This window comes from Epilithonimonas hispanica, from assembly GCF_003385395.1.
Lineage (GTDB): Bacteria > Bacteroidota > Bacteroidia > Flavobacteriales > Weeksellaceae > Epilithonimonas > Epilithonimonas hispanica.
Genome location: NZ_QNUG01000001.1, coordinates 57672 through 115342, shown reverse-complemented (window position 1 = coordinate 115342; position 57671 = coordinate 57672). Strand labels below are relative to the sequence as shown.

At 33.8% G+C, this 57671-nt stretch carries 49 protein-coding genes (2 of these 49 cut by a window edge); 17 read left to right on the top strand and 32 right to left on the bottom strand.

The window, feature by feature from the left end; genetic code table 11:
• Both DRF58_RS00505 and DRF58_RS00500 read right to left on the bottom strand, forming a co-directional pair.
• Nucleotides 1–145: the 5' portion of a lysophospholipid acyltransferase family protein gene (locus DRF58_RS00505; RefSeq protein ID WP_116031612.1), read on the bottom strand. Its footprint begins 1700 nt before the window's first position; only the first 145 of its 1845 coding nucleotides appear in the window; the start codon lies at nucleotides 143–145; its stop codon lies beyond the left edge, outside the window.
• Nucleotides 146–152: 7 nt separating this feature from the next.
• A complete protein-coding gene (locus DRF58_RS00500; protein ID WP_116031610.1) occupies nucleotides 153–1391 on the bottom strand; it encodes an aspartate kinase in 1239 nt (412 codons plus the stop codon).
• Between the two features lie 241 nt (nucleotides 1392–1632).
• Between DRF58_RS00500 and fbp the strand changes: the two genes are divergently transcribed.
• The 6 genes from fbp to DRF58_RS00470 all read left to right on the top strand — a co-directional run bounded on the left by fbp (nucleotide 1633) and on the right by DRF58_RS00470 (nucleotide 10596).
• Nucleotides 1633–2652, top strand: coding sequence for a class 1 fructose-bisphosphatase (fbp, locus tag DRF58_RS00495; RefSeq protein ID WP_116031607.1), 1020 nt, complete (start codon nucleotides 1633–1635; stop codon nucleotides 2650–2652).
• A gap of 59 nt (nucleotides 2653–2711) precedes the next feature.
• Nucleotides 2712–3719: an o-succinylbenzoate synthase gene (locus DRF58_RS00490; protein WP_116031605.1), complete on the top strand. Its 1008-nt coding sequence runs from the start codon at nucleotides 2712–2714 to the stop codon at nucleotides 3717–3719.
• A gap of 106 nt (nucleotides 3720–3825) precedes the next feature.
• On the top strand, nucleotides 3826–6207 hold the full coding sequence (locus tag DRF58_RS00485; protein WP_116031603.1) for a M1 family aminopeptidase: 2382 nt from the start codon (nucleotides 3826–3828) through the stop codon (nucleotides 6205–6207).
• Nucleotides 6208–6388: 181 nt separating this feature from the next.
• Nucleotides 6389–6667, top strand: a complete 279-nt coding sequence (locus DRF58_RS00480) for a co-chaperone GroES (RefSeq protein WP_074235464.1) — start codon at nucleotides 6389–6391, stop codon at nucleotides 6665–6667.
• A gap of 114 nt (nucleotides 6668–6781) precedes the next feature.
• Nucleotides 6782–8404 (top strand): chaperonin GroEL, encoded by a 1623-nt coding sequence (gene groL, locus DRF58_RS00475; RefSeq protein ID WP_116031601.1) that lies wholly within the window; start codon nucleotides 6782–6784, stop codon nucleotides 8402–8404.
• 143 nt (nucleotides 8405–8547) lie between these two features.
• Complete coding sequence (locus DRF58_RS00470; RefSeq protein WP_116031599.1) at nucleotides 8548–10596, top strand: M48 family metalloprotease; 2049 nt, start codon at nucleotides 8548–8550, stop codon at nucleotides 10594–10596.
• Between the two features lie 67 nt (nucleotides 10597–10663).
• Here DRF58_RS00470 and DRF58_RS00465 read toward each other — a convergent pair whose 3' ends face one another.
• The 23 genes from DRF58_RS00465 to DRF58_RS00360 all read right to left on the bottom strand — a co-directional run bounded on the left by DRF58_RS00465 (nucleotide 10664) and on the right by DRF58_RS00360 (nucleotide 39559).
• The gene (locus DRF58_RS00465; RefSeq protein WP_116031597.1) at nucleotides 10664–11032 is read right to left on the bottom strand and encodes a septal ring lytic transglycosylase RlpA family protein; all 369 of its coding nucleotides are present in this window, start codon (nucleotides 11030–11032) and stop codon (nucleotides 10664–10666) included.
• A 526-nt stretch (nucleotides 11033–11558) separates the two neighbouring features.
• The gene (rimO, locus tag DRF58_RS00460; protein WP_116031595.1) at nucleotides 11559–12860 is read right to left on the bottom strand and encodes a 30S ribosomal protein S12 methylthiotransferase RimO; all 1302 of its coding nucleotides are present in this window, start codon (nucleotides 12858–12860) and stop codon (nucleotides 11559–11561) included.
• Nucleotides 12861–12949: 89 nt separating this feature from the next.
• A complete protein-coding gene (locus DRF58_RS00455) occupies nucleotides 12950–14341 on the bottom strand; it encodes an undecaprenyl-phosphate glucose phosphotransferase (protein WP_116031592.1) in 1392 nt (463 codons plus the stop codon).
• A 114-nt stretch (nucleotides 14342–14455) separates the two neighbouring features.
• Nucleotides 14456–15001 carry a dTDP-4-dehydrorhamnose 3,5-epimerase gene (gene rfbC / locus DRF58_RS00450; RefSeq protein WP_116031590.1) on the bottom strand — a complete coding sequence of 182 codons (546 nt, stop codon included), beginning with the start codon at nucleotides 14999–15001 and terminating at the stop codon, nucleotides 14456–14458.
• Nucleotides 15002–15009: 8 nt separating this feature from the next.
• Entirely contained in the window at nucleotides 15010–15459 is a 450-nt protein-coding gene (locus tag DRF58_RS00445; protein ID WP_116031587.1) for an adenylyltransferase/cytidyltransferase family protein, read from the bottom strand.
• Between the two features lie 216 nt (nucleotides 15460–15675).
• Nucleotides 15676–16794: a glycosyltransferase gene (locus tag DRF58_RS00440; RefSeq protein ID WP_162300298.1), complete on the bottom strand. Its 1119-nt coding sequence runs from the start codon at nucleotides 16792–16794 to the stop codon at nucleotides 15676–15678.
• An 87-nt stretch (nucleotides 16795–16881) separates the two neighbouring features.
• Nucleotides 16882–17991 (bottom strand): glycosyltransferase, encoded by a 1110-nt coding sequence (locus DRF58_RS00435; protein WP_116031582.1) that lies wholly within the window; start codon nucleotides 17989–17991, stop codon nucleotides 16882–16884.
• 60 nt (nucleotides 17992–18051) lie between these two features.
• Nucleotides 18052–18540: an acyltransferase gene (locus DRF58_RS00430; RefSeq protein ID WP_116031579.1), complete on the bottom strand. Its 489-nt coding sequence runs from the start codon at nucleotides 18538–18540 to the stop codon at nucleotides 18052–18054.
• A 37-nt stretch (nucleotides 18541–18577) separates the two neighbouring features.
• On the bottom strand, nucleotides 18578–19630 hold the full coding sequence (locus DRF58_RS00425) for a hypothetical protein (RefSeq protein WP_116031577.1): 1053 nt from the start codon (nucleotides 19628–19630) through the stop codon (nucleotides 18578–18580).
• Complete coding sequence (locus tag DRF58_RS00420) at nucleotides 19627–20676, bottom strand: hypothetical protein (RefSeq protein ID WP_116031574.1); 1050 nt, start codon at nucleotides 20674–20676, stop codon at nucleotides 19627–19629. The genes DRF58_RS00425 and DRF58_RS00420 overlap by 4 nt, the downstream gene beginning before the upstream one ends.
• Nucleotides 20677–20686: 10 nt before the next feature.
• On the bottom strand, nucleotides 20687–21586 hold the full coding sequence (locus DRF58_RS00415; protein ID WP_116031571.1) for a glycosyltransferase family 2 protein: 900 nt from the start codon (nucleotides 21584–21586) through the stop codon (nucleotides 20687–20689).
• A 21-nt stretch (nucleotides 21587–21607) separates the two neighbouring features.
• Complete coding sequence (locus tag DRF58_RS00410) at nucleotides 21608–23095, bottom strand: flippase (protein WP_116031569.1); 1488 nt, start codon at nucleotides 23093–23095, stop codon at nucleotides 21608–21610.
• Between the two features lie 19 nt (nucleotides 23096–23114).
• Nucleotides 23115–25472 carry a GumC family protein gene (locus DRF58_RS00405; protein ID WP_116031566.1) on the bottom strand — a complete coding sequence of 786 codons (2358 nt, stop codon included), beginning with the start codon at nucleotides 25470–25472 and terminating at the stop codon, nucleotides 23115–23117.
• A 402-nt stretch (nucleotides 25473–25874) separates the two neighbouring features.
• Complete coding sequence (locus DRF58_RS00400) at nucleotides 25875–26678, bottom strand: polysaccharide biosynthesis/export family protein (protein ID WP_116031563.1); 804 nt, start codon at nucleotides 26676–26678, stop codon at nucleotides 25875–25877.
• A 41-nt stretch (nucleotides 26679–26719) separates the two neighbouring features.
• On the bottom strand, nucleotides 26720–28651 hold the full coding sequence (locus tag DRF58_RS00395) for a polysaccharide biosynthesis protein (RefSeq protein ID WP_116031561.1): 1932 nt from the start codon (nucleotides 28649–28651) through the stop codon (nucleotides 26720–26722).
• A gap of 18 nt (nucleotides 28652–28669) precedes the next feature.
• Nucleotides 28670–29803, bottom strand: a complete 1134-nt coding sequence (locus tag DRF58_RS00390) for a DegT/DnrJ/EryC1/StrS family aminotransferase (RefSeq protein ID WP_116031558.1) — start codon at nucleotides 29801–29803, stop codon at nucleotides 28670–28672.
• A gap of 169 nt (nucleotides 29804–29972) precedes the next feature.
• A complete protein-coding gene (locus DRF58_RS00385; RefSeq protein WP_245955332.1) occupies nucleotides 29973–30581 on the bottom strand; it encodes an acetyltransferase in 609 nt (202 codons plus the stop codon).
• Entirely contained in the window at nucleotides 30574–31179 is a 606-nt protein-coding gene (locus tag DRF58_RS00380) for a sugar transferase (protein ID WP_116031554.1), read from the bottom strand. Before DRF58_RS00380 ends, DRF58_RS00385 begins: the two co-directional genes overlap by 8 nt.
• Nucleotides 31180–31225: 46 nt before the next feature.
• Nucleotides 31226–31525 carry a hypothetical protein gene (locus DRF58_RS00375; RefSeq protein WP_116031539.1) on the bottom strand — a complete coding sequence of 100 codons (300 nt, stop codon included), beginning with the start codon at nucleotides 31523–31525 and terminating at the stop codon, nucleotides 31226–31228.
• Between the two features lie 300 nt (nucleotides 31526–31825).
• Nucleotides 31826–37312 (bottom strand): YDG domain-containing protein, encoded by a 5487-nt coding sequence (locus DRF58_RS00370; RefSeq protein ID WP_162300297.1) that lies wholly within the window; start codon nucleotides 37310–37312, stop codon nucleotides 31826–31828.
• Between the two features lie 271 nt (nucleotides 37313–37583).
• Nucleotides 37584–37727 carry a hypothetical protein gene (locus tag DRF58_RS18315; protein ID WP_157966689.1) on the bottom strand — a complete coding sequence of 48 codons (144 nt, stop codon included), beginning with the start codon at nucleotides 37725–37727 and terminating at the stop codon, nucleotides 37584–37586.
• Nucleotides 37728–38149: 422 nt separating this feature from the next.
• Nucleotides 38150–38536 (bottom strand): HU family DNA-binding protein, encoded by a 387-nt coding sequence (locus DRF58_RS00365; protein WP_116031702.1) that lies wholly within the window; start codon nucleotides 38534–38536, stop codon nucleotides 38150–38152.
• A 243-nt stretch (nucleotides 38537–38779) separates the two neighbouring features.
• Nucleotides 38780–39559 carry a hypothetical protein gene (locus DRF58_RS00360; RefSeq protein WP_116031462.1) on the bottom strand — a complete coding sequence of 260 codons (780 nt, stop codon included), beginning with the start codon at nucleotides 39557–39559 and terminating at the stop codon, nucleotides 38780–38782.
• A gap of 443 nt (nucleotides 39560–40002) precedes the next feature.
• Here DRF58_RS00360 and glgP point away from each other — a divergent pair, with 443 nt between their 5' ends.
• Entirely contained in the window at nucleotides 40003–41655 is a 1653-nt protein-coding gene (gene glgP, locus DRF58_RS00350) for an alpha-glucan family phosphorylase (RefSeq protein WP_116031457.1), read from the top strand.
• Between the two features lie 114 nt (nucleotides 41656–41769).
• Here glgP and aceA read toward each other — a convergent pair whose 3' ends face one another.
• Both aceA and aceB read right to left on the bottom strand, forming a co-directional pair.
• Nucleotides 41770–43050 (bottom strand): isocitrate lyase, encoded by a 1281-nt coding sequence (aceA, locus tag DRF58_RS00345; RefSeq protein ID WP_116031454.1) that lies wholly within the window; start codon nucleotides 43048–43050, stop codon nucleotides 41770–41772.
• Between the two features lie 114 nt (nucleotides 43051–43164).
• Nucleotides 43165–44739 (bottom strand): malate synthase A, encoded by a 1575-nt coding sequence (gene aceB / locus DRF58_RS00340; protein ID WP_116031452.1) that lies wholly within the window; start codon nucleotides 44737–44739, stop codon nucleotides 43165–43167.
• 90 nt (nucleotides 44740–44829) lie between these two features.
• On the opposite strand from aceB, the gene DRF58_RS00335 reads away from it, so the two are divergent.
• Together DRF58_RS00335 and DRF58_RS00330 are read left to right on the top strand one after the other, a co-directional pair.
• Nucleotides 44830–46341, top strand: a complete 1512-nt coding sequence (locus DRF58_RS00335) for a helix-turn-helix domain-containing protein (RefSeq protein WP_168926405.1) — start codon at nucleotides 44830–44832, stop codon at nucleotides 46339–46341.
• A 4-nt stretch (nucleotides 46342–46345) separates the two neighbouring features.
• Nucleotides 46346–47002: a ComF family protein gene (locus tag DRF58_RS00330; protein ID WP_116031446.1), complete on the top strand. Its 657-nt coding sequence runs from the start codon at nucleotides 46346–46348 to the stop codon at nucleotides 47000–47002.
• A 61-nt stretch (nucleotides 47003–47063) separates the two neighbouring features.
• Here the strand turns inward: DRF58_RS00330 and upp are convergent, their stop codons facing one another.
• Together upp and der are read right to left on the bottom strand one after the other, a co-directional pair.
• On the bottom strand, nucleotides 47064–47714 hold the full coding sequence (gene upp, locus DRF58_RS00325; protein WP_116031444.1) for a uracil phosphoribosyltransferase: 651 nt from the start codon (nucleotides 47712–47714) through the stop codon (nucleotides 47064–47066).
• Between the two features lie 81 nt (nucleotides 47715–47795).
• Nucleotides 47796–49103 (bottom strand): ribosome biogenesis GTPase Der, encoded by a 1308-nt coding sequence (der, locus tag DRF58_RS00320; RefSeq protein ID WP_116031441.1) that lies wholly within the window; start codon nucleotides 49101–49103, stop codon nucleotides 47796–47798.
• Nucleotides 49104–49413: 310 nt separating this feature from the next.
• On the opposite strand from der, the gene DRF58_RS00310 reads away from it, so the two are divergent.
• The 4 genes from DRF58_RS00310 to murA all read left to right on the top strand — a co-directional run bounded on the left by DRF58_RS00310 (nucleotide 49414) and on the right by murA (nucleotide 52381).
• Nucleotides 49414–49875 carry a heme-binding domain-containing protein gene (locus DRF58_RS00310; RefSeq protein WP_116031436.1) on the top strand — a complete coding sequence of 154 codons (462 nt, stop codon included), beginning with the start codon at nucleotides 49414–49416 and terminating at the stop codon, nucleotides 49873–49875.
• Nucleotides 49872–50297, top strand: a complete 426-nt coding sequence (locus tag DRF58_RS00305) for a thiol-disulfide oxidoreductase DCC family protein (protein ID WP_116031433.1) — start codon at nucleotides 49872–49874, stop codon at nucleotides 50295–50297. The genes DRF58_RS00310 and DRF58_RS00305 overlap by 4 nt, the downstream gene beginning before the upstream one ends.
• A 117-nt stretch (nucleotides 50298–50414) precedes the next feature.
• Nucleotides 50415–51068: a DUF4290 domain-containing protein gene (locus DRF58_RS00300; RefSeq protein ID WP_116031430.1), complete on the top strand. Its 654-nt coding sequence runs from the start codon at nucleotides 50415–50417 to the stop codon at nucleotides 51066–51068.
• Entirely contained in the window at nucleotides 51068–52381 is a 1314-nt protein-coding gene (gene murA / locus DRF58_RS00295; protein ID WP_116031427.1) for a UDP-N-acetylglucosamine 1-carboxyvinyltransferase, read from the top strand. Before DRF58_RS00300 ends, murA begins: the two co-directional genes overlap by 1 nt.
• Nucleotides 52382–52462: 81 nt before the next feature.
• Here murA and DRF58_RS00290 read toward each other — a convergent pair whose 3' ends face one another.
• From DRF58_RS00290 to DRF58_RS00280, 3 genes are all read right to left on the bottom strand, one after another.
• Nucleotides 52463–52723, bottom strand: coding sequence for an NIL domain-containing protein (locus DRF58_RS00290; protein WP_157966688.1), 261 nt, complete (start codon nucleotides 52721–52723; stop codon nucleotides 52463–52465).
• 296 nt (nucleotides 52724–53019) lie between these two features.
• The gene (locus tag DRF58_RS00285; RefSeq protein WP_245955331.1) at nucleotides 53020–53664 is read right to left on the bottom strand and encodes a YiiX/YebB-like N1pC/P60 family cysteine hydrolase; all 645 of its coding nucleotides are present in this window, start codon (nucleotides 53662–53664) and stop codon (nucleotides 53020–53022) included.
• Nucleotides 53642–54097: a DUF1801 domain-containing protein gene (locus tag DRF58_RS00280; RefSeq protein ID WP_116031419.1), complete on the bottom strand. Its 456-nt coding sequence runs from the start codon at nucleotides 54095–54097 to the stop codon at nucleotides 53642–53644. The genes DRF58_RS00285 and DRF58_RS00280 overlap by 23 nt, the downstream gene beginning before the upstream one ends.
• Nucleotides 54098–54180: 83 nt before the next feature.
• On the opposite strand from DRF58_RS00280, the gene DRF58_RS00275 reads away from it, so the two are divergent.
• From DRF58_RS00275 to DRF58_RS00260, 4 genes are all read left to right on the top strand, one after another.
• The gene (locus DRF58_RS00275; RefSeq protein ID WP_116031417.1) at nucleotides 54181–55389 is read left to right on the top strand and encodes a pyridoxal phosphate-dependent aminotransferase; all 1209 of its coding nucleotides are present in this window, start codon (nucleotides 54181–54183) and stop codon (nucleotides 55387–55389) included.
• Between the two features lie 103 nt (nucleotides 55390–55492).
• The gene (locus tag DRF58_RS00270) at nucleotides 55493–55939 is read left to right on the top strand and encodes a hypothetical protein (protein ID WP_116031414.1); all 447 of its coding nucleotides are present in this window, start codon (nucleotides 55493–55495) and stop codon (nucleotides 55937–55939) included.
• Nucleotides 55936–56955 (top strand): UDP-N-acetylmuramate dehydrogenase, encoded by a 1020-nt coding sequence (gene murB, locus DRF58_RS00265; RefSeq protein WP_116031412.1) that lies wholly within the window; start codon nucleotides 55936–55938, stop codon nucleotides 56953–56955. The genes DRF58_RS00270 and murB overlap by 4 nt, the downstream gene beginning before the upstream one ends.
• Before the next feature lie 12 nt (nucleotides 56956–56967).
• On the top strand, nucleotides 56968–57671 hold the 5' portion of the coding sequence (locus tag DRF58_RS00260; protein WP_116031409.1) for a DsbA family oxidoreductase. It continues 1 nt past the right edge of the window; the window shows 704 of its 705 coding nt (coding positions 1–704); it begins with the start codon at nucleotides 56968–56970; only part of the stop codon is in view: it crosses the right edge, with 2 bases visible at nucleotides 57670–57671.

The following is a 57671-nucleotide window of genomic DNA, read 5'->3' as shown; positions in this document are numbered from 1 at the left end:
TGGTATGAATCAGTTTATTATAAAGATTGTTGACTTCATTTATTTTAGTAAGATTCATAATTGCTGACGCAACTGGTCTTTTAAGAAAACCAATTTTATCGAGTCCTGCTGCTTTTATCAAATCTTCTTTAGAAATTAAACTCATAGTGTTTTTACAGGGTTACCATTTGGAAGGTTTTTTTGGAAATCTGCTCCAGCAGTACTTTTTTGTCTTTATAAAATTGATCTAATTGGTCTAATTCTGCATTTCTGACAGTAAACAAGGATACATTTTTCGTCATTTGCGTGATGAAACTCTGCTGTAATTCTTCATTAAAATCATTGGCGGTTCCAAATTTATCTTCCAAACATAAAGCTAATGAAATCGCAGAGTTCTGCATCAAAGAAACTTTAATTTTATATTTAGCAAGAAGCGCAAATATCAAACTCATATGATCCTCTGCAATAAAGGAAAAATCACGGGTTTCTACATTCAATAAGGTTTGATTTTCTTTTAGGATATAACTCTCGATCAATTCATTTTCCTCAGAATTTCCAACTTTGGTTCCTGGTTTTTTAGGTTCTACGAAAGACTTTACAAAAAACGGAATATTCTTCTGTTTAAGTGGCTGAAGTGTTTTTGGGTGAATTACCGAAGCTCCATAATAAGCCATCTCAATTGCCTCTTCGTAAGAAATGAAAGACAACAATTCTACATTTTCAAATTTTCTAGGATCGCCGGTCATTACACCTGGAACGTCTTTCCAGATTGTCATTTCGTCAGCATTAAGGCAATATGCGAAAATCGCGGCTGTGTAATCGGAACCTTCTCTTCCAAGAGTTACTGTAAAATTATTACTTTCCGAACCGATAAATCCCTGAGTTACATAACAGTTGATTTTATCTAATTTAGAAATATTCTGCTCTGTTTCCTGCCAGTTAACAATTCCTTCTCTGTAACTCGCATCGGTCTTGATATAATCTCTCGCATCCAACCAATGGTTAAAAAACTGAATATCATTAAGATACTCACTTAGAATTTTAGAAGAAATCATTTCTCCGCAACTTACAACCTGATCATAAACGAAGTTATAATTAGGTGATTTGTTTCTTCTCAAAAAAGAATCAATATCATCAAAAAATAATGTGATTTCTCCAAAAACAGCATGACCTTCTGAAAATAAACCCTTGGCAATATCGATGTGATTTTTCTTGATCAATTCAATTTCTGCTTGATAATCCTGTTTCTTGAAGTAATATTCTACTACTTTTTCCAACGCATTTGTCGTTTTTCCCATTGCAGAAACTACAACCAAACATTTCTCAAACCCTTGAGTTTCTAGAACCAAGGCCACATTTTTCACACCTTCTGCATCCTTAACAGATGCACCACCAAATTTGTAAACTTTCATTAGATTTTTACCGTTAAACTTTTTTATTAAAAATTAAGAAGCCGTTAATCAATTATTAACTTTCAAAAATATTAATAATGAACGGAATATAAAAATCAGTGTTATTATTTTCAATGCTTCAAATTGAGATAATGAAACCATATTAATACATTTATGACAAGTATCATCAAAAATCGATAAATCTTGTTTCATTTAATTGAAAAAAAAAATTAGTTTTGTAGAAAATCAAATTAACCAAAATATGTCACATCAAGCTTTACAAACCTTAGGAGAGTTCATAATTGAAAAACAGGATGATTTTAAGTATTCTACAGGAGAACTTTCTCGCCTTATCAGTTCTATAAGAATTGCAACAAAAATTGTTAATAGAGAAGTGAACAAAGCTGGAATTGCTGACATTATTGGAAAAGTTGGAACCGAAAACATCCAAGGAGAAGAACAACAAAAATTGGACGTTTTAGCTAACGACATTTTCATAGCTGCATTGTCTCAAAGAGAAGTTGTTTGCGGAATTGCCTCGGAAGAAAGCGATGATTTCATTGAAGTTAAATGTACCGACAATGCACACCTTAGCAAATATGTTGTTTTGATTGATCCACTTGACGGTTCCTCAAACATCGATGTAAATGTTTCTGTAGGAACTATTTTCTCTATCTACAGAAGAGTTTCTGATCCTGGAAGCCCAGTTGAACTAAGAGATTTTTTACAAAAAGGCGTAAATCAAGTGGCTGCTGGTTATGTCGTTTACGGCTCTTCTACAATGATTGTTTATACAACAGGAAACGGCGTAAATGGGTTTACACTAGATCCATCCATAGGAACTTATTACCTTTCTCATAAAGACATCAAATTCCCGACTTCTGGAAAAATCTATTCTATAAATGAAGGAAATTATGCTAAGTTTCCTCAAGGCGTAAAAGATTACATCAAATATTGTCAGGAAGAAGAAGGCGACAGACCTTACACTTCTAGATACATCGGTTCTCTAGTTTCCGATTTCCATAGAAATATGCTGAAAGGTGGAATTTATATTTATCCTCAAACTTCACAATCTCCAAAAGGAAAATTAAGATTACTTTACGAAGCTAATCCAATGGCATTTTTGACAGAACAAGCCGGCGGAAAATGCAGCGATGGTTTCAAAAGAATTATGGAAATAGAGCCAACAGAATTACATCAACGTGTTCCTTTTTTCTGCGGAAGTGCAGCAATGGTTACCAAAGCCGAAGAATTTATGGCAAAAGCTGTCGATAAAAATTAAGAATAATTTAAAGAATACAAAAAAGACCGATTTCCTCGGTCTTTTCTTATTTTTGCAAAATGAAGACTGCAAAATTCCATCAATACATTCTTGATTTCAAACGTCCAAGCGGAACTTCCAGAGGCGTTCTCAACACAAAAGAAACTTATTTCATAGAAATCTATGAAGATGATAAAAAAGGAATAGGCGAATGTGCTCTTTTCCGCGGATTGAGTTTTGATGACGATGATGATTATGAAAATGCTTTGGAATGGGCTTGTCGTAATATCAATTTGAGTTTGGAAGAATTAAAAGAAGAACTCATCAATCATCCTTCGATTATTTTTGGAATTGAACAAGCTTTACGTAATTTGGAACATCAGGGCGATTTGTATTTCCCTAGTGATTTTACAGAAGGAAAAGACTCGATTAAAATTAATGGACTCATTTGGATGGGAGATGTAAACTATATGCAATCTCAAATCGAGGAAAAAATTAGAGACAATTTTTCTTGTATCAAACTGAAAATCGGAACTGATTGGGATTCTGAAAAAGAAATATTAAAATCTCTGAGAAAGAAATTTTCGAAAGATCAAATCGAACTTCGGGTAGATGCAAATGGCGCTTTTTCTCCAGAGCAAGCAAAAGTTGTTTTACAAGAATTAGCAGACTTAGACATCCACTCTATCGAACAACCTATTGAAGCTGGAAATTGGGACGCAATGGCAGAACTTTGTAGAACCTCTCCTACTCCAATTGCTTTGGACGAAGAGTTAATCGGCGTTTTGAATACAGATTCCAAAAAAGAACTGCTAAAAGAAATCAGTCCTCAATATATTATTCTAAAACCAAGTTTGATTGGCGGATTTTCTGGTTCTGATGATTGGATAGATTTAGCAGAAAAACAAAATATCGGTTGGTGGATTACATCTGCTTTGGAAAGCAATATTGGACTGAATGCCATTGCACAATACACTTACACCAAAAAAAATCCGATGCCACAGGGTTTGGGAACTGGAGGTTTGTTTACTAATAATTTCCCAAGCCCTTTAGTTTTAGAAGGTGAAAAACTTTGGTTTTCTAATTAATCTTTGAATAAACATCATTAATAATAAGATTTCTATTCAATTTTATTAGTAACTTTTTCATAAATTTGATTACTTATAGATTTTATCAGCCATTAATTTATCAATAATGAAATTAAAAATTTTAGGGTTATTACTCGCTTGTGCTTTTGTTGGCGCACAAAACATTCAAAATAATCCAGGGAGTAATCACGGAAACAAATTCGAACAACTTGGAACAATCCTACCAACTCCAAATACTTATAGAACAGCTTCTGGAGCGCCCGGAAATCAATACTGGCAGCAACGTGCAGATTATGACATCACAGCATATCTGAACGAAGACAAAAGAAATCTAAAAGGCTCCGAAACGATTACTTATTACAATAATTCTCCCGACGAACTAGAATATCTTTGGCTACAACTAGATGAGAATCAACAATCTTCTGTCAAAAATGCCGATTATCCATCTTCTTCTACCCTACCAAAAGGAGCCAATATTGATAAATTAAAAACCTCTGATCTTCCTGCAAAAGATGATGGCTATGGTGTAAATCTTGAAAAAGTAACAGATAGCAAAGGCTCTCCTATCAAATATGTTGTTAATAAAACGATGATGAGAATCGATCTTGAAAAACCGTTGAAAGCTGGGGAGAAATTCACTTTCAAAGTAGATTGGAATTACAACATCCCAAATCGTATGGAAAAAGGAGGTCGTGGCGGTTATGAAAATTTCCCAGAAGATGGCAACGATCTTTACACAATGACACAATGGTATCCGAGAATGTGTGTTTACAGCGATTTCCACGGGTGGCAGAATCATCAGTTTACCGGTCGTGGAGAATTTGCTTTGGTTTTCGGAAACTTTAAAGTTTCTATGAATGTTCCGGCAGATCACATTATTGGTGGAACTGGCGAATGTAAAAATTACGACCAAGTTTTGACATCAGCTCAATTGGCAAGATATAAGCAAGCGGAAAACTCAAACGAACCAATAGAAATTGTAACATTAGACGAAGCTAAAAAAGCTGAAAAATCTAAATCTAAGGAAAGAAAAATATGGAAATTCGAAGCGAATGATGTTCGTGATTTTGCTTGGGGATCATCAAGAAAATTTGTTTGGGACGGAATGCGAGTTACCATTCCTGAAAACAACAACAAAGTAATGGCGATGAGTTTCTACGGAAAAGAAGCTTATGGATTGTACAGAAAATTCTCAACAAAAGCGGTTGCTCATACGATTAAAACTTACTCAGAATTCACTATTCCTTATCCATATCCAGTGGCGCAATCTGTAGAAGCTTCCAACGGAATGGAATACCCAATGATCTGTTTCAATTACGGAAGAACCGAGAAAGACGGAACTTATTCTGAAGCTATCAAAAACGGAATGCTTGGTGTAATTATCCACGAAGTAGGGCACAACTTTTTCCCGATGATCATCAATTCCGACGAAAGACAATGGTCTTGGATGGATGAAGGTCTTAATACATTTGTTGAATATCTTACTGAGGAAAAATGGGATAATAAATTCCCTTCCAAACGTGGACCAGCTTGGACAATTGTAGATTATATGAAACTTCCGAAAGACGAACTAGAGCCAATCATGACTAATTCTGAAAACATTGCGAGATTTGGACCAAATGCTTATTCCAAACCGGCGACTGGACTCAACATCTTACGTGAAACTATTATGGGAAGAGAATTGTTTGACAAAGCTTTCAAAACATATGCAAAAAGATGGGCATTCCGTCATCCGGAACCGGCAGATCTTTTCAGAACAATGGAAGATGCAAGTGGCGAAGACCTCGATTGGTTTTGGAGAGGCTGGTTTTACAGTACAGATCCAGTAGATATTGCAATTGATAAAGTGACTGTCGCAACGCCGGATTTTGATGCGATTCCAAAAGAAGCGAAAGAAACCAAATACAAAACTGACGCACCACTTCTGAATGAATTTGAAGATATTTCTAAAGTCAGAAACAAAGAAGATAAAAACATCAAATTCTATGTGGACGGAGACAAAGATGTTCAGGATTTTTATTACAAATATGACCGAGGACAAGAAAAAGTTGACACTTCAAAAGAATATACTTTAAAAACTGAAGCTTCTGAAAAATTGTCTACAAAAGATAAAACAAACGGAATTAATAAAAACATTACTGCATACCAAATAGATTTCACTAATAAAGGAGGACTAGTAATGCCAATTATTCTGGAATTTACTTTTGAAGATGGAACTAAACTGAATGATAAAATCAATGTTCAAATCTGGAGATCGAACGAGCAAAAGGTTTCTAAAACCTATTATTTCGATAAAAAAATAAAATCGATTCAATTGGACCCAATGAAAGAAACAGCTGATATTGACACTTCTAATAACTATTGGGCAGCAACTGCTTCAACAGAAACACCTTCGAAATTCCAGATTTTCAAACAGGCTCAAAAAGAAACTGCAAGAGGCGGTGCAAGTGGAAGAGTAAACCCAATGCAAGCTGCAGGGAAAAGATAAAAACTACAAACAACACTACAAAGTCATTCGATTGAATGACTTTTTTTCTGCCAAAATTTCAGCAATAAAAAACAAAACTCTGCCAAATCTAACTTCTAACTTCTAAGTTCTAACTTCTGTCTCATTTGGCACATTGTTGGAGAATAACAATGAAGAATAATATTAAAATCAAAATATAATTATGTCAGTAAATTTCAAACCATTAGCGGACAGAGTTTTGGTAGAACCAACACCTGCAGAAACTAAAACAGCATCTGGACTTATCATCCCAGACACGGCAAAAGAAAAACCACAAGAAGGAACTGTAGTAGCTGTAGGGCCTGGAAAAAAAGACGAACCAACTACCGTAAAAGTAGGCGACAAAGTACTTTATGGAAAATATTCTGGAACTGAACTGAAATTCGAAGGAAAGGATTACCTAATTGTAAAAGAAGGAGATCTTTTAGGAATAATTGGCTAAGATTTGTAAAAAATACCTTGTACAACGTACAAAGTATTTTGAGACAACCCATCAAATTAATTAAACAAAAAAGTACATTTTACTTTGTACATCATATAATAATACATTTTAAAAATGGCAAAAGAAATAAAATTCGATATTGAATCAAGAGACGCTCTTAAAAGAGGTGTTGACGCATTGGCTAATGCAGTAAAAGTAACTTTAGGACCAAAAGGTAGAAACGTAGTAATCGAAAAATCTTTCGGTGCTCCTCACGTAACTAAAGATGGTGTGTCTGTTGCAAAAGAAATAGAACTAGAAGATAGAGTAGAAAATATGGGTGCTCAAATGGTGAAAGAAGTGGCTTCTAAAACCAATGACATCGCTGGAGACGGTACTACTACCGCTACAGTTTTGGCACAAGCTATCGTAAGAGAAGGTCTTAAAAATGTAGCTGCGGGTGCTAACCCAATGGATCTTAAAAGAGGAATTGACAAAGCTGTTTCTGCAGTAGTTGAAAACCTTAAATCTCAATCTCAAACTGTGGGTGATTCTACAGAAAAAGTAAAACAAGTTGCTTCCGTTTCTGCAAATAACGACGAAACTATCGGTTCATTAATCGCTGAAGCTTTTGGAAAAGTTGGAAAAGAAGGTGTAATCACTGTAGAAGAAGCAAAAGGTATCGACACAACTGTAGATGTTGTAGAAGGTATGCAGTTTGACAGAGGTTTCCAATCGCCTTATTTTGTAACTAATCCTGAGAAGATGGTTGCAGAATTAGATAATCCTTACATTCTTTTGGTTGAGAAAAAAATCTCTTCTATGAAAGAATTATTACCAGTTCTTGAGCCAGTTGCACAAGGTGGAAAATCTTTACTAATTATCTCTGAAGAAGTTGAAGGTGAAGCTTTGGCAACTTTAGTAGTAAACAAATTGAGAGGCTCTCTTAAAATTGCTGCTGTAAAAGCCCCAGGTTTCGGAGATAGAAGAAAAGCAATGTTGGAAGACATCGCAATCTTGACAGGTGGAACTGTAATTTCTGAAGAAAGAGGTTTCACAATGGAAAATGTAACGATCGAAATGTTGGGAACTGCTGAAAAAGTTTCTATTGATAAAGACAATACAACTATCGTAAACGGTGGTGGTGACGAAGCTCAAATCAAAGGAAGAGTTTCTCAAATCAAAGCTCAGATGGAAACTACAACTTCTGATTATGATAGAGAAAAACTTCAGGAGAGATTGGCTAAGTTAGCTGGAGGTGTTGCTGTACTTTACGTAGGTGCTGCTTCAGAAGTTGAAATGAAAGAGAAAAAAGACAGAGTGGATGATGCGCTTCACGCTACAAGAGCTGCAGTTGAAGAAGGAATCGTTGCTGGTGGTGGTGTTGCTTTAGTAAGAGCGGTTTCTGCTCTTAACTTCCAAGGTGATAACGCTGACGAAACAACTGGTATCAAAATCGTAAAAAGAGCGATTGAAGAACCATTGAGACAAATCGTTGCTAACGCAGGAGGTGAAGGTTCTGTAATCGTTGCTAAAGTAGCAGAAGGAACTGCAGATTTTGGTTACAATGCTAAAACTGACGAGTATGTAAATATGCTAGAAGCTGGAATCATTGATCCAACTAAAGTAACAAGAGTTGCTTTAGAAAACGCGGCTTCTGTTTCAGGAATGCTTTTAACAACTGAATGTGTTATCACTGAAGTTAAAAAAGACGAGCCTGCAATGCCAATGGGTGGCGGAATGCCAGGAATGATGTAACAATCAGTTACTGAAATAATATAAATTAAACCGTTCAGATTTTCTGAGCGGTTTTTTTTGTGAAAATTTCTTAAACAATTAATTAAATATATTCGAAAAAATAGAGTTTAATTCTTAATTTTTTTGAAAAATTAATTCCCTTTATGTTTATTCAGGTTTCTCCAGAGTTTAAGAAAAAAAGCACATCAGCAATTATTGCTATTGTTCTATTCATTATTGTTTACATTTTATTATTCTTTTCCGCCATTGCTTTAACCATTGGTTGTATTGCAGCGGGGCTTTGGATAATCAGCATAAAACCTATGTTTTTCACAGTGATGTTAGGTATTGGATTAGCAAGTTTGGGCGTTTTAATTTCTTATTTTTTAATAAAATTTCTATTCAAACAACACATAAACGACCGAAGCAATCTAACTGAAATTAATAGAAATGATGAGCCACAACTTTTTCAGATGATAGACGAAATCGTCAAAGAAGCCGGAACAGACTTTCCCAAAAAAGTTTACTTGGCTTATGATGTCAACGCCAGCGTTTTCTATGATTCTAATTTTTGGAGTATGTTTTTGCCTATCAAAAAAAATCTAGTAATTGGAATTGGGCTTGTCAACACTTGTACAAAGCAAGAACTCAAAGCCATTTTAGCGCACGAATTCGGGCACTTTCCTCAACGATCTATGAAAGTAGGAAGTTACGTCTATAACGTTAATCAAATCATTTTCAACTTAGTCAATGAAGATGAATCCTATGAAAACACCGTAAAAGGTTGGGCTAGTGCGAGTGGATTTTTTGCCTTCTTTGCAGAATTAGCGATTAAGATAACCCAAGGAATAAAATGGATTCTTACAAAGATGTACTCTTTTGTAAACATCCGTCATATGGCACTTTCCCGAGAAATGGAATTTCACGCGGACGAAGTTGCTGCCAACATTGCTGGTTCTTTAGCCTTGGAAGAATCGCTTATGAGAATGGATTTGGCAGACAATTCTTACAATGCTGTTATCAATTTTTACAACAGCAAAATCCCTGAAAACAAATCAAGCAAAAACATCTACAGAGAACACTTCTATGTCATGAACTTTTACGCTAATGAAAACGAACTTGATTTCAAAAACGATTTACCGGTTGTAAAATCAACAGAGTCTGGTCTTTTTAATAAATCAAAATTAAATATAGAAAATCAATGGGCTTCTCACCCTTCAACAGAAGACAGAATTGTCAGATTACAAAAACTCGCTATCACAAAAGATGCAGATAACTCTCCTGCAAAAACTTTGTTCAAAAACTTCGAAGCGACTGATGAGAAACTAACGGCAAAGCTTTTTTCAAATGTAGAAAATGAAAAGACACAATTTGATTTGGACTTTGAAACTTTCAAAATTGAATTTAAAGAAAACTACAACAAGGGAACTTTTAATAAAATTTTCAATAATTATTACGATAATAAAAATCCTAATCCATTTGATTTGAGCCTGGACAATACTTCGCCAATCATTGATAAATTCGAAGATCTTTTCTCCAAAGACAAAGTGGAAGATGTTTACACCTTAATCGCTTTGGAGAATGATAAAAATGTTATTAATTCTATCGCTGACAAAACTTATGTGATTAAAACGTTTGACTATGATGGAAAAAAGTATAAAGCCAACGAAGCTAAAACACTAATTCCAATCCTTGAAAATCAAATAAAAATACTGAAAGAGAAAATCACTCAGAATGATATTAATATTTATCATTATTTCGCAGGTCTAGCAAAAAACCAGAATCAAGAAGACGAGATGAGAAATCAGTTTTCCGAGCTTTTGGATTATGATAAAATCTACGAAGAAAAATTCAATCTATTCAGAGATTTGAGCAAAGCTTTAGAGTTTGTAAGCACAACTACGCCTTTTGAGAAAATCAAAAAGAACTTCAACAATCTGAAAACTTTGGAATCAAAATTAAAAGAAGAATTAAAAGATATTCTAAATGAATCTTTACTCAACGAAGAAATCAATGAGCAAAACAGAAAAGATTTAGAATTTTACATTAATAATGACGTATTGTATTTTAATCAAAATGAATATCTGAATACTAATCTTCAGCAATTGTTTTTTGCAGTTAATAGTCTGCATTTCTATATTGGAAGAAAATATTTCCTAATGAAGAAACAACTATTAAACAAAATGACTTCGTTAGAACAAGCTCGAGTATAAATTTTAAGCAATAAAAAAACCGCCAATCAAAATTTTGATTGGCGGTTTTAATTTAATTAAGGTAATCTTAGTCGATAATTTCGTATTCAATAGCGATGGTTCCTTTTCTTAGGTCACCAATTGAATCAAATGCAGCTTTAGAAAGATCAAAGGCTCTAGATGAGTGGTAAGGGCCTCTATCGTTTACTTTCACTACAACACTTTTCCCAGAAATCAAATTAGTAATTTTTACTTCTGTCCCAAAAGGAAGTGTTTTGTTAGCAGCGGTTAAAGCACTGTTACTGAAAATTTCTCCGCTTGCTGTTTTTCTACCATTAAACTTATCGTGGTAGTACGATGCAAAACTTGTTTTGGCATCTGTGGCATAACTCTTGAAGGAATAAATGCCAAGTGTTGAAATCATCATTATGATTACGAGAATAACTCTTTTTATCATTTTGAATATTTATTGGGTTTTGACTCCGCAAAGATACCGGTAATGACTTTTCGAACCTCATTTCTTGCGGAAACCAGCCTGGATTGGGCAAAAATCAAAATACAAAACCTCTACAACTACCTACTGTAAGTAAATCACAGAGTTTGTTAAAAAATGTTAATATAATTTGCATTTTGTTAATTAATTGAACAAACAATAAAACCACCAACAACCGTAAAACAAATAAAATCAATACATTAATAATTATCTTTAAAAGTTATAATTTTAAAAATATTAATTAATTGATAATTTAAAATAAATATTAGCTAAAACTATTCAATTAATACACTAAATAATGATTTATATAATCAATAAAACAAATAATTAATAATAATTCAATAATTTATTATGTAAAATCAAATTAAAAGCATCCAACAAAACAACAAAACCCTAAATATCAATTAGTTAAACGAAAACTATTAAAAAATTAACAGAAAACAAAAAAGCCTCCAACAAGTGAAGGCTTAATTATTAGTTAAAATTGAGTTTATACTAGTTCTCCATATAAATCAAAATCTTCTGCTGAAGTTATTTTTACATTAGCAAATTCACCAATTGAGATGTAAACATCTTTAGCCGGAACAAGAACAGTATTATCTACATCTGGAGAATCATACTCTGTTCTACCAACAAAATAATCGCCTTCTTTTCTATCAAAGATACATTTGAAAATTTTTCCAACTTTCTCTTGGTTTTTTTCCCAAGAGATCTGTTGTTGGATTTCCATAATCTCCTCTACTCTACTTTGTTTTACATCATCCGGAATATTATCTTCCAAAACATAAGCTGTTGTATTTTCCTCATGAGAATAAGTAAAACACCCTAAACGGTCAAATCTCTGATCTCTAACCCATTGTTTCAATTCTTCAAACTTTTCTTCTGTTTCACCTGGAAAACCAACAATCAAAGTTGTTCTGATAGCCATATCTGGAACTTTCTCGCGGAATTTATCAAGAAGAGCATTGGTTTTTTCGAAAGTTGTTCCACGTTTCATAGCCTTCAACAACTCTGTATTGATATGCTGAAGCGGAATATCGATGTAATTACATATTTTCGGTTCTGTTCTGATAATATCCAAAACATCCTCTGGGAAACCTGTCGGAAAAGCGTAGTGAAGTCTAATCCACTCGATTCCTTCAACTTTGATAAGTTCTTGAAGCAATTCCCCCAAAGCTCTTTTCTTATAGATATCAAGTCCATAGAAAGTCAAATCCTGAGCAATCAAGATTAATTCTTTCACGCCTTTTTTAGCTAATTTTTGAGCCTCAATTACTAATTTTTCGATTGGTGTAGAAATATGATTACCTCTCATCAACGGGATTGCACAGAAAGAGCAAGGCCTGTCACAACCTTCAGAAATTTTGAGATAAGCGTAATGTTTCGGCGTGGTAGTCAATCTCTCCCCCACCAATTCATGTTTATAATCTGCACCAAGATGTTTTAATAAAATTGGTAAATCACGAGTTCCAAAATATTGATCAACATCTGGAATCTCACGAATCAAATCTGGTTTATATCTTTCGGAAAGACATCCCGTTACGAAAACTTTCTCAACAACACCTTGATTTTTCAGTTCAACATATTCTAGAATTGTATTGATACTTTCCTCTTTTGCATTATCTATGAATCCGCAGGTGTTAATTACTACAACATCTCCTTTTTCCTCGTGTACCACTTTTTTACCATTAGCCTCTAGCTGCCCCATCAAAACTTCTGAGTCATAGACATTTTTGGAACACCCAAGTGTTACGATATTAATTTTTTTCTTACCTGTTGATTTTGTGCGCATTCGTAAAAATTTGAAGTTGCAAATTTAGGAATAAAAAAAGAACCAAAATTTTGGTTCTTTCTATTTAGATTGTATTTAAACAAGAAATTTTAATAAGCTTGCTCGTCTCCTTTGACTATATTATAGAAGGTTAGAAAAACTATTTTCAAATCTAGAAAAAAGGACCAATTTTGAATGTACCAGATGTCTTTTTCTATTCTTTTTTCCATATCTCTGTCAGAAAATATCTCTCCACGCGACCCCATAACTTGTGCCCATCCGGTAATACCAGGTTTTACAATATGCCTTAACATATACTTTCTAGTAATCTTAGAATATTGATTGGTTTGAGAAAGCATATGTGGTCTTGGCCCTACAACAGACATATTCCCTATTAACACATTGATAAACTGAGGAAGCTCATCGATACTTGTTTTTCTAATAAACTTTCCAAATTTTGTGATTCTAGCATCTCCTTTTTTAGCCATCTTAACGTCCGAATGGCTATTAACCGTCATACTTCTGAACTTGATGCAATTAAAAGGTTCATTTTTCACTCCAGATCTTTTTTGTAAAAAGAAAACCGAGCCTTTGCTTTCCAATTTAATAATCAAAGCGACTATTGGAATAAGCCAGGAAAGAATAAAAACAATAACTAGTAGTGAAAAAACAACATCAAAAAATCTTTTCAAGAATTGATTCTCGGGATTAGTTAATGGTTCTTTCATCAACTTCAGGAAAGGCACACCTTGAATAATATCGAATGAATGAGGCCCCATACTAATGTACTTAAAATCTGGGACTATATAAATCCTAAGCATCTTATGCTCTGCAACATGCAGAATCTCATTATACAAATCCTCATCTATAGAATCGTCGCACAGAATAATATTATCAATTTTCTCGTTTTCTAGATCATCGAAAAGTTTATTAATATCTCCTAGATACTTCCCTTTTTCGGCTGTACTCTCTAAAGAATAAAAGCCTCTAATTCCCATAGAAGCTCTAATCTCATCATTAGATAAAATTGTTTTAGAAAAATTGTTCTTACCAATCAGAATAGTATTGACAGTATTCAGTTTTCTACTGATTTTTATTCTGTATTTTCTTCTTATTAGAAATACAACAATCCTTACAAGAACCATCATTGATATTACAGAAAATAAATATTTTACAGTAAACCAAATACTTATAGATTCAGAATAGATTAATGTATTATAAAAGAAAAAGAAAACAATAAAAATTGACAGCGCTGTGAATAGTGAACTAAATTGTTTCACTGAATCTTTGTAATAAGTCTCAGAATATAACTTGACTAATTTTGAAATAATATACCAGGAAAAATTAAGAATCAACAATTGAGTTTTGTAATCAGCTTTGATTACATAAAATTCAAAAGGATTAATAAAAATACAAATCCCTAGAAGAAAGGATATATTTACAATTATATAATCAACCAATAATAAGTAATTGGCTAATTTTTTAAAGAAATAAAGAGGCATATTCTAAAATACGAAATTGAACTTTCTAATTTTACCCGTTAAACTGAATCTAATAACGGTTATAAATATTTATATCGAATATAACATTTATTAACAATTAAATCCCAATTTAAGTTAAAAATTATGCTCAGAAAACTTTGTAAGTACTGCGTCTTTTTCAGATAAAACAACATCTTCTAGTGGTAGCTTCCAATCAACATTGATATCCTCATCATTCCAAAGAACGCCTCCTTCTGATTCTTTATTATAAAAATTATCACATTTATATGCAAAAACAGCCGTTTCGCTTAAAACAGAAAACCCGTGACCAAAACCTCTTGGAACATATAGTTGCAATTTGTTTTCAAGAGTCAATTCTATTCCAAACCATTTACCAAAAGTAGGAGAATCTTCTCTTAAATCTACCGCAACATCATAAACTTTGCCTTCAAGACATGATACGAGCTTAGCTTGCGCATGTTCTCCTTTTTGAAGATGTACACCTCTGAGAACTCCATAAGATGATTTCGAAATATTATCTTGAACAAAATGCCCATTAAGACCTGTTATTTCTTCAAATTTCTTTTCATTATATTTCTCATAGAAATAACCTCTATCATCTTCGAATACAGTAGGCTCAATAATATAACAATCTTTAAGCGGTGTTTCTTTTATTTTCATATAATCTACTACTTACCTAATGAAGTGTCAAGTTTTTTTAATTCCTGTTCAAAAACAGCCTTTTTAAGTGCTGAGCTAGAAAATCTATGGTCTCTTTTATTGAAAAAAATTTCTATCCCCTTTTCTTCACAATAATCTTTACCTGTATAATTTTTATCCTTGTAATCGCTTCCAATGATACGCACATCTATAACAAAAGATTGCAGGATATCCATAAGATCTTCCTCTGTATTATATGGAATAATCTCATCCACATCTTTGCACGCTTTCAATTGAATATAACGTTCTACAATAGATTGCGAAGGTTTGTTTTTGTTAGGACGATCAAATGTTGGATCTAATTGTAACCCTACGATTAGGTAATCACAAACAGTTTTTGCTTCTTCTAGCATTTTTATATGTCCTGCGTGAAGCAAATCAAAAGAAGAGAAAGTAATACCAACTTTTTGTGTTTTCATAAGTTTCAGTTTTGTTATTACAAAAATAGGAAAATATTTTTCAAATTGTTGCCTTATTATTAATTTAAATAGAGTTTTTTATTGCAATACCCCCCAATACCTATAATCAATTGTCCCAAATATTAATTGAAGCAAAAATATAATTCATAAATCTTATAAAATTTAAATTAAATCAGAAATTAGCTTATTGAATAAAAAAAATACTGTTTTGAACTGTTACTGCTTTTTTTCGTTGTTGATAACGGACATATAATAATTTTCCAATTTGTAAATAAATGCAGTCAAGTCATACTTATTATGTAAATCTTTTTTGGCTTGAACTATTAGAGTATTTTTTAACTGAGGATTATTTACTGCAACTTGTATTGCTTTTACATAATCTGGGAGTTCCATACATGCAAATCCATTTTCATAGTTATTTATAACATCTGCACAACCATCACATTTACTAGTAATACAAAGCAAATCTTCATTCATTGCTTCGAGTAAAGAAAATGGTAAACCTTCAAAAACAGACGGCATTAAAAAAATATCCAGTGTATTTAAATATTTATCAACCGATTCGAAACTGCCCCATTCATGGATTTTAAAATCATTTGTGAGGTTATACTCTTCTATTTTTTCTAAAACATGATCTTTCAAATAATCATGAATGCCCGCTCCTAAAATTGAAAATTCTGCAACAGGGAAAATCTGTTTAACTTTATTTGCTATTTCTACGAAGAAAACTGGATTTTTTTGATATGTCAGTCTAGCAATAACACCAATATGCAATTTTGTAGGATTCTTAGAATCTTTTGGAACTTCATCTTTAACTTCTATCGCATTGGATATGACTGTAACTTTTTCTTCTGCAATACCAACTTCATACAAGCATCTGTTTCTTTCTGATTCAGAACAAGCCAAGACATAGTTTGTATAATATTTGGCATAAACTTCCAGTAAAAAAAATATGTTTCTTTTGATACCCGTGAAGCCCAAATAAGAAATTCCATGTGGTGTATAAATAGATTTTACACCTGCGAAATGAGCAGCAATCCTTCCTAAAAAACCACCCTTTGCACTATGAACATGTACTAAATGTGGTTTATTTTTTTTCAGAAATCGGTATAATTTTATCAATCCAGAAAAATCTTTATAGGGACTAAAGCTTCGTTCAAAATTTATAACTGTATATTTAACAAAATTATCTTCGCAAAACTTTCTGCACTCGGCATTTTCTGGTGCTACAATTTCAAATTCAAACTTTTCACGGTCAATGTTTTGAACAATTTGTCTGATATAAGTAAAAAGGCCTCCAAACCCTTGTGTAACATGGACTATCCTAGTTTTCATAATCATAACAAAATATAATAGTAAGTAAAAACATTAAAAATATTATTTTATATTAGTAAAAATATATTATGCAAAATTAAATGCAATCTAGTTATTTTTTTTAATTTTCATTATAGATTCATACAATTTTATATGTTTATTTACCATTTTCACAATATCGTATTCTTCTGCTCGTACAACACATTTCTGAACCACATTTTTATACTTTTCCTCATTGTTTTCCAGAGAGAATATGATTTCCGCTAATTGGTTTGAATTTCCTGCATCAAATAAAATCCCTGCATTTTCTACGACTTGTGCCAATCCATCAACATTACTTGCTATAATGGGAATCCCACAAGCCATTGCCTCAACAGCGGCAAGCCCAAAGCCTTCCCAATGTGAACATAAAACTGCGATATCGGACATTTTATATAAAGGATAAACATCTGAACGAATTCCTAAGAAATTAATCCTGTCTAATAATTGTAACTCTAAAGCTAATTTTTCTAATTCTTCCCTACGTTTTCCATCTCCGACTAAAATTAGTTTATAGGCTATTGGAAGCAAGCTCAAAGCTTTTATAACAGTATCCTGATCTTTTTGATCTGTAAATCTAGCAACCATTATAATTAACTTATCTTCAGCCGAATAACCAAACTTTGATCTTTCATGAGAAGGTGCTTTTCCTATTTTTTTTACATCAACTCCATTATTGATTGTCATCAATTTATCTGATAAGCCTAAATATTTTTGATATTTTATTTCAATTTCTTTGGTTATGCAAATTACTTTTTCATAATTATTGTAGATAAATTTTTCTATTGGACGAAAAATTTTGTTAGCAACTCTACGATTCAACGTATTATGTTCGGTAAGTACTAATTTTGTTTTAGAGCCATTCAGTAAGTTGGCGAAAACGGCATAATATAATGATGGAAAAACATGAAGATGTGCAATATCATAATTTTTTAGGATTTTTTTTATCTTAAAAATCATGGTTGGATTATAGACATCTTTTTCGTTTTTAGATTTTTTCAAAATGAATAATTTGCAACAATCAAGCTTTTGTAATTCCCTTGCGAATGGGAAATCATCATCCAAAATAACCAAAACATCCATCTCGATCCCAGCTTTTCGATAAAGAGGAACCGTATCTAGAATCAATTTTTCGGCGCCACCCATTCCTAGTGAATTATCTATATGAAGAATTTTCATTATAAAATTTTATAAATTTTGTAGAATACTAAAATCAGAAATATTTTTTTTTAGTAATACTTACAATATGCTTTTTAGTATTTGATCATGTTTGGAAAGCAAAACGGAATTATCTGGGACATCTTTATAGACAGTATTTCCTGCTCCAATAACAACATGGTTACCAATAGTTACTCCTTTCAAGATCATAACATTAGACGCGATCCAACAGTTTTCACCAATTATAATTTTAGAAGTACTATAGCCTTGATTTTTTATCGGAATATTGATGTCCTTATACAAATGATTATGGTCGTAGATTTTTACATTTTCACCAAAAATTGTATTTTTTCCGATAGTAATATTTTCCATTGCGGCTATCGTGCAAAAATTATTAAAAAAAACATTGTCTCCAATGTTTACTTTTGCATTTTTACCATCAATAACAAGCGAAAATTGCTTTCTGAATGTCACATTTCTCCCAAAACTAATCTTATCTCCATAAATTAATTTGAATAGAATCAGCTTAAAAAAACAATTAAGTCTAAACAAAACTTTTAAAAAAGTCATATAACAATATTTTTATAGAATAAAAATCGAGATTAAATTATTGACATCCTGTGACCTGTATATCTTGAATCTCATAAATAAAATCTACACCACGAGTTGCACTATAAATATCAAGACCTGTAATAATATTCTTCCTGTTTTCATTAATCTTCAAATACTTATTAATTAATGGTTTAAAGTCTACTTCAACTGTTTTAAAATCATTTGTTTTACCCATGGTATTTACTTCCTTTATCCCCACTTTGTTCCCGTGAAGGAGGAGAATCTGCTGCTCACCTGCTTTTGCGCTTCCTTTTCCAAACAACACCGCATCATTTGGATTGTCGTTATAATCTACTTTTAAAGGGTTTGAGAAAATAACACCAATAAGATATTTATTTAAAATATTCCCCTTTTCATCATATTCATTAAATCTTAAATCGCAGGTCATGTAGCTCCCTAACCATTTTTCTTTAATCAAAGATTTGTACAAAGGCGTATTGAAATTAACTAATCTAAATTTGAATTTCACTTTTAGATTATCAAGGCTTTCTACTTGATAATTATCTGAAAAAGAATGTAGCCCTCCGGTCCATTTATTTGCTTCTTTCCAATATTGTGGCCAATTTTCAAAAACAAAACCAACTTCTCTTAGATTTCCTATATTCTTTATATTTTCCTTACGAGAGTTATTGACTACTCTAAAAATATAAGGATCAACTTTATTTTTAGAATTGTTAAGAATAGAAAAATCGAAACCAACATCTTTCTTCTGATCATCCACTTTATAACCTAATGTTACAAGTTTAAAAGACGCATTTGTTCTATTGGGTGTACTGAATTGCTGTTTGCTTTGTGTATCGGTATAAGTTGCATCCCAATTGTTTTTTGGCATTTTTAGATCATCACCTTCTGTAATATCAGAATTCTTCTTATAAACCTTTGTTTCATCTTGGTTTAAGTAGATCCATGATTTTTTGGTACCCCCCTGATTCCAAATTAATGGAAAACAGTCATCCTGAACTGGTTTGTACTCATCCTTTAAAGAATTAAAACTTATAAGAAAAAAGATAGAAATACTCAATAAAAAAATTATTTTTTGTGTTTTCATATTAGTGGATTTTCTGTTTTTAAAAACTTAGTGTTTTTTGCTATACAAACAAAAATTAGCGGATATAATGGAGCCAAATGACGCACAAAACTCCCATAATCTGGTTCAAATAAGCTTTGTACAAGCATAAATGAAATTACAAAAGAAAAGATATTCGTATAATCTTTATTAAAATACTCCTTGATATACAGCTTTATGAAATTATAAAAAAACACAATAATCAATAATGCTAATATAATGTAAAACGGTTTTGCTAGAAGTATCAAAGGGATTGGAGCAATTAAAAAGATGAGGGTAACGAAGTAGTTCATAGCCTCCATAAAGAAATTACTACCTTTTATAAAAATTGCAATTGCTGTTTGTGCAGAATCCGCGTCTCTGTCAAGATTTGTCATATATCGAATCATGGAAAGCGGTGTCCCAAAAATATAGTTATAGACAAAGGAAATTAGAACATAATATACTGGAATAACAAACAAAAGTAATTTTGGTCTTTTTACAATAAAAAATTTAAATCCCCAAAATAATAAAATGGTAATAAACCAATAATTTCTAAAAAATGTTGCGTAGAAAAGAACAAATAAAGTCCAAACAAAAAGATATTTTTTTTCAAAAAAAATAAACGGCAGAACTACTAATAAAAACACGACCAAATCTTTGCTAAATGTAGAAATATAAACCATAGCCATTACACTATAGGCTGTAATTAGTAAAAATTTAGTAAACGAAATTGCTTCTACATTATATTTTTTGAATACAACCAAAATCCCAATAAGATATGACAATAGAGCAAGAATAGGTGTCCAAACAAATCTGTCCACATGCAATATCTTGTAAAAATTAGCAGTATTTGTAACCGAGGTATCTCCCACACTTTTGTATGGATGTTCTACTAAGTCTTGTATCCCATAAGAATCAAAAAAATACTTCTCCGGAAAGATAGACTCTTTGAAAAAAGCGATTAAAACACAAAATATAATAGCCAATGCAAAAATTACTTTGGACTCGCTTTTTTTTATTTTTAAGTTATTGATAACCAAATTCATATCTTAAAAATTATCTTAGTGTATTAAAAATGATTTTTGCTCTAGTAAAATGTACTTTTTTGAATTTGAAAATACCAAATAATATAGATTGTACGCCGAAAAGTAAGGTAACAAATCTCGCCGAACTTTTACCATGACTTTTTTCAAAATACAAATATCGCCCTTGAGAATAATACCTTTCTACTACCTTATTAATAGCCGGTTTTTTAGACGAACTACCTTCTAGATGCACTACTTTATGATTGGCAAGGATATAGCTTTTATAACCATGCTTTTTAAAACGAAAACTCATTTCTGTCTCTTCGTAATAAAGGAAAAAATCTGGGTCAAAAGCACCTGTTTCTACTAGTATAGACTTCCTCAAAAACATATTGGCTCCTGTAACACATCCAATCTCATAAAAAGTCCCTCTGTCTGGATAATGTTTAATCCCACTTGCCATATATCTTTTGTAATATGGAATAAACAAACCAGCAAAACCAAGTCTTGCAATTGATTCTTTTACAGAGGGTAAATTACCACCTATAACAGCGTTATTACCATTTCCATCAATTACATTAGCGCCACAACAAGCAGCGTTTTGATGCTCTGGGTTTTCCATGAAATTATAAAAAGGAGTCAAAACATCCTCAATCAGATATGCATCAGAATTTAAAAGAAAGATATATTTGGCGTCAGATTTATTTATCCCAATATTATTAGCTCTCCCAAAGCCCAAATTTTCATCTGAATATATATAAATTATACGCGAATCATGTTCAAAATAATCCTTACTACCATCTGTAGAAGCATTATCTACAACTACAACCTCTATATCAAGATTTTTTGGACTGTATTCAAATATAGAATCAATCGCTTTTTTAGTAAGATTTAAAGTATTATAATTTACAATAATTATAGAAATATCCATGAACGTAGTTCTTATTAAATTTTATTCTTTATTCTGAATTGCTCCAATCTTCAATTTCACCTGTTTTAGAACCTCAATAGTATTCTTTTCTTTTAGGATTAATAATATCAAGAAATAAGAAAAAGCAAAGAATAAAGAAAAGCTAATCCATTCAAAATTATTACCTCCGAAAGTAATCATTTTTTTTCCGAAAATTGTAATTATCATAACAATTACATTAATTAATATAATTTTAAAAAAATTATAATTAAAAAATTCTGAAAAATTATATTCTTTTTTTATAAAATAAAACATGATTAATATTGCTAATCCTTCTGCAAGCAATGCTACAACAGCAGCACCGTTTTGTTGAAAATTTGTTATTGCAAAATAATTCAATAATACACTCAAGAAAGCAGAAGCAATAGTAGCAACAGTATAGATTCTTTCTTTCTCTTGTGGATATAGAATTAGAAAGCCAAAGAAATAGGCAAAACTTACAATAATACAAAGAGGCGAAAGTATTTTCATGGTAAGATTAGCTGCTATAAATTCTTCGCCTCCCATGAACATAATAATTTCTTGTGAAAATATAAAGAAATAGATGGAACTAGGTATTGCTAGCAGCATCATCAAATCAAAAGATTTTCTGAGTAGATTATTATACTTTGTTCGATCGTTCAAAAACAAATAAGACAATCTTGGAAGCATCACAGCACCAACAATAGTTATGAAAGATATTACAAATCGAATCAACTTGTTGGCAATCGTATAATATGCGACATATCGGTCTCCCGAAATAATTCCTATTAAAAAATTATCTAATTGGAGATAAATATTGACCGAAATAGTAGCTGCAAAAATTGCAAAAATCGGTTTTATATGTTTTTTGAGATTTAGACTTCTAATCTGAATTTTGTTTGAAATAATTTTTTTTCCTATTATAATAAAATTGATAACATTGGCGCCAAATAACATTATGACAAACAATATGGCATAGGTTTCATAATCGGAACTTGTTTTCACTAAAATAAAAATCAATCCAAAAACTAAAGAACGCACTACAACATTCCTAATGGTAATAAATTTCTGATTTTCTAGACCCTGGAAATACCATTCTGCCCCGATATTATTCAATATTACAAGGAAAGACATAATAAAGATTAGGCTTTTATACGAGCTTAAAAAACCTAAATGGATAAGAATACCAAAAATCAGTGCATAGGAAATAATAGTTGTAGCGAAAAGTATAATGAGCAATTCCGATACTAAGGTATATAGCTTTTTGGAGTCGTCTCTAGCTTTGGACACTTCTCGGATTCCGTACATAGGTATACCAATGGAAGAAAAGAGAACAAAATAGTTAATAATAGTATAAACATATTCTACCTTTCCAACATTTTCTGCTCCTAAAATCCGATTAAGATATGGCATAGTAAAAAGAGTAATCAAGGCTGTTGATAATACTCTTAATGCATTCAATACAAAATTTAATTTTATACTTACAAGCTTATTTTTTTTGGATGACATATTTTAAATAGTGAAATAATTATCTAAAAAATTGCCACCATTTTTTTTCTTCAGCCTGGTAACCATATCCATACTTGTTACCATATCCAAAATTAGTTTTATGAATATCGTTGAGTACAAAGGCCACATTGTTAATTTTCTTAGTCTCAATAGTTTTATTGGCAAAGTCGATGAATCCTTTTTCCGTAGTTTCGGATCTAGTTACGTATAGTGTTGCATCTGCTACGTGTGAAATCAAAAGAGAATCGGTAACAAGCATAAGTGGTGCAGTATCTAAAATGATATATTGATACTCATTTTTTACTTGTTCCAATAATTGCTCATAACGTCCATTTTGTAATAATTCGGCAGGGTTAGGTGGTAGACTACCCGAGTAGATAAAATCACAATTATCTATAAAACCGCTTGGATGGATAATCTCTTTGGCTTTTTCAACATCACCATATAGAAACTCGGTCAATCCTTTTGAACCTTTCATGTTAGGATTATAGCGTTGTAATTGTGGATTTCTAATATCTGATCCAATAACTAAAACTTTGCTTTTAGGTGATGACAACGCCAAAGACAAGTTTACAGAGACAAAGGTTTTACCTTCTCCTTTTACAGTAGATGTCACAAAAATAATTTTTGCGGAATCCTTTTTAGGTAAAATAAACTTGATATTGGTAACCAATATTCTGAATGCTTCCGCTAATGGAGAAACATCATTTACTTTTATCAACTCATCATCTTTCCTAGATAAACGAGGGATTTCCGCTATAACAGGAACTCTTGTAAGTTTTTCTAAATCATGTTTTGAAATAATACTATTATTAAGAAGCTCTTTTAGATATATAAATACTGCCGGAATAATAAGCCCTAATGCAACCGCTGCCAATAGACCAATCATTTTTTTTGGTGCTACCAGATTTTTAGCGACAAAGGCATCATCTACAACTCTTGCCTTTTCTCCTGTAATAGCCATAGATATAGCTGCTTCTTCTCTTTTTTGCAATAGTAGTAGATAAAGATTCTCTTTAATCTGCTGTTGACGTTCTATATTTCTAAATAATTTTTCTTGATAAGGAATCTGTTGAATTTTACTGTCTTTTTCATTAGCGTATTTTACCACATCCCTTTTAGATACTTGCAGGTTTGTAATAGCCTTATATAAACTTTCTTTCAAAGCTCCTTTTAGAGCATTAATGTCTTTTGTTACTTCTACAACCAATGGGTTATCAGGTGTTGCATTCTCTAGTAGACGATTTCTATCTAAAATTAATTTATTATATGCCGAAATATTAGAGGTTGCACTAGGGCTATCAATACCAATATTAGTTGGGATAATTTGGTAATTATTAGCCGGAGAATTAATATAATTTACTAAAACATTCGTAAGTTCTAGCTGCGTATCTAGTTCCAATTCTCTTTTTTGAGATTCTGTAACCAATTGCAGGTTTAGCCTCGCCTCCGATGGTAGATCAACAATCTTATGATCCACTTTAAATTGCTGTCTTTCGGTCTCTACATCGCCTAACTCTTTGGATATGATAACAATTCTATCATCAATAAAATCCTTAGTTTTCTTAGACTCTGTATTTTTATCCAAAATAGCATACTCATTATACATATCAGAAATACCATTCAGGATATCTTTTCCCTTATCTTTATTTTGATGATTGATAGATAATCCAATAACGGTTGCATCTTTATCTACAAGATCTACAGTAATGCTTTCTTGTAAATTATTAACCAAGCTCTCTAGATTAGAGTAGGTAAAATAAAAATCATTAAGTTCTAAATTTTTAACTTTCTTTCTAATGAATTTTGGATTTTTTGTAATGATGATGTTGGCATATGGCAAACTAATCAGTTTATTAAAAGATCCTACAATATCCGTCTTCAGTTCTTTTGAGGAAAGTGTAATTTTATTATTTTCTACCTTAAAATCTATTGGTTTTTTTGGTAACTCTTCAAATTCCTTTTCATTAACAACATAAATTTCGAAAGGGGAAGAATCTTTATACAACTCAACATCATAAAATTTTTCTCTAGAAAAAATAGAAGTTTGAATCTTAAGTTTTTTAGAAACGTCTCCAACTATTTTTTTTGATTTGAAAATCTCTAGTTCGTTTTCGATACTGTTGGTTCCCATACCGCCAAAACCTCCAATCCCAGATAAAACGCCAAAATCTCCCGATGCCGATGACATTTTTTTTGCATCTTTTATTAATACAGAAGACTGAACTTGATAAACTGGTGTCGTAAATTTTATATAGATAACAGCTAGAATTAGCGCTATTAAAACACTTGATAAAAACCAGTACCACTTTTTCGAAAATGGTTTTAAAATTTCCCGCAGACTTATTTCCTCTCCTTTTGTCGTAACGTTATTCATTTAAAAAGACTTATTTTTTATGGTAACTATAATTAGATTGGTAACCAACCATAGCCAAAATTTTTACTACTATATGATTTGATACAAAAACCACTATTTTCTGGGATATTGGATTTCCAAATATAATGGCATGTGCTATAAAAACTTCTTTCTTTAAAATTGCAACTGCAACATTTATATATTTTTTAGATAAAATCGCTAGAAATTAATTTCCTTTTAGTTTGCAATTTAATCTGATTTTTCTTTACTAAGAGATTTTTTTTTATGATAATAATTGGGGAACAAAATAATTATGACTTTATTCATTTTCATTAAAATCATTTCCCCTCATAATCAATAACAAATCGAGTTTTTTTTACGTTTTATTCTTAAAAAAAGTATTTGTATATCAGGAAAAAACTTCTATCTAAATAGCAAAGCTAAAAGCCCTACTACTACAGACGCTATAGATATCCAAACCCCCGTTTGAGGACCATATGCCGATGAATTTTTTCTGGTTTTATTAGGCGTAACATAGATCACATCATTCTGTTTCACATAGTAGTACGGAGAATTCATAAATCCTGCATCAGTCAAATCTATATATTGTTTGGTAGTAGCTCCATCAACATTCCTAATGATTAGAACGTTTGTCCTTTGACCGTAGATAGTCAAATCGCCCGCTAAACCCAAGGCTGCAAGAAGAGTCATAGATTGCCCATCTGGAACAGTGAAAGCGCCTGGTTTGCTTACTTCTCCCAATATTGTAATTTTAAAATTCGTATTTCTAACGCTAACCCCAGGTTCTTTTATGTATTTTCTTAATTTTTCTTTAAGAATCTCTCGAAACTCTTCTATGGTTTTCCCAGCTGTATTAATAGAACCTAGAATTGGAAATTGTACATCACCTCTAGAGTCCACAAGATAAGTAGGTCCAGAAACTGACGACTGTCCTTGAACAGGCAAATTACTACTAGAAAGCGAATATTGTGAAACATCACTAGAAGAATAATTCTGATTAAAAGGTTTTGCTACATCATTATCTTTTGCAGTAACAGAAATCATTAATTGATCTCCCGGCTGAATCGTAAAAGTAGATGTTTGAATAGAGGTTTGAATTGCCGTTTGCTCTATATTTTTCACGTAATCGATGTCCTCTTTTACTTTACACGAAAATATTATACAAAACATTGAAGCCATAAAAATTATGGATAAAGCTCTTCTCATAAATGATTTCTTAAATTGAAGGTTTGCAAATATAGGAATTCTTATTTATCTAACGATTCGTAAATAGAATTATTGCTTTTAAATTCTTTTACGATTATTTTTAGTATTCTTACAATTTCTTGCTTCTCTTCTTTCTTAGAAAAACCTATAATACGATCTGTTAGTTCATCAATCTTTTCAAATTCCATAGATGGATCTTTGGAAATCATAATTTTTTCGTGAGATGTTGGCAGTGTACGAGTATCATCACTCAGAAGTTCTTCGTACAATTTTTCACCAGGCCTCAGTCCTGTGTAAACTATTTTTATATCAATATCTGGTTCAAAGCCGGAAAGCTTTATCATTCTTTTCGCCAAATCGAGAATCTTTACAGGTTCTCCCATATCAAAAACATAGATCTCTCCACCCATCCCCATAGTTCCGGCATTCAAAACCAACTCGCAAGCCTCTGCAATGGTCATAAAGTATCTTACAATTTCCGGATGTGTAATAGTAACTGGACCTCCTTTTTCAATTTGCTTTCTGAAATGTGGGATTACAGAACCATTGGAACCAAGAACATTCCCAAACCTAGTGGTAATAAATTTCGTAGTATTACCTTGTAGATTTTGTAAGGATTGAACAAATAATTCGGCAACTCTTTTGGACGCACCCATTACGTTTGTAGGATTCACCGCTTTATCTGTAGAAACCATTACAAATCTATTGACACCATATTTATTAGCTAGTAACGCTAGGTTTTTGGTTCCCATCACATTTACAAGAACTGCTTCGTGCGGATTATCTTCTACAATAGGAACATGCTTATAAGCTGCTGCATGATAAACCATAGAGAAGTTGTACTTTTTAAACAATGGTTCCAAACGACTATAATTGGATATATCTGCCAATACAAATTTGAAGTTGATATGAGGATAAGTTTCTCTCATTTCCAGCTCTGTTTCATAAAGAGGTGTCTCCGATTGATCCAAAATTATAATCTGCATTGGATTAAGAAGAGCAACTTGTCTTACAATCTCATTTCCAATAGATCCTGCACCGCCAGTAACCAAAACCGTTTTTTGGAAATGTCGCTTTCTGATTTCTAGATTATCTAGTTTGATTTGCTTCCTATTGAGCAAATCCTCAATCTGGATTCTATTAATCTGATTAACGATATCATTAGTACGTAATTTTTGCAACGCTGGTGCTTTATAGATTTTCAAATTGTACTCAAGAAAAATATTAACCCAAAAGTCCAATTCTTCTTTTTGTAAAGCTTCTTTAATCACCAAGACACTACTTACTTCATTAATCCCATTTTTGAGATTATTAATAAATTTTGACTTCGCAACAACCTTCCTATCTAAAAGCTTAACATTCAACCTTTTATCATGATAAGATATAAAACCTCTAATATCAAAAGGTAAATTTGGATTAGACAAAATAACCTGGGCAATAGCCACAGAAGTAACATCATCTCCCAGAATATAGATTTTTCTCTTACTATTACTCCTCTTATTTTCTTTTATAATATTGAAAAAACCTTTTACACAAAGCCTGAAAACAAATAAAAACAAACAGGAAATAGCAAAATACAACCCCAGAAATGGAATAAGAACTATTTTTTTATTAGCAATCAAAAAGTATGAATAATTGATAGCAACAATAGTTAAAACACAACACAGATTAGCCAAAAATATCTTGAAAAGATCTACAAAAGTAGAGTGCCTTATAACTCCCAAATAGGTTTTGAATATATACATAAACAAAACATTAACCGCCAGAATAAAGAGAAATACATACCCTAGAGGAAACACCTTGTAATGATTAACCTCCAACCCTAGTATAAGTAAATGAGATGCAAGAAGCGATGTGATGATGATGATCAAATCAATCACTAGAATAACCCACCTTGGCAGAAATTTGAGATCTGCAAGATCCAACACATTATCATTGAGTGAGAATCTTTTATAAGTTTTAACTTTCTCCATTTTCTAATTGCCCCTATTTTAAAACTGAAAGTTAATTACAACACTTGCTATTCTCTTTTTATCCTCATCTGTAAGATTAGAACCAGACGGCAAGCATAGACCTTTGTTGAATAATCCTTCGGCAACGTCTCCTCCATAATATGGACAATCTTTGAAAACAGGTTGCAGATGCATTGGTTTCCACAATGGTCGTGTTTCTATATTCTTCTCCGCAAATGCAGACATCATATCTAGATTTGATTTTGAACAAATGTCTTTATTAATGGTAATACTTGTAAGCCAATGATTGGAATAAAAATCAGAATTAGCTTCGGAAAAAACATCTACAGCTTCTATATCAGAAAACAATTCTTTATAAAAATCGTGGTTTGCTCTTCTCTGTTGCACTCTTTCTTCAAGAACTTCCATTTGTCCCCTTCCGATGCCTGCACAGATATTGCTCAATCTATAATTATACCCCACTTCAGAATGTTGATAATGGGGAGCTTGGTCTCTAGCTTGCGTGGATAGAAAAATAGTCTTAGACTTCTCATCCTTTGTGTTAGCTACAAGAGCACCTCCTCCAGATGTTGTTATAATCTTGTTACCATTAAAAGAAAGCAAAGCAAATTCTCCAAATGTGCCACATTTTCTTCCTTTGTAACTTGATCCTAAAGATTCTGCAGCATCCTCTACCAATGGTATCTCGTACCGATTACAAACCTCCAAAATCTCATCCATCAAAGCCGGCATACCATAGAGATGAACTACAATTACAGCTTTTGGTTTTTTATGATTTTTGATTCTATCCTGTATCGCTTTCTCCAAAAACTCTGGAGACATATTCCAATTGGATGGGTCCGAATCTACAAAAACAGGTGTAGCCCCAAGATATTTTATAGGATTGGCAGATGCCGAAAATGTAAAAGATTGACAAATCACCTCATCGCCATACCCCACGCCTAGCTGAATCAAAGCCAGATGCAAAGCTGCGGTTCCGGAACTTAGTGCTGCAACAAATTTATTGTCTTGAAGATAATGTTCTATGGCTATTTCAAATTCATCAACATTTTTTCCTAATGGAGCAACCCAATTGTTATCAAACGCTTCTTGGACATACTTCATCTCCATCCCACCCATGTGAGGCGATGACAGCCAAATTTTAGAATCCATTTATTAATTTTCTTGTAAAGATATTATAATTAGGCGTATTATTGGGCTTATTAGCAAATAATTAATAATATCATATTCTCAACAATAATTCAAACTTCAAAGCTTTTAACAACATGACTACAATCTACGCTTAAAAATTTTCACAAAATAATGAGATATTGTTCAAAATTCAATAACAATATTTCACCACTTTACCTGGGTTACCTACAACTACGGCATAATCCGGCACATCCTCTATAATAACAGCACCAGCACCAATAACCGCCCATTTACCTATCGTTACATTTTGTTTAATACATGCCCCGATACCAATTTGTGCACCTTCCTTTACCTTTACATTACCTGCCAAAGCGGCTTTTGGGGAGATATGAACAAAATCTTCTATCTCACAATCGTGGTCCAAGCTAGATGATGTATTGATAATACAGAAATCACCTATTCTCACAGAAGAATTAATCACCACGCCCGCCATAACAGCATTCCCTCGACCCAAATCAATACGCTTCGTAATGATAGCGGAAGGGTGAATCAAATTAGGGTAATTGATTCCGAAACTCTCAGAATTTTTTTTTCTATTACGATTATTACCCAAAGCAAAAAAAACATTTTTGTGTTTTGAAAAAACATCAAAATCATGAGAAACCGAATAGTTCAAAACATCTTTAACATCTTTGTTATGATCAAAAACCCCTGCAATCTCATAGCCCAACAATTCAGCTATTTCTATCACCACTTTTGCATGTCCTCCTGCTCCTAATATGTACACAACTTTACTCATTTCCTTTAAAGCTTTCTGTGGTTGCCACACCGGCCGTGTTTATATCTTCTCTCTTGATTACTTTTTTTATGGTTAACAAAAAGATTTTTAAGTCTAATAAAAAACTGATGTTATTGACATAAAAAACATCAAATTCAAACTTTTGTTGCCATGTAATCGTATTTCTACCATTAATTTGAGCCCAACCAGTAATACCTGGCTTTATTAGGTGTCGTTGTTTTTGTTCCTCGTTATACAACGGTAGATAGCTCACCAAAAGAGGTCTGGGTCCTATAAAACTCATATCACCTTTCAACACATTGATGAGTTGAGGCAACTCATCCAAGGATGTTTTTCTTACAAATTTTCCCATCTCAGTCAATCTAAGCTCATCTGGCAAAAGATTTCCAGACGCATCTTTTTGGTCTGTCATGGTTTTGAACTTGATAATCTTAAAAACCTCCTCGTTCTTACCTGGTCTTTCTTGGAAAAAGAACACATTGCGTTTATTGAATAAGTAAAGCAATACAATCAGCAGTAAAAAAATAGGTAAAAGACCTATCAAAAGAACCAATGCCAACAGGAAATCAAATACTGGTTTTAGGATTTTTCTATACATACCTTAAAAATAAATCCGAAACTAATCAATTTCGGATGTTTATATTTTAAATATTAATTTTTTTATGCTTCCCTCTATAATATATAATAAAAACTAATCCAGTCAAGAATAAAAATGGGAGAAGACCATCAATAGGAACAGGCTCATCTCCCGGGTTGCCTAGACCGCCATCAGCATCATCAGAACTAGGAGTCCCTGAAGACGATTGTCCAGTATCGCCCTGAACATCAGCACCTGATCTATGTTGTGAAGTAGCCAACTTGTCCTGTTCAAATACATTTTCCTGAAACTGTGCAAAAGACACAAAACTAATTGCTATAAATAATAAGCTAAGATATTTCCTCATTGTCCGTTTAAAAATAAACCTAATTTTTGAGGTGTAAAGATATAAAATTATACTACAATCCCGATTTTTTTATATTAAATTATAATTAATGATGTGATTTCAATAATTATTTAATAATTTCTTCAGCACTATGTTCATCAAAACCTTAAATCTTTATCATACAAAACAGACTCTTAATCCAAATTAACATATACCAACACTTCGAATAGTCTGAACAGCAGACGTATTGATAAGTTTGTAATTCACTAAAAAAAGACCGAAACACTTTTGTTTCGGTCTTTTTAATAAATTACCAATCGCTTACTTTATAATTTTCTTGGTTTTTATATCTCCAGAATTCTCAGCTTTTATAATAAACACACCTTCTGGCAATGTAGAAGTATTCAACTTCAAGATTTTATTACTTGTTGTTTGAACAACTAACAATCGTCCTGCCGTATCATAAACTTCTACTTTCCCTAAAGTCTTAGAAGATTTCACTACAAAATCACTTCCATCTCTGTAAACCACAAAATCAGATTTCAACCCATTCCCAACACCTAAGACAACATCCTCTTTGTAAACAATCTCAAAACGACTATCGTCTGAACCAAGATTGGCACTATATGTATAGCTGTTGTTAGTAATATCAACAATTTTATCTAGAGCCTTATCTTTTAAATAGACCGTTTGCCCGGATTCAAACACACCTTGTTTTTCTACAATGGAGATAGTATGCAAACCACTTGTTAAATTTTTAAATCCTAATGGCACCACATCTTCTGTAGACACAATACCTTTTCTACCTTGGATAGCTAGCTTAACACCATCATTGGATAAGGAATAAAACAAGTCACTTGCAGCACCATTCATCAGCATACTGTCAAAAAGGTCATAGGTATTTTGAGCTTTCTCTTTATACACAACCGCTATGGTGTTGTAGATATTATTTGGCGTTGTTAGCCTTACCCAAAATCGATCTACATGGTCTATGATAGAGTCTCCACCTTTATAGTAAGGTGCATCTGTCCCTCCTTTTACATTGGCTGTAACTCTAAGCCCAGAAGTACCACTTTGCTTAAAAATTAGCGTAGAATTGGCTCCATTATTACTTTTAGCTCTCACCATAAAACCTTGTCCTGGTTTTACCAATCCGTTTGGCTTCTTCATGTTTGAACCATTGGTTGCGGCAGTTCCTGTCTTAGACAACGCATTATACACTGCATAATTTTGTCCATTATAGTTAGCCTGTTGTGTAGTATATGGGTTATTAAGATTATCCCAAAAATACATGGTAGGCTGTATTGCTGTATTATTAACACTGCCTCCGTAGTCTAGCACACTTGCATTATCTGTATACAAAACATCAAGATTAATATTAGATGGATAAGGGTTACCTATAAGATTATATCTTGATCCTTTTATAGATAGTACCATTGGTGTAATATCTCCATTATTAGGTGTTCCTACAAACGCAGTTGTTACTTCAAAATTTCCGTTAGTTACCGTATGAACATCATTATTAGATGATCCTTTTACAGAGTAACCTATACCCTTATCAAATAGTGTTGAGTTGGCGATTGTTGTATAATTATTGGTTTCTGTGTTGTATTTCATTACTTTTTGGAAACCGTTGTACATATCTCCAATTGGCATACCTGATACTGGCGCTGCCCAGAAGTTATATTGATCTTTTGGCACGCTTGCTTTTCTTAGCATGGTAATGTTACCGGAATTAACAACTGGGGTAATATCATCTGCCAAATAAACATCCTGCATCAGCTGTGCATTGTTTTCAAACAAAGCCGTTGCAGTCCCATCTACCTGAATCCCTTTTTTGGCTGTTAACACATAAGGATTCTTATCATCATCTGCTGCCGGAATCGTCAGTTTTCCTGTACCGATTACTTTGGTCACTTGATTAACGATCAAATTTTTACCGCCTGCTTGTACATTAGTGCCAGAGACATCGACATTGTAATACTGTTTTACAGGAGAACTACTTGTCCTGATTTTTGTTGCAGCTACACCAGCAAATTCTACCGTACCACCTGTCAAAGTATAACTTCCGGATAAAGAAGGCTTTGTTCCAGATCCAGAAACCACATACCTTCCTCCTGTCATTAAGATATTACCTTTTTGACCATCCGACTCGCCATCCTCGTTTTCTACCACATTATTTCTGAAACCTTTCCCCGGCTCATCAATTACTTTTCCTTTTCGGATTTCTAGTGTACCATCGGAGTTGAATTTGATAATGCCATCTGCTCTAAACTCTAAGTTTTCATTTAACGCATCTGTGGTTTGCAAATCCACAATCAGTTTATTGGTAAGACCATCTGGCAAACCATCTCCAGATTTTTGATTCTCTTTCCCTATGTAGTGATAAGTAGCACCACCGTTATAGGTTCTACCAGCAACTGGTACTTGCACATTTCCTAAATTAGCAGTCTTTGTAATTCCTTCTGGGGAAGTGATTTTTAAGTTAGAGCCACTTACAGAGGTAAATGTTTGACCATTTCCGTTAGCCAAAATGTTTAGCGCTGTTACACCATCCGCCGCAAAACCAAAGTCTAACGTACCGCCAGATAAAACATTGAATTTAGAATTAGTTCCTAAAACCAAATCTTTTACAAGTTTCACATAAGGTGTAGATGGGTAATCAGGCCAAACTAAACTGAAATTAATTTTAGCATTACTACCAGTGGTTGGAGCAATATCAATAGCTTGAGTAGTAGTCGGTGTTAAACCATCACCACTATTTACAAAATACAAATTAGCATTATTATTTACAGAATTCAAATTAGTAAAAGTAGCATTGGCTCCAACTGTAATATCACCTTTTAAATATAAACTTAAAGAAGGCTGTGTGTTATTTGAATTCGTTGAAAATAAGAAAGTACTTGAATCATTTAGTATAACATCTCCATCAACATAAAGATTCTCGGCAGTAGTAATTATACTTCCCGTCATTCTAAATACCGCAGTTCCGTTCATCACGAAGTTCTTATTCACCTTTAAGTGAGCTGTATAAGATGTATTACGCATAGTTAAAGTACTCGTAAAGCCACTTTCTACAATAAGATTACCGCCTATTGTATAGGGTTGTGCTGTCGAACTAGAACTAACATTAATATTGCCATTAAAAAACCTAAAAGCTGATGGTCCACTTCTAAAAATTAAATCACCATTGGTTATTTTTGAAGAGGTTGCGGCAACAACACTTGTAGTACCTGATATTAAATCCATACCACTTACTGTAGTATAGTTGAAAATAATATTGCCGAAATAACCAGAGTTAGAATTAATGTCTACATAAGGTGTTAAAACTGTTAGATCAGTAAGAAATGAATTAGCGTCAACTGCAGTTACAACAAAATTAGAATTTGGATGAAAAACTTCTTTACCTAAGAACAAATTGTCTTTTAATGGATTTGAAGCATAATTATTAATAAGCGTTCCTCCATTTTCCACTTCTAATACAGATGTTGTACTACTAGCAAACTTAGTTACTGTTGTATTAATAAAGGTTCCTTTATCTTGTACTAAAAGTCTTCCGTTGGACAAAATAGTCATTCCACCATTAGTACTCTGGGTCAGCTCTCCAGTTTTTGTAACAACAACATTCTTAAAATTGCAAGCTCCAATATTTAATGTGGTTTTGTTTTTTATATAAATAGTTGCAGCAGTATTAGTTTTAGGGTACGATGTGTTAATCCAGCCCAAAGCAGCGTCTTTTATTTGCCAATTTGCATCAACATTCCAATTACCATCATATATTGTTTTATAATCCCCCACAACAGCAGGATCCTCTTCTACTGTTATAGAAATAGTAACACTCACGGCTTCGTAATTGGTAGTTTGTGGTTGCGAAAAATATAACTCACTTGTACCAAGTTCTACCGCCGTAAGTTGAGAACCTGCTAATGTAATAACCGTTGTTGTTGGAATAGCATATGTTTTTGCACCATCCGATTCTGTATTAATAGCTGTATTAAGTTCGGTAGTTGTGCTTACACCTAAAGAAAGAGATGCTGGTGTAACATTTGGTATTTTTCTCGAAATTGTTGCTGATAATCCGCTAACAGGCACACTAACTGTATAATTGGAATTGCTTAATGCAACTGCAGAAATAGTTACCGGCTTATTTGCCTCTGCATTAGCATCTGCAAAACTTGCAGTTACAGATGAGATACCAACTGTATCTGGAGAAATTACACCAGAAAAGCTTGCGGAAGCATAATTAATTGTTGCTGTTGTTGTTGTATCGTAAGTTTTATCATTTGCGGTCCAACCTGAAACTGTAATTGGTTTTGCACTTATGACACCCGTCAAACCTGTAGGTTGCGTTAGATTATAATTACCGGATCTACTACCCGATAATGAAAGATTGTTTACTGTAACCGATCTAGTTCCAGCGTTCACATTAGTAAATATAGCTGTATAACCAGTAGCAGACACACCTACATTGCCAGCATCAGAAGCCAAAATATTGTTTAAGGTAGCAGATGTTAAATTAAGTTCTGCAACATTACTTTGGTCATATACTTTAGGATTAACAGTTACACCACTAATAGTTGCAGTTCTCTTATTTTGTGTCCAAGCAAGTGAAAAAGGGTCGCTTGCACCTGCGGAGTTACTTGCAGTGATAGTAAAATTATACACACCTGCATCTGTTGAAGCTGCGGCAGACAATGTACCTGCAGAAGAATCAAAAATGAAACCCGCTGGCAAAGTAGTAGGCGAAGTGATGACGTAGCTCGTAGGAGAGTTTGTGGCTGTTATCTGATAAGCAGTTCCTGCTGTACCATATGTTGTTATCTTCGTATTACCACTGTTGATCACTGGTTTTTGCAATGCAGAAACATTAATTGTAATAGCATTACTGGTGACAGATCCGCAAGAGAATTGACTTTCGCAAACCATATAATATGTACCTGCAGTTGAGAAATTAGGTACATAACTAACACCTGTTTGAGGCGCCGCAAATAAAACAAAAGGACCACTACTGCTTGTAGAGTATTTCCATTCTCTAGAGACCACAGTTCCATCTTCACTGGCATTTAGCTGATTTCCATTAGTCCCAGCAACAATATTCTGGGCAGAAAGTGGACCTATAGAAACACCGTTTACAATCTGTGTATGAGTAGCAGGTGCTGTACTGGCACATCCACCAGAGCTATAACCTACAGATATATTTTTACCCCCTTTGGTTAAATATTTTATAGTTAGATTATTGTCCGTAGCAGTACCTCCACTTATTATTTGGTAGCTTGATGCATCCACTGGAAAAGTCCAAACATAATTAGACATCCCAGACTGAGTTTCATAATATTGATTAATATTAGGACAATCATTTGTACTTGGTGGTGTTATCCACGTTGGAGTTGGCGCTGTACAAGAACTTGTCCCTTTAATGATTAAATCATCTAATCTCATAGTAGCAGTTCCACTACCTGTTGCAGTTATCCTAATTCTAATAAGATTTTTATTTGAGTAATTTACTCCCAAAGAATAATCATTTAGATTCGCAAATGTTTTAGTACAAGATAACGAAGTGATTGAAGTGAAAGTTGTACCTCCTACCGAATCCCCCGTTACACCCCAGCTTGTGCCAGTAGAAGCCGAAGAACGTCCTGCAAAAGAAATAGTTATATTATTATATCCTAATGTGGATATTGTAAGATCAAAATACTTGGTATTAGAAGTTTCGTATGCAATAGCCTGCCCATTAGCACCTGAAAAATAAGTAACATTAGTACTATTTGTAAAAGTAGGAGATCCAATAGCACCAGTCTCTGGATCCATATTATTTTCAAACTTATAATTAACCAATGTCGTTTGCCCCCAGTTCCATTGAGAGAGAAGCAGAAAGGCTAAGGCAAAAACATATTTTGTAAAAGAAAATAAAATTTTTTTCATCTGGTCTGTTTTTTTAAAAGGAGAAAAAATGTAGTTGTGTTTCATGTTGTGTTATTGTTTGTAGATTACTTTAGATCTCAATGCTCATTTAGGGATTGATTGCTAAGAAATTCTGGTTAGTTTATATTTTTAGTACAGGTATTTTACAGCTTCCAAGCTACAGAAGCACTTCCATTTGTCCAACTCCATTATAGTATTGTCCCCAAACAGAGACTCCAGTCAGCATAAAAAAAAGTAGAAAAAAAGTCTTGATAGACGTGTAGAGAAAATGCGTTCTCAGAGAGAATAATTTTTTATCCATAGCATTTGTTTTCAATAAGAAGGCAAATATAATAATATAAACAAAACAAACGTATTTTTTTTAAAATGTTAATTTAAGCATGAAAACACTAGCAAAATCATGTTAATTTCAACAAATAAACCCTATTTGTTAAAATTTAATTTTCCTAAATTTTACAATTATTTAACCTTTAGTTAAAAAAAACTACGGTCAACAATAAAAAAGCAAGCTAACCTTCCTTGCACACCTCTAAGAAAAAAGTGTTTTTTTTAACCCTGTCAGTCTGAGCAGAGTTGAACACCTTCATATAAACAAAATTAACATTGTCAGTCTGAGACCTTGTGCAAAAAAAAAAGCAGGCTTACTTTAACTTGAAAGTAAGCCTACTCTTGGGTAATAGTAAGCCTACTCTTGGGCAAGAGTAAGCCTACTTTTTTTAGTCATTAATCCTTCTTCTTGAAAGTGGCTGTAGAAAGGGCATCGCTGATGCGCTTGCCCGGGCGGTAATTGACCTTTGCATTCCTGATCTTAGCGGTGCTAAAATCTTCTTCTTTGTCCACACCTTCGCTAGAAAGACTGGGATAGAAACTGCCGAGCTTATCCAGACGGATGATCTTACCATTCACGATCTGATCCACTATCACGTTTTCTAGCGCAATAATCACCCCGCGGATGTCTGCCTCGGACAGGGCAGAGAATTTCTCGATCTGTTTTACGAGATCATCAATGGTCAATTCTCCATCGGCAGCTACAGCTGCATACCATTTCTTTTGTCCACCACCAGCCACTCCGGGCTGAGATTTTTGTCTTAAATTGTACTTAATAGACATGATAAAATAATTTGTGTTTCTGCGATATTGCATTGTACTGAAAGTACTAAAAAAATCAATACGAAATAGCAGTTTTACAGCTTTACAGTTAAACAGTTTTACAGTTTTACAGTTTTACAGTTTTACAGTTTTACAGTTTTACAGTTAGACAGTTTTACAGTTTTACAGTTTTACAGTTTAACGATTTGACAAAATTCAACCAATCAACCAAACAACTAATTAACTAACCAACTAATCAACCATCTACTTTATCACCATCATCTGGCTATGCAGGTTCTCGATATGCAGGATTTTGGAAAACGGACTGCTGATATTATTCAGCTCTTCCTTGGCGTGGATGTAGGAGTATCGGGATGCGATATTATACATATTAGAAACCAACACCAGCCAGCATTCTTTGGCTTTCTCATTATAAAGCACAAACTTATTATTCTTTTTCTCGATCACTTCTCGGATTTTTTCAGAATGAAGCTCATCAAACAAAGAAAACCGGTATTCTAAAAACAAAAGAACGCCCTTGTTGTGGGGCGTTCTTCTGATATGTTTTACAAATTGAGTATTCTTGTTATTGGTAATAGCAGACGATATCTCCTTTATCAATTGCTCTGGCTGCTGGTAAAAATCCTCCTGGTGATAATCGATGCTAAGATAATAGATTCCGGAAAGACTTTTATATTCAGACAACAACTTCTCTACCGTACGAAAGATATGATTGATATAGCTCTCTTTTTTCTTGAGCTCAAGATGGTTAATCACCTCCGAAACCTCCACACCAATCCTTTTACCTTGATACTTGATGATAAAATCTGGGCTTTCTCCAGTCAAGTTTTCGATTTCAATATCTGGATAATGAGCAAACAAACTGTTCAGTAGCAGCAGTTCTGTTTTTTTTTGATACTCCTCGCGCTCGCAAAGATTAGCCTTACTGATAGCATCATACCATTTAACCAAATCATCGGTTTTGCCGTTTTTGGAAGCAACACAAATATTCAAATTCTTTTCGAGGTCTTCGTTATAAATCATATTGATTGTCTTAGAAATTAAACCTTCCTAAAGTTAATAAATTATTGATTACAAAATACTTATATGAATTAAAATTAATATTATCAGATATCAGTTGCAAGGTGCTTGATGCAGGACACCAATCTATAAATACCTCACAAAAACTCACAAACCAAGAATCCCAAACCCTCCATCCTGCAACCATCAACCCGCAACACCAACACACATACCCCGTAGATAGTCCGTACATACCCCGTAGATAGTCCGTATAATCCCGTATAAAAACATTACGAAATGCGAAGTACGAGATGCAAGACATCAATCTAAGAGCATCCCCACCAAAATCCACAAACCAAGAATCCCACAACTTACATCTCGCAGCCTTAAAACCTGCTACCTGCATCCCATCCCAAAACTATTTATTATATTTGCAACCATATAGACAAGACCTTAAAATTAAACTAATGGATTTTAAAAACTTCAAGATGCCCTACAGCATCAATCCAGATTACACCAAAAAAACCGCTTATTTCTCTATGGAATTTGCAATAGATCAAGCTTTGAAGATCTATAGCGGTGGTTTAGGATTCCTAGCTGGCTCCCACATGAAAAGTGCTTACAACCTAAAACAAGATTTTGTAGGAATCGGAATCTTATGGAAGTATGGCTACTACGACCAAAGTCGCAATATGGATCAAACCCTGAACCCTATCTGGACCAAGAAAATGTACAGCTTTTTGGAAGATACAGGCATCAAATTTCAAATCGAGATTCACAATGCGCCAGTTTGGGTAAAAGTATGGTACCTTAATCCGGAAACCTTCAAGACCTGCCCAATGTTTTTCTTGAGTACAGATGTACCAGAAAACGATCACCTTTCAAAAACCATCACGCACAAGTTATACGACGCCAACGAGTCTACCAAAGTTGCGCAATACATCCTTCTTGGAAAAGGTGGTGCTAAATTACTAGACGAAATCAATCTAGAAAGAGAGGTTTATCACCTGAACGAAGCACACGGTTTGCCAGCGGCTTTCTATCTTTTGAGAAAATACGGCGGTGATCTTGCAAAAGTGAAAGAAAAATTAGTCTTCACCACACACACACCAGAGGAAGCTGGTAACGAGAAGCACGACATACACCTTTGCCACGACATGTCTTATTTCTGCGGACTAACGATTGACGAGGTTAAAAAAATCGAAGGCGTACAGGACGACCGTTTCAACCACTCGCTTTGTGCATTGAGAATGGCAAGAATAGCAAATGGCGTATCACAATTGCACGGCGTGGTTTCTAGAGAAATGTGGAACAAATACCCTGGCATCTGCGAAATCAAATCTATTACCAATGCTCAAGAATTCAAGTATTGGGGAGATAAAGCACTTTACGAACACAAAGAAAACGGTGACAACGAGGAGTTTGATACCAGAAAAGCTTACCTCAAGAAAAGAGCTTTCCGAATTGTTGCCGATCAAACAGGAAAAATCTTCGACAACAAAGTTTTAACTATTGTTTGGGCAAGACGTTTTGCTGGCTACAAGAGAGCAGATCTTCTTTTGGCAGACAAAGAGCGTTTTAGAAAACTTTTGGAAAACAAAGAATATCCGGTACAAATAATCTGGGCAGGAAAACCTTACCCAATGGATTATGGAGCAATTTCTACTTTCAATCATTTGGTAGAAGAAAGCAAGAACTACAAAAATATGGCGGTACTTACTGGTTACGAATTAGCTTTGAGCAAATCTCTAAAACAAGGTTCCGACATCTGGCTAAACAACCCAAGAGTCCCTAGAGAAGCTTCTGGAACCAGCGGAATGACCGCTTCTATGAACGGCTCTGTCAACCTTTCGACAGATGACGGCTGGATCCCTGAATTTGCAAAAAACGGAGTAAACGCTTTTGTAGTTCCACAAGCAGATTACAACAACTGGCCAACCATAGAGCAGGATCAATTTGACCTGGACAACCTTTACGATGTTTTGGAAAACCAAATCATCCCAACTTACTATGAAAAACCAGAAGAATGGCGAAAAATCGTTCATACAGCAATGGATGATGTGAAAATCCAATTCGGAAGTGATAGAATGGCGGATGAATATTACAAATTGCTTTACTAAATTATTAATGATGAATTATTAATTATAAAATTCAAAACCCTGACTTCACAGAAATCAGGGTTTTTTGTTGACCTATTTCGAAAATTCAACAATTATAATATGGATTAATGAGCCTTAATGAAACTGTGCTGTTTCGGTAGAATCTTTCATCGCTACAGTTGCCGATTTTCCGTTGGTAACAATCGTTTGAATCTCATCAAAATATCCTGTCCCAACAAACGACTGATGCTTCACAGCACGGAAACCTCTTTTCTGTAATGCAAATTCTCTTTCCTGCAATTCGGAATAACCTGCCATTCCTCTTTCTTTATAAGCCAATGCCAATTCGAACATTGCTGTATTTAAAGCGTGGAAACCGGCTAATGTGATAAACTGGAATTTGTATCCCATTTTCGCCAACTCCTCACGGAAGTTTTCCATTTCTTCAACGCTCAATTTTGCAGCCCAGTTAAAAGACGGAGAACAGTTATAAGCCAGCATTTTGTTTGGAAACTTAGCGTGAATTCCTTCCGCAAATCGTCTTGCATATTCCAAATCCGGATTTGAAGTTTCCATCCAAATCAAATCCGCATAAGGTGCATATGACAAACCTCTGTCAATCCCTTGTTCTACTCCATTATTCACAACATAAAAACCTTCTGAAGTTCTTTCTCCGGTCACAAATTTTTTATCTCTGTCATCAATATCAGAAGTTAATAAATCCGCCGCATCCGCATCCGTCCTTGCCACAATAACACTTGGAGTTCCACAAACATCCGCAGCCAGCCTTGCTGCAATCAGTTTATTAATCGCTTCCTGAGTCGGAACCAAAACTTTTCCGCCGAGATGTCCGCATTTTTTAGCAGAAGATAATTGATCTTCAAAATGAACGCCTGCAGCACCGGCTTCAATCATTTGTTTCATCAATTCAAAAGCATTCAGATTTCCGCCGAAACCCGCTTCCGCATCAGCAACGATTGGAACCAGATATTCTTTCTCTCCGCCTCCGTTGACGGATTGGATTTGGTCTGCTCTCAGCAACGCATTATTAATTTTCTTAACCACAGACGGAACCGAATTCGCTGGATAAAGAGATTGATCAGGATACATCTCGCCTGAAAGATTCGCATCTGCTGCAACTTGCCAGCCTGACAAATAAATAGCTTCCAATCCTGCATCCACTTCTTGCACCGCTTGATTTCCTGTTAAAGCGCCTAGTCCTGCAACCCAATCTTGATTATTGAGTTTATCCCAAAGTTTTTGAGACATTTCATTCGCAATCGTGTAATCTAATTTGTAAGAACCTCTCAGTTTCAGCACTTCTTCTGCTGTGTAAGGTCTTGTAACGCCTATCCATCTCGGATTCGTCAACCATTCTTTTTCCAAAGCTTGGATTTGTTCTTGTTTTGTTTGCATAATATTTTGTGATTTGGTGTGATTTTATTTTTAGATATAAGATTCCAGACTCAAGATTTAATTATTAAACCTTCAGTCTTTCATCTTTGTTCTTTGTTCTTTATTCTTGTTTCTTTAAATAAATGGATAAGCTTTTAGTGTTAAAAACTCTTCAAACTTATCGCAGAATATCAATTCATTGAAAAGCTCTTTTGCGAGATTGAATTTCCCTTTTGTAAATCGTTCTTCTCCAACATATCTTTTGATTCTGGAAAGCTCTTCTTTTTCCCATTGTAGAACCAATTCTCTTGTCAAAGTTCTTTCATCTTCGAGAACAACATCGTGATGTAGCCACTGCCAAATCTGAGTTCTGGAAATTTCCGCTGTTGCCGCATCTTCCATTAGATTGTAAAGCGCAGCTGCTCCAACGCCCATTAACCAAGATTCGATGTAAAGAATTCCGACATTGATGTTTTTTCTAACGCCTTGTTCCGTGATTGTTCCGGCAGGAACTTCCAGCAATTCTGATTCTTTTATTTTGTGGTCAAACTTTTTATCAATCTGATTTTTCTCCGGCATATATTGGTCAAATATTTCCTTAGCTACAGAAACCAAAGCCGGATGTGCTACCCAAGTTCCGTCGTGACCATTCCGAACTTCTCGTTCTTTATCACTTCTAACTTTTTCAAAAGCCAATTCATTAGCTTCATCATCATTTTTCACAGGAATCTGCGCTGCCATTCCGCCCATTGCGTGGACATTTCTTTTGTGACAAACTTCAATCACTCTTTTAGAATAGGCACTCATAAAAGGTGAAGTCATCGTCACTTGGTCTCTGTCAGGAACTAAAAACTGAGCTTGATTTCTGAATTTCTTGATATAAGAAAATATATAATCCCAACGTCCACAATTGAGTCCGGAACTATGATTTTTCAGTTCGAAAAGAATCTCGTCTAATTGAAAAGAAGCCGTAATCGTTTCTATCAGAACAGTCGCTTTGATTGTACCTTGCGGGATGTCTAGATAATTCTGAGCAAAAATGAAAACATCATTCCACCAACGTGCTTCTTTATAATGTTCTAATTTTGGAAGATAAAAATAAGGCGCGGTTCCTTTTTCAATCAAAGTTTTAGCATTTCTGAAAAAGTAAATCCCAAAATCCATCAAAGAACCCGATGTGTTTTCACCTTCTATTTCAATATTTTTTTCAGATAAATGCAAACCTCTTGGACGAACAAGCAATGTTGCGGTTTCATCATTCAGTTTGTAAGATTTGCCTTGTTCATTAGTAAAATCAATGTTTCTATTAATAGCATCCGTTAAATTGATTTGCCCTTGAATACAGTTTTCCCAAGTCGGAGAACTACTATCTTCAAAGTCTGCCATAAAAGTATTAGCTCCGGAATTAAGCGCATTGATAATCATTTTTCGATCAACCGGGCCTGTGATTTCCACCCTTCTATCCAGCAAATCTTTTGGCGTTTCCGCACAAGTCCATTCACCGTTTCTGATATGAATGGTTTCCGATGGAAAAGATGGCAACTCTCCGGAATCAAATCTCAATTGCGTTTTATTTCTTTCTTCTAACAATTCAATCCGAGTATGATTGAAATTCCTGTGAAGTTTGATTAAAAAATCATTCAATTCATCAGTAAAAACCTCTTGAAACTTGGTATCTGGGGAAATCTTTAAATGGCTCATTGTTTCCATAATTAAAATATTTTGTGATTTGGTTTGACAAATATATAAAAAAGATTTTCACAATTAGCGAACGTTCGCTAAATTTTTACAAAAATTATTATGCGAATAATCGCTTTAATATTTATCTTTGATTCTATGATTGCAGAAAGCGACTATATACGCGTGGTTTTTGGACTAAAACTGAAACAACAGAGACAGAAAAAAAACTGGTCCCTGCAAGACCTTGCAACCAAAACAGGACTTTCCAAATCCTATCTCAACGAAATAGAAAATGGAAAAAAGTATCCGAAACACGACAAAATCATACAGTTATCAGAAGCTTTGCACTGCACTTTTGATGATTTGGTTTCAACTAAATTGGATAAAAGTCTGACACCAATCAATGATGTTTTGCAGTCAGATTTTTTCAAAGAAGTTCCGCTGGATTTGTTTGGGATTAACAAGAACAACCTCATCAGTATCATTAGCGATGCGCCGAAAAAAGTAACGGCTTTTATCAATGCGTTAATTGAAATTTCTCAGAATTACAACCTTGGAAAAGAGCGATTTTATTTTGCAGTGATGCGCTCTTTTCAGGAATTGTATGATAATTATTTTCCGGAAGTTGAGGAAAAAGCAATCCAGTTTGCCAATGAAAATCAACTGGAACTGAATAAAAATCTCAAAACCGAAATTCTTGAAAATTTATTGAAAGAGAAATTCGGATATCATATTCAATCAAAGGATTTTTCGGGAGATTATGCTTTGAACAAACTTCGTTCATTATATATTCCTGAAAAGAAATTATTGCTTTTGAATGAGCGATTAGACATTAATCAAAAAACCTTTATTCTCGCAAAAGAAATCGGATTCAATGTTTTAAAACTGAATCCGAGACCCAATACTTATTCTTGGCTAGATTTTGGAAGTTTTGAAGAAATTCTCAATAATTTTTATGCCTCTTATTTTGCAGGTTGTTTCTTGATTTCAAAAAAAGAGTTGATTGAAAAAACTTCAGATTTCTTTGACCAAAAACAGTGGGAATCTGATAAATTCGAAGCATTAATTAATCATTTCACAGATTCGCCGGAAACATTTTATTACAGATTAACCAATGTTTTAACATCGGAATTCGGAATCAGGGATTTATTTTATTTATGTTTTGTTAAAAAAGATGATTCGGATAAAATTCAGATTTTGAAAGAATTACACCTTAATCATCAGCAAGCACCACATTCCAACGCAACTAACGAGCATTACTGCAGACGTTGGGTGGCCGTAAAAAACCTGCATCACCTCAAGGAAAATGAGACTTTAACCGATGCTCAAATCTCGCATTACAAAGACCAAGGTGTGAGTTATCTCGTGATTTCCACTTCGCAGAAAAATCCTTTTTCTGATGGAAGTAACAGAAGTTATTGTTTGGGAGTCCTGCTCAATAATCAAACGATTAAAAAACTGAATTTCGCTAAATCTTCCGCTTTAAAAACGATTGAAGTTGGCGTGACTTGCGAAAGTTGTAGTATTCAGAATTGCGATGTGCGACAAGCGCCTCCAACTAGACTTGAAAAAGAGCAATTTAATCTCGATATGAAAAAATCGATTGAGAAAATCAGAAAATCATTAATTTAGGACAATGATTTTTGACTTTCTTTTCCCCAATCGTTGTCTGGATTGCAATCAGTTGATTGACAAAAAAGATGTCGTTTGCGAATTGTGTTTGGATAAGGTTAATTTCTCCAATCATCAGTTTTATGAGAATAATTCCTTGACGGAAAAAGTTTCATTATTGATTCCTGTCGAAAACACTTTCTCCTTATTATATTATGAAAAGGAAAGTCTTGCGCAGAGAATTGTTCATCAATTAAAATATAATCACAGAGAAAAAATTGGAAAAGTCTTAGCGAATTGGACCACTGAAAGAATTGATTTTAATAATGAAAAACCTGATTTATTAGTTACTGTTCCGCTTCATTATAAAAAGCTGAAACAACGCGGTTACAATCAACTTCATCTTTTCGGAAATGAATTATCGAAGCATTATAACATTCCTATTAATCACACTTTACTGAAAAGAATCAAGCACTCCCGAGCGCAGGCGAAGAAAAACCAAAGCGAAAGATTGAAAACAAAAAACGCTTACCAATTGACAGAAAACATCAATGATAAGCATATTCTTTTGATTGATGACGTTTACACAACCGGAAACACAATATCGAATATCGCGTGGGAAATCCTCAATAATTCCAAGAATGTAAAAATCAGTATTTTGGTGATGGCGATGGACGTTTGATCAATTATTAATGGTTAATTATTAATGATAAATTCAACAATTAACCATTAACAACTAACAATTATCGTTGAAGTTTTTCTCCGTAAGACAAATCTCCTGCATCACCCAAACCTGGTGTGATATAACCTTTTGAAGTTAAATTCTCATCCAAAGCGCCAATCCAAACTTTCGCATCCGGATAAGCATTCTGAATTGTTTCAACACCTTGTCTGCTTGCAATTGCAGCAACAATATGAATAGAAGTTGGTTTCCCGTTCGTCAACAAATCTTTGATGGCTTCGATTAAAGATGCACCAGTAGCTAACATCGGGTCAGCCACGATTAATGGACGACCGTCTAATTTTGGACAAGTCAAATAATCTTGTTTGATAGAGAAATAATCGTTGGCATCGTGTTTTCTGTAAGCTGCCACGAAACCACAATCTGCTTTATCAAAGTAATTCAAAATCCCTTGAAACAATGGAACTCCAGCTCTTAAAATAGTTGTAATAACGGGCTGCGTTTCAATTTCTTTTACTGTAATTTTATCAAGAGGCGTTGTGATTTCAATCTCTTTTTGGTCGAGCGTTTTACTGATTTCGAAAGCGGCAATCTCCCCGATTCTCTCCATATTTCTACGGAATTTCATTCGGTCTTGCTGTACTTCAACATTTCTTAAATCATTAATCCAAGAATTGACAAGAGAGAAATTATCTGATAATATTGTAAGCATTAGTTATTGTGATTTTTATATATGAATAATTAAAATTAATAAAAAACCCTTTCAGAACCTAAGCTCTGAAAGGGTTGGAAATTATTTTTGTCTGAAATAAACTTCGATTGGAACACCTGTGAATCCAAAGTGTTTTCTCAATTGATTTTCCGTAAAACGCTTGTATGGCTCTTTCACATATTGCGGAAGATTACAGAAAAATACGAATTGCGGCGATGGCGTTGGTAGCTGCACACAATATTTGATTTTCACATATTTCCCTTTGATTGCTGGCGGTGGTAACGCTTCGAAAACAGGAAGCATTACTTCATTCAGTTTAGACGTTTTGATTTTTTTAGCTCTGTCATTATAAACTTCCATTGCAACCTCAACAGCTTTCAGGATTCTTTGTTTAGTCAAAGCAGAAACGAACAAGATTGGAATATCTGTAAACTGTCCGATTTTGCTCTTGATAGCTGCTTCGAAATCACGTGTTGTGTTGGTATCTTTTTCAACCAAATCCCATTTGTTCACCACAATCACGATTCCTTTTCTGTTCTTCTGAGCAAGACCAAAAATGTTCATATCCTGAGATTCCCAACCTAAAGTTGCATCAACCATAATAATCACAACATCAGAAAACTCGATAGAACGAATGGAACGCATCACCGAATAAAATTCCAAATCTTCTGAAACCTTATTTTTCTTACGCATCCCTGCAGTATCCACCAAAACAAACTCGTGTCCGAACTTGTTATATAAAGTCTGAATACTATCTCTCGTTGTTCCTGCAATATCTGTCACGATGTTTCTTTCAACATCAAGAAGCGCATTAGTCAAAGTTGATTTTCCAACATTGGGACGACCTGCAATTGTGATTTTTGGTAAACCTTCGAATGGATCTTTGTAATCTGTTGTCGGGAAATCGTTCACAACATCATCCAACAAATCTCCAGTTCCCGAACCAGTTGCAGAAGATAATGTATAATATTTTTCAATACCTAATTGATAAAACTCTGTCGCAGGAAGTTCTTCCTTTGCAGAATCTACTTTGTTTACCACCAAATAAAGTGGTTTGTTAGCTTTTCTTAAAAGGTTATAAATCTCGTGATCTGTATCTGTAAGACCTTCTTCCACATTCACCATAAAAATGATAGAAGTAGCCTCATCTATTGCTAATTGAACTTGCTTACGAATCTCTTCTTCGAAGATATCCTCTGTTCCTACATCATAACCTCCTGTATCGATTACCGTGAAATCTACACCGTTCCAATCGGACTTCCCGTAATGACGGTCACGCGTTACACCAGCTGTAGAATCTACAATAGCTTCTCTTCTTTCTAATAATCGGTTAAATAATGTGGATTTTCCTACGTTGGGACGTCCAACGATAGCGACAATGTTTGACATAAAATTGTTTAATAATAAGATTATTAATGGGTTACTCTTACTTTAAGAGCCCAAATTTTTTGCAAAGATACGTTTTTTGATTGAGAGTTGTTGGTTGATTGTTGACAGGGGAACTAATTTAAACATTGAATTGCTCACTAGCCCTGATAGTAGCGGCATCCTTTTGTTTCGTTGCGGTGAAAATTTCTACGGATTGCTTCAGTTCGTTCGCAGTGACAGAAAAGATATAGCGAATAGCAGGATAAAGCTCCTAAAAAACATTTATGAAATTTGGAAAGCTTTTTGTAATTATCAATTCAAAATCTGAACTATGAAAAAAATATTAATTGTGCTGCTTGTTGCATTCATCATCATCCAATTTTTTCCGATTGATAAAACAAATCCTGCGACTAACGACGGAATGGACTTTCTGAAAATCAAAAACACACCTGAACCAATTGCGAACATAATCAAAAATTCTTGTTATGATTGTCATTCCAATGAAACTGAATATCCGTTTTACAGTAATATTCAGCCTGTTGCTTGGTTGTTGAAAAATCATATTGATGAGGGTAGAAAAGAACTTAATTTTTCTACATTTGCAACTTACGAACCGAAAAGACAGGCTCATAAACTGGAGGAAGCGACGGAATATGTGGAGCAAAAGAAAATGCCTTTAGAAAGCTATATACTGGGACATCAGGATGCGAAACTGACCGATGAACAAAGAAAACAATTGGCTGACTATTTCAGAAAGGTTCAAAAAGAAATAGACACTTCGAATACATTATGACAACAGAAATCTCAGTAAACCTTAAAGATAAATTCATTGTTTTTTATGATGGCGAATGTGGATTTTGTAATCATTGGGTGCAGTGGATTTTGGAGCGAGATAAAAAGGATAAGTTTTTGTTTTCTTCTCTTCAATCTGAATTTGGGCAGAAATTTTTGAATGATAGAAATCTCCCGAATGAAGTTTTTGACACGCTTTATCTTTGGAAACCTGAGAATTTTTATTTATCTAAATATCAAGCTATTTTGAAAATCGCTACAGAAGTTGGCGGAATCTATTCTTTGGCTTCGGTTGGAAAAATTCTTCCAGATTTTGTTGGAAATCAGTTTTATAATTTAGTTTCTCGAAATCGAAAGAAATTGGCTGAGAACCAATGTTTTCTTCCGAATGCTGCACAGAGGAAAAAATTTATTGAAAAATAAATTTAATACAAAAAAGGCTTCGAAAGCCTCAGCCTGACAATACAAATTAAAGAAAAAACAATCCCTAGATTTTGAATTTTAAAGTTTGAACTCGAAATGTTTTATATTTGCAACATTATGGATTATAATACCGAAAGACCGCAATTACTAATGCCCGAATATGGGCGCAATATACAACAGCTGGTAGAGCATTGCAAAACCCTTGAATCTAAGGAAGAACGCAATGAAATGGCAGTTGGAATCATCGAGTTTATGGGACAAAGAAATCCACATCTGCGCGATGAAGAAAATTACAAACACAAACTTTGGGATCATCTTTTTATTTTAGCTAATCATGAGCTGGATGTAGATTCTCCATATCCAATTCTTACAGCAGAAGATCTGATCACAAAACCTAGAAAAATGGATTATCCGTCTTTGGACAATGCCTATAAATTCTATGGAAAAAGCATCCTACAATTGATTGAAAAAGCTATTGCTCTGGAAGAAGGTAAAGAAAAAGAAGCCTTAATCCAAGTGATTGCTAACAATATGAAAAAGTCCTACAATGTTTATAATAAAGAACATGTTCAGGATGATGTTATTTTCCGCCATTTGAAAGAACTTTCTGATAATCGTTTGGATCTTACAGGAATTGACTCTCTTGATAAAAGCAAAATCTATTATGCCAATAATAGAAATAACAACAATAGGAATCAAAATAACAATAATAGAAACCAAAATAACAATAGAAAAAACAACTTCCAAAACCATAAAAATAAAAGAAGATAATGAGTGGAGCTTTCGAAATAAGAGGAGGAAAAAGATTAAGTGGTGAGATTACGCCACAAGGTGCTAAGAATGAAGCTTTGCAGATTCTTTGTGCTGTTTTGTTGACCGAAGAAGAGGTAAGAATTACCAATATCCCTGACATCAAGGATGTTAATAAGCTAATTGAGATTCTTCAGGATTTCAATGTTAAGGTTACCAAAAACGGAAAAGGCGATTATACCTTTAAAGCAGACGAAGTTAACTTCGATTATATTAAATCTAAGGAATTCAAAAAAGACGGTGCAAAACTGAGAGGTTCTGTAATGATTTTGGGTCCAATGTTAGCGAGATTTGGTGAAGCTTATTTACCAACGCCAGGTGGAGATAAAATCGGAAGAAGACGATTGGATACGCATTTCCAAGGCTTTGTTGAACTAGGCGCAGAGTTTTCTTATGACGAGGAAGAAGCATTCTACTCTTTAACCGCAAAAGAACTGAATGGAAAATTCATTCTATTAGAAGAAGCTTCTGTAACAGGAACGGCAAACATCGTAATGGCTGCCGTTTTGGCAAAAGGAAAAACACGAATCTACAATGCAGCGTGCGAACCTTACCTACAGCAATTATGTAAAATGCTGAACAGAATGGGCGCTAACATTACAGGAATTGGTTCTAATTTATTATCAATCGAAGGTGTTGACAAATTACACGGAACAGAGCATACAATGCTTCCTGATATGGTAGAAATTGGTTCTTGGATTGGATTGGCAGCAATGACAAAATCTGAAATCACCATCAAAAACGTTAACTGGAATCAGCTTGGTGTTATTCCAAATACTTTCAGAAAATTAGGAATTGAATTAGAGCAGAGAGGTGATGATATCTATATCCCTTCTCAGGAAAATTATAAAGTTCAGAAATTCATTGATGGTTCTATCCTGACAGTTTCAGATGCACCTTGGCCAGGATTTACGCCAGATTTGTTATCAATTATATTAGTTGTAGCAACTCAAGCAAAAGGTTCTGTTTTAATTCATCAGAAGATGTTCGAAAGCAGATTATTCTTCGTTGATAAATTAATTGATATGGGTGCACAAATTATTCTTTGTGATCCACACAGAGCAACAGTTATCGGAATGAATCAAGAAACGCCTTTGAGAGGAACAACAATGGTTTCACCAGACATCAGAGCTGGAAATGCACTTCTAATCGCAGCACTTTCTGCAGAAGGAAAATCTGTCATTCAAAACATTGAACAAATCGATCGTGGTTACGAAAACATCGACGAAAGATTGAGAGCTATTGGCGCTGATATCAGAAGAATTGATTCTTAGTAAATCTCGGTTACAAATAAAAAAGGAAGCTCTTAAGAAGCTTCCTTTTTTTGTAGAACATCTATTCTACTGCTTAGTAATCTATATTCCCCCAAGATATTTTTCTATCTTATTGATTTGGTCTTGCGTGATATTCAGTAGCAGTTTTACGTTTCCGAAATTGCTCCCATTCAGATATTCGATATTGGCATTCACAATTTTGTAACTTACATTATAATGATTGTAAATCGTATAAAGTAAGATATCGAATCTGATTTTCCCATTCAGTTCTATTTCAAGGATTATTTCTCTCGTAGTTTTCGGAAGAAAATTGTTACCGGTAGTTTCTTGTTTGTAAATCATAGTCATATTTTATTTGGATTTTTACAGGTATTTTTAAGTATAAAAAAAGCCTCATCGGTAAGATGAAGCTTAATATCATAGCCTTCTCACCGCACTCTTCAGTTCGTATTACACATCATTGCCATCTGTGAGAAAATCTGTTTCATTGTTTTATAATTACAATGCAAATATAGAAATTATTCAATTCCCACCAAATAAGTATGAATTAAATTTACACAAATTCATTATTTGTTAACATTGAATTATGAAGTTTGACTTTATTTAAGATTGAAAGAAAACTCAAAACAAAAGAAAAACTACTCTATTTCACCTACTTTGAATAATTTCTCCGAAGCTGCCAATCCATTAGGGTTACAACCAGGTTCATCTTCAGGAACTTTCAGGTTTTTGTCTTGATAAAATTTCTCCCAGAACGCATTGGTTTTTCCAGTTTTTGGGTCAACAAAAGTCATTGGCTCTAATGTGAAAATCTGATTCTCCCGAAAAGCTCTTTCAACAAAATCTGAACAATAATATGATTGTTCATCTAAAATATAATTGAAATTATATGGTTTTCCAACCAAGGTTTCTGCCTTGGAAACAGAATTTGGAATGGAAGATTGATATTCTGATTTTAAACGATAAACATCAATTTTTTGTCCGGATTTGGTTTGTTCTTTTAGAAAAGAATTAAGTTTTTGTTTCTGAGAACCTCCTTTTGGCGAAGCGTGAAGAACATAAAGATGATGTTCCTCTTTTTTCACAATCCCAATATGGTCATAAGAAGTTTTTTTCTCTGTCTGCGTCACATTATTAATCGCTCCGGACAGTCCAGATTCTACAGCAGGAACGAAAAGTAAATCACCATTTTCCAAAATCGAAGTATTATAAGTTTTGCAACTTGTTAAAAAAAACAGCGCAAAAATAAGATAAACCGGATTACTTTTTATAATTCTTCTCATAAATTGCAATCCATTCATCCACAGTAATCTTCGTACAAAGTTCGCCCATCAATTCATAAGGAATATCCTCCACTTTTTTGAATCGGATACAAGATTTTCCCATATCCAATTTCTTTTTGGAATGTTTCGGGAACTCTTCTACAAACCAGTCCAGAATTTTTGGTTCAGCATAAATCCCCATATGGTAAAATGCCACAAAATTCTTCTGAGAAGCAACACTAATAAAAGGAAGCGGTGTGTTTTTCGCGCAATGATAACCTGCAGGATAAGTTTCCAAAGGCACGCACCAAGTGACCATTCCGTATTGCATATTTTGTACAAAACCTTTTGGGAGATTACTATCAACGGTTTCCAATAACTTTCTAAATGGTTCTCTTCTCTCTTCCGGAATTTGAGAAATATATTCTTCTATGGTATCAACAAAAATCTGCATTTGAGGATTTATTTTAAATCAAAAATAGTAATTTTTTTATTGAAAATTTAAAGCTTATTTTTGTATCCCAAAGTCAAATAATAATGCCGAAAATATCGCAAAGAGCGCAGCATATGCCCGCATCTCCAGTTAGAAAATTAGTTCCTTATGCTATTCAAGCAAAACAAAAAGGAATCAAAGTTTATCACTTGAACATTGGTCAACCAGACATCGAAACTCCCGAAACCGCTTTGAATGCTGTAAAAAACATCGACCTCAAAGTTTTGGAATATGCTTTATCAGAAGGTAATATCGAGTACAGAAAAGCTTTGACAGAATATTATCATTCTCTTGGATTTACAGATTTAACACCTGATAATTTCATCGTAACAAACGGCGGTTCGGAAGCTTTGAATTTTGCCATTTCTACGCTTTGTGATGACGGCGACGAAATCATTATTCCGGAACCTTATTACGCTAATTATAATGGATTTGCTGGAACTTTTAACATCAATATAGTCGCAGTTCCATCAACGATTGACACAGGTTTTGCCTTACCTTCTATTGAGGAATTTGAGAAAAAAATAACTGATAAAACCAGAGCAATCGTCGTTTGTAATCCCGGAAATCCAACAGGTTATCTTTATTCAAGAGAAGAACTACAAAAACTGGCTGAGATTGCTAAAAAACACGACATTGTTATAATTTCTGACGAAGTTTACAGAGAATATGTTTACGATGGAGAACAGCAAATCTCTATGTTTGAGTTTCCAGAAGTCGCAGACAATGTTATCGTTATCGATTCAGAATCTAAGAGATATTCGATGTGTGGCGCGAGAATCGGATGTTTGATTACACGTTCAAAGAAAATCCACGATGCAGCGATTCTTTTTGCTCAGGCAAGATTAAGCCCAGTTCTTTTGGGACAAATTGCCGCAACTGCAGCTCACAAAAACGATGCAGAATATATCGCAAAAGTAAGAGAAGAATATACGAACAGAAGAAATCTATTGGTAGAATTATTAAACGAAATTCCGGGTGTGATTTGTCCAAAACCAAAAGGTGCGTTCTATTGTGGCGTTGAGCTTCCTGTGGATGATTCTGATAAATTTGCGCAATGGCTTTTGGAAAGTTATTCTAATAATAATGAAACTGTGATGGTTGCGCCAATGGGAGGTTTTTACAGCAATCCTGAGTTAGGCAAAAAACAAGTAAGAATCGCTTATGTTTTGAAACAAGAAGACCTTAGAAGAAGTGTTGAACTTCTGAGAGATGCGATCGAAAAATATAGAATAGAATTTGGTTTGGACTAAATCATTTCTAAATTCATTCTAAAAAACCACATAGAAAATTCTATTAAAATTAAGATTTCTATGTGGTTTTATCATTAAATTTACACCAATCATAAAATCTACAATGATGAAAATATTAAAAATAGGATTACTTGCATCGGCTTTTGCAATGCTTTTAATCAGTTGTAAAACTGTCGCTCAAAATTCAACAATCGAATCTATAACATTAAGAAACACGTATGGACGAGGCGGATTCACATCTATAACTGCGACCAAAGATTCTTTAAAAACTTCTTCTGCAGGTGGAAGAATGACAGATTATCCTAATTTCAACAAAAAATTGAATTCCAAAGATTGGGAAAAACTAGTTTCTGGAATTAATATTTCCTCTCTGGAAAAAACAAAAAGCGGAGAAAGGCGCGGACATTATGATGGTCCGGATGAAATCTTCACAATTAAAACGCCAGAAAAAGAATACGAATTCTATAACGTTGCCGAAGAAGATCAAAACTACAAACAATTAGAAAAGCTTAAAACTAATCTTAATAATCTGCTTTCTCAATATAAATAATGATTCAAGAAAACGTTTCCTTAAAACCATTTAACACTTTCGGAGTTGAAGCTTCAGCAAGATATTTTTCACAAGTTAATTCTGTCGAAGAATTAATAGAAACCCTCAAATTCTCAAACGCTCATTCTCTCCCACTCTTATTCATTGGTGGCGGAAGCAATATTCTTTTGACCAAGGATTTTGAAGGATTGGCGATCCAGTTGAATCTAAAAGGAATTTCGGAAGAAATTATTAATGAAAATGAGGTTTTAGTCACAGCAAAAGCTGGCGAAAACTGGCATCAGTTTGTGATGTATTGTTTGGATAAAAATTATGGCGGATTAGAAAATCTGTCTTTGATTCCTGGGAACGTTGGCACTTCTCCAATGCAGAATATCGGTGCTTACGGAACAGAAATAAAAGATGTTTTTGAATCTTGCAAAGTTCTGAATCTTGAAACATTGGAAATTGAAGTGTTCAATCTTGAGAAATGCAGATTTGGCTATAGAGATTCGATTTTTAAGCAAGAAGGCAAAGGGAAATATGTGATTCTCGAAGTGACTTTCCGTTTAACTACAAAAGACCATAAAATTGATGTGGAATATGGCGCAATCAAATCAGAATTAGAAAACCTTGGAATTAAAAAACCTACTATTCAAGATGTTTCGAAAGCTGTAATCAACATCAGACAAAGCAAATTACCCGACCCAAAAGTAATAGGAAACGCCGGAAGTTTTTTTAAGAATCCAACCATTCCACTTTCACAGTTTGAAACTCTAAAGAAAAAATTTGAAAAAATACCTGGTTATCCGAATGGAGACTTTGTAAAAGTTCCTGCAGGCTGGCTGATAGAACAAGCCGGATGGAAAGGGAAACAAATCGAAAATGTTGCTTCACATAAATTGCAGGCATTAGTAATAATCAATGCTACAGGAGATGCAACTGGAAAAGAAATCTTCGATTTTTCAACAGAAATAATCAAATCCGTCAAAGAAAAATTCGGGATTGAACTGGAACGGGAAGTTAATATCATTTAAAATCAAAAAAAAATGAAAGTAGATATTTGGAGCGACACACGTTGCCCGTTTTGTTTCATTGGAAAGAAAAATTTTGAAAAAGCACTTCAGAATTTTGCTCAAAGTGATAAGATTGAAGTCAATTGGCATTCTTTCCAGCTAGACCCGAAAATGAAAACCGACCTTAGCAGAAATCATTATGAATATCTTTCTGATATCAAAGGACATTCTTTGCAAGAGACCATAAAAATGCACGAAAACCTCATCCAAATAGGAAAAAATTCAGGAATTGAGTTCAATTTTGATCAAGTGAAAGTTTCTAATTCTTTTAAAAGTCAAATCTTGGTTCAATTCGCCAAGGAAAAAGGCAAAGCCAACGAAATGGAAGAACTTCTGTTTGAAGCTTATTTCATTCTTGGAAAGAACATTGATGATGTTGAAGTTCTATCAGAAATCGGAGGAAAATTAGGTTTTACAAAAGAAGAAATCGAAACTGCAGTTCAATCTCCGGAATTAACAGAATTGGTAAATAATGATATCGAAGAAGCAGCTTCGCTTGGAATCAATAGCGTTCCATTTTTTGTTTTCAATAGAAAATATGCGATTTCGGGAGCTCAACCTACGCATTTATTTTCGGAAGTTTTGGAGAAAAGCTTATCTGAATTTTTAGAAAACAATTCAAAAATCAATATTGTAAGCGAAGGTGATTCTTGTGATGCTGATGGGAATAATTGTTA

What these genes read in the sequence shown, in the direction of transcription:
- DRF58_RS00490 (WP_116031605.1), top strand. Translation starts at nt 2,712, where the DNA reads ATGAAGACTGCAAAATTCCATCAATACATTCTTGATTTCAAACGTCCA.
- glgP (WP_116031457.1), top strand. Translation starts at nt 40,003, where the DNA reads ATGGATTTTAAAAACTTCAAGATGCCCTACAGCATCAATCCAGATTAC.
- DRF58_RS00335 (WP_168926405.1), top strand. Translation starts at nt 44,830, where the DNA reads ATGCGAATAATCGCTTTAATATTTATCTTTGATTCTATGATTGCAGAA.
- DRF58_RS00425 (WP_116031577.1), bottom strand. Translation starts at nt 19,630, where the DNA reads ATGAAAACACAAAAAATAATTTTTTTATTGAGTATTTCTATCTTTTTT.
- DRF58_RS00390 (WP_116031558.1), bottom strand. Translation starts at nt 29,803, where the DNA reads ATGGATTCTAAAATTTGGCTGTCATCGCCTCACATGGGTGGGATGGAG.
- DRF58_RS00455 (WP_116031592.1), bottom strand. Translation starts at nt 14,341, where the DNA reads ATGCCTCTTTATTTCTTTAAAAAATTAGCCAATTACTTATTATTGGTT.
- fbp (WP_116031607.1), top strand. Translation starts at nt 1,633, where the DNA reads ATGTCACATCAAGCTTTACAAACCTTAGGAGAGTTCATAATTGAAAAA.
- DRF58_RS00305 (WP_116031433.1), top strand. Translation starts at nt 49,872, where the DNA reads ATGACAACAGAAATCTCAGTAAACCTTAAAGATAAATTCATTGTTTTT.
- DRF58_RS00400 (WP_116031563.1), bottom strand. Translation starts at nt 26,678, where the DNA reads ATGAGAAGAGCTTTATCCATAATTTTTATGGCTTCAATGTTTTGTATA.
- DRF58_RS00395 (WP_116031561.1), bottom strand. Translation starts at nt 28,651, where the DNA reads ATGGAGAAAGTTAAAACTTATAAAAGATTCTCACTCAATGATAATGTG.
- DRF58_RS00330 (WP_116031446.1), top strand. Translation starts at nt 46,346, where the DNA reads ATGATTTTTGACTTTCTTTTCCCCAATCGTTGTCTGGATTGCAATCAG.
- groL (WP_116031601.1), top strand. Translation starts at nt 6,782, where the DNA reads ATGGCAAAAGAAATAAAATTCGATATTGAATCAAGAGACGCTCTTAAA.
- DRF58_RS00360 (WP_116031462.1), bottom strand. Translation starts at nt 39,559, where the DNA reads ATGATTTATAACGAAGACCTCGAAAAGAATTTGAATATTTGTGTTGCT.
- DRF58_RS00300 (WP_116031430.1), top strand. Translation starts at nt 50,415, where the DNA reads ATGGATTATAATACCGAAAGACCGCAATTACTAATGCCCGAATATGGG.
- aceA (WP_116031454.1), bottom strand. Translation starts at nt 43,050, where the DNA reads ATGCAAACAAAACAAGAACAAATCCAAGCTTTGGAAAAAGAATGGTTG.
- DRF58_RS00375 (WP_116031539.1), bottom strand. Translation starts at nt 31,525, where the DNA reads ATGAGGAAATATCTTAGCTTATTATTTATAGCAATTAGTTTTGTGTCT.
- DRF58_RS00470 (WP_116031599.1), top strand. Translation starts at nt 8,548, where the DNA reads ATGTTTATTCAGGTTTCTCCAGAGTTTAAGAAAAAAAGCACATCAGCA.
- DRF58_RS00270 (WP_116031414.1), top strand. Translation starts at nt 55,493, where the DNA reads ATGATGAAAATATTAAAAATAGGATTACTTGCATCGGCTTTTGCAATG.
- DRF58_RS00445 (WP_116031587.1), bottom strand. Translation starts at nt 15,459, where the DNA reads ATGAAAACACAAAAAGTTGGTATTACTTTCTCTTCTTTTGATTTGCTT.
- der (WP_116031441.1), bottom strand. Translation starts at nt 49,103, where the DNA reads ATGTCAAACATTGTCGCTATCGTTGGACGTCCCAACGTAGGAAAATCC.
- DRF58_RS00440 (WP_162300298.1), bottom strand. Translation starts at nt 16,794, where the DNA reads ATGAAAACTAGGATAGTCCATGTTACACAAGGGTTTGGAGGCCTTTTT.
- DRF58_RS00415 (WP_116031571.1), bottom strand. Translation starts at nt 21,586, where the DNA reads ATGGATATTTCTATAATTATTGTAAATTATAATACTTTAAATCTTACT.
- DRF58_RS00385 (WP_245955332.1), bottom strand. Translation starts at nt 30,581, where the DNA reads ATGAGTAAAGTTGTGTACATATTAGGAGCAGGAGGACATGCAAAAGTG.
- DRF58_RS00480 (WP_074235464.1), top strand. Translation starts at nt 6,389, where the DNA reads ATGTCAGTAAATTTCAAACCATTAGCGGACAGAGTTTTGGTAGAACCA.
- DRF58_RS00290 (WP_157966688.1), bottom strand. Translation starts at nt 52,723, where the DNA reads ATGATTTACAAACAAGAAACTACCGGTAACAATTTTCTTCCGAAAACT.
- aceB (WP_116031452.1), bottom strand. Translation starts at nt 44,739, where the DNA reads ATGGAAACAATGAGCCATTTAAAGATTTCCCCAGATACCAAGTTTCAA.
- DRF58_RS00380 (WP_116031554.1), bottom strand. Translation starts at nt 31,179, where the DNA reads ATGTATAGAAAAATCCTAAAACCAGTATTTGATTTCCTGTTGGCATTG.
- DRF58_RS00430 (WP_116031579.1), bottom strand. Translation starts at nt 18,540, where the DNA reads ATGACTTTTTTAAAAGTTTTGTTTAGACTTAATTGTTTTTTTAAGCTG.
- DRF58_RS00410 (WP_116031569.1), bottom strand. Translation starts at nt 23,095, where the DNA reads ATGTCATCCAAAAAAAATAAGCTTGTAAGTATAAAATTAAATTTTGTA.
- DRF58_RS00280 (WP_116031419.1), bottom strand. Translation starts at nt 54,097, where the DNA reads ATGCAGATTTTTGTTGATACCATAGAAGAATATATTTCTCAAATTCCG.
- DRF58_RS00500 (WP_116031610.1), bottom strand. Translation starts at nt 1,391, where the DNA reads ATGAAAGTTTACAAATTTGGTGGTGCATCTGTTAAGGATGCAGAAGGT.
- DRF58_RS00370 (WP_162300297.1), bottom strand. Translation starts at nt 37,312, where the DNA reads ATGGATCCAGAGACTGGTGCTATTGGATCTCCTACTTTTACAAATAGT.
- DRF58_RS00485 (WP_116031603.1), top strand. Translation starts at nt 3,826, where the DNA reads ATGAAATTAAAAATTTTAGGGTTATTACTCGCTTGTGCTTTTGTTGGC.
- DRF58_RS00435 (WP_116031582.1), bottom strand. Translation starts at nt 17,991, where the DNA reads ATGAAAATTCTTCATATAGATAATTCACTAGGAATGGGTGGCGCCGAA.
- DRF58_RS00275 (WP_116031417.1), top strand. Translation starts at nt 54,181, where the DNA reads ATGCCGAAAATATCGCAAAGAGCGCAGCATATGCCCGCATCTCCAGTT.
- DRF58_RS00285 (WP_245955331.1), bottom strand. Translation starts at nt 53,664, where the DNA reads ATGAGAAGAATTATAAAAAGTAATCCGGTTTATCTTATTTTTGCGCTG.
- rfbC (WP_116031590.1), bottom strand. Translation starts at nt 15,001, where the DNA reads ATGAAAATAAAAGAAACACCGCTTAAAGATTGTTATATTATTGAGCCT.
- DRF58_RS00405 (WP_116031566.1), bottom strand. Translation starts at nt 25,472, where the DNA reads ATGAATAACGTTACGACAAAAGGAGAGGAAATAAGTCTGCGGGAAATT.
- DRF58_RS18315 (WP_157966689.1), bottom strand. Translation starts at nt 37,727, where the DNA reads ATGGATAAAAAATTATTCTCTCTGAGAACGCATTTTCTCTACACGTCT.
- rimO (WP_116031595.1), bottom strand. Translation starts at nt 12,860, where the DNA reads ATGCGCACAAAATCAACAGGTAAGAAAAAAATTAATATCGTAACACTT.
- upp (WP_116031444.1), bottom strand. Translation starts at nt 47,714, where the DNA reads ATGCTTACAATATTATCAGATAATTTCTCTCTTGTCAATTCTTGGATT.
- DRF58_RS00310 (WP_116031436.1), top strand. Translation starts at nt 49,414, where the DNA reads ATGAAAAAAATATTAATTGTGCTGCTTGTTGCATTCATCATCATCCAA.
- murA (WP_116031427.1), top strand. Translation starts at nt 51,068, where the DNA reads ATGAGTGGAGCTTTCGAAATAAGAGGAGGAAAAAGATTAAGTGGTGAG.
- DRF58_RS00465 (WP_116031597.1), bottom strand. Translation starts at nt 11,032, where the DNA reads ATGATAAAAAGAGTTATTCTCGTAATCATAATGATGATTTCAACACTT.
- DRF58_RS00420 (WP_116031574.1), bottom strand. Translation starts at nt 20,676, where the DNA reads ATGAATTTGGTTATCAATAACTTAAAAATAAAAAAAAGCGAGTCCAAA.
- DRF58_RS00365 (WP_116031702.1), bottom strand. Translation starts at nt 38,536, where the DNA reads ATGTCTATTAAGTACAATTTAAGACAAAAATCTCAGCCCGGAGTGGCT.